The sequence below is a fragment of the Peribacillus muralis genome (assembly GCF_001439925.1).
Taxonomy (GTDB): domain Bacteria; phylum Bacillota; class Bacilli; order Bacillales; family DSM-1321; genus Peribacillus; species Peribacillus muralis.
This window is the reverse complement of sequence record NZ_LMBV01000004.1, coordinates 115,343-173,013: the sequence shown is the minus strand read 5'-3', so window position 1 is coordinate 173,013 and position 57,671 is coordinate 115,343. Positions and strand designations below refer to the sequence as shown.

Here is a 57,671-nt window from a genome sequence, read left to right as displayed (position 1 = left end):
AACTTATGCTTTTATATTCCAGCTGGTGATAAAGGAAACCTATCACTTCCAATAAACAAATTAAGCTTTTCTTATTGTGCTTTTCGATTTAAAATTGGAAATATAATGAACTAGGAGTGTGTAGCATAATGAATTTCCAGTATAAATCAATCGATCATTTTCAATTAGCCTCTCCCAAGGGCAGCGAGGACATATCCAGAAAGTTTTATCATGGGATTCTAATGCTCCAGGAAATCGAAAAACCCGACACCTTAAAAGCAAACGGGGGAGTATGGTTTAAAGCCGGCCCTGTCAACATTCATATCGGAACGGAGGAATCTTTCATACCAGCCCGAAAGGCCCATCCAGCGCTTGAAGTAGAAAATCTCCCAGGCCTGAAACAGCACTTAATTCTTAGTGATATCTCATTTATAGAAGATGAACGGCTACCTGGTGCAAACCGAATTTTTGTAGCGGACCCTTTCGGAAATCGGCTAGAAATTTTGGAGTGGATATAAGCGAGTGCCTGGAGTGGAAATCCACGTCCAATTGAACATCCCATAAAAAAATAAAGACAAATTCGATTTTTATCGAGTTTGTCTTTATCCTGAAAAGCGGGTCCAATCTAATTGGACCCGCCTTTTGTTTAAAGCTGTTTCTTTTTCCATAAACCCAATAATAAAGCGGTGATGAGAGATCCAATTAATATGGCCAGCAAATAGAGGATAGGATGATTGACAAGAGGAATGACGAATATTCCTCCATGCGGTGCAGGCAGCGTCACGTTAAAGGCCATTGACAGCGCACCCGCAGTCGCTGCACCAATCACGCTGCTGACGATGACCCGCAATGGATCGGCTGCCGCAAAAGGGATGGCTCCTTCTGTTATGAATGAAGCGCCCATAAAGTAATTGGTAAAGCCTGATTTCCGTTCCGTTTCACTGAATTTGCTTTTAAAGAACGTTGTTGCCAAAGCAATTCCCAATGGCGGAACCATTCCACCAGCCATGACTGCAGCATGTGGTCCGAAGCTGGAAGCTTCAATAGCCGCTATGCCAAAAGTGAAGGCAGCTTTGTTAATCGGTCCGCCCATATCTACCGCCATCATCCCTCCAAGGATCAAGCCAAGGAATATGGCATTCGTACCTGACAATCCTTGGAGCCAATTGGTCAGGCCTTGGTTAATGGCCGTCACTGGTTCATTGATAAGGAAAATCATGATTAATCCGGTAATTAACATTCCAAATACAGGATATAGAAGTACAGGTTTTATTCCTTCGAGAGTATGCGGTAACTTGGAAAACAATTTCTTTAAAAGCAAGACAATATACCCAGCTAGGAAACCGGCAATTAGTCCGCCAAGAAAACCGGCATTAGCCTGAGCAGCCAAAAGGCCTCCAACCATACCAGGAGCAAAACCTGGTCGGTCGGCTATAGATGAAGCAATGAAACCGGCAAGGATAGGAACAAGCAAGAAGAAGGCACCATTTCCCCCGCCAATATCACTTAACGCTTTGGCAATGGGATTATACTGTGGGTTTGCCGGATCGGCTGCCTCGATTCCAAAAAAGAAAGAAAGCGCAATCAAGATCCCTCCACCCACTACAAATGGGAGCATATTACTTACCCCATTCATTAAGTGCTTGTAAATCCCCAGACCGCTATTGGGTTCTGCTTCGTCACTTTTATCTTTGCCAGATCCTTTGTAAACAGGCGCATCCTGTTCCATGGCTCTGGTCAACAGTTCTTCGGTCTTCCGAATTCCTTGGGCAACCGGAACGATGATCACATGCTTCCCATTGAAACGATCCATCTCGACCTGTTTATCAGCGGCAACGATGATCGCATCCGCCTCTTCAATTTCTGCAGCGGTCAAAGCGTTCTTGATGCCCGTCGACCCATTCGTTTCCACTTTGAAATCGATTCCCAATTCCTTTGCTTTCGTCTTGAGCGCATCAGCTGCCATATACGTATGAGCAATTCCAGTTGGACAAGCTGTAACGGCAAGGATTTTTCCTTTGTTATTTTCACTATCAACTTTGTTTAATTGCCCGTCTTCTCTTGCTTCCTCTTCCTCGGCTTCCCTTTCCTTTTGATTGATTATTTCTACCACTTCCTCACCAGAAGAAGCAGACATCAATTGAGCCCTGAATTTTTCATCCATCAGCAACGAAGAAAGCCGGGAAAGGGTTTCCAAGTGATCGGAATTCGCTCCTTCACTTGCTGCGATCATAAAGAAAAGATGAGCTGGCTGACCGTCAAGTGAGTCATAGTCGACACCATTAACCGTTTTGCCGAAACAGATGGCCGGTATCCTCACAGCACTTGTTTTAGCGTGTGGTATGGCTATCCCTTCACCAATCCCTGTCGTACTTTGTTCTTCACGTTTTAAGATGGCAGCTTTGAAAGCCTCCACATCGTTTAATCGGCCAGCTTCGGCTAATTTCCCTGATAGTTCGTCAATGACAGCTTGCTTTGAAACACTTTGAAGGTCGATAATGATAGTATCCAATTTTAACAAGTCCGTGATTTTCATAAAGTCAGCTCCCTGTTAGTTCGTTGAAATCGATTTGTGGCAATAATTCTTCAATTTTATCCAATGTACCAAGGTCGGATGAAAAGGCAGTCGCGCTTCCTGCCGCTAAACTGAAGCGAAAAGCAGCTAATAGATCACCGGTCTTTTCATAGGACCCGATGAACCCTGCCACCATGGAGTCACCGGCACCGACCGAGTTGATGACTTTTCCCTTTGGCACATTCGCCGTGTAGCACTTTCCTTCCGAGCAAAGCACGGCACCCGCTCCCGCCATGGAAACGATCACGTTTTGAGCCCCTTTTTCAATCAATTTAGTCCCATACTCAACGGCATCGGCAACCGTTTTTATTTCCGTGCCAAATAGTTCACCCAATTCATGATGATTGGGCTTTATTAGAAAAGGCCGATGCACAAGGACATTCAGTAATTCTTTTCCGCTCGTATCCACCACCACTTTAATGCCGTTAACGGAACAAGACTCTGCCATCGCTGCATATACTTCCGCAGGAATGCTTGAAGGGATGCTGCCTGACAAAATGAGAATATCGTTACTTTGCAGTTGCTCGATCTGACTGAATAGTTGTTGGTAATTCCCTTTTGAAATGGTAGGTCCCTGACTGTTTATTTCAGTCTCGACCCCCGTTTTTAATTTAATGTTAATTCTCGTATCTCCCGCAATCTCCGTAAAATCGGTAAAGATCTCTTCTTGCTTTAAAAATCGTTTTACGAACTCACCGGTTTGGCCCCCGATGAACCCCAGGGCCGTCGTATTATTTCCAAGCCTTTTAAGCACACGGGAAACGTTAATCCCTTTTCCCCCGGGGAATTTTGCATCATATCGAGTCCGATTCACCTTGCCTATATGAAAGTTTTCGACTTCAACCAAATAATCGATGGATGGATTGAGTGTCACTGTATAAATCATGAAATGGTCACAACCTTTACCTTTGGATTTTTTTGAAGTTGAGCAATAGCCTCTCTATCATTGCTATCCGTTATGATTATGGCATCGCTTACATCTGCTACCTTTGTAAACGTCGCCTCATTCAGCTTTGAGCTATCACAAAGCACGTACGTTTCATTTGAGAGATTGATTGCCAACTTCTTCAATAAGGCTTCTTCCGGATCAGGGGTTGTGAAACCCATCTCATGATGGATTCCATTCATTCCCAAGAAACATTTATCAAAACGGTATTCATTCAAAAATTGCCCCGCATTGCTTCCGATAACTGCATTTGTCGAGAATTTTATCGTACCGCCCACTAAAACGGTTTTGATTTCCAGCTCGATCAGCTTTGGAATATGCATGAGACCATTTGTCATGACCGTTACATTTTTCTCTTTTAAATAAGGAATCATTTCTGCCGTGGTCGTACCTGCATCAAGGTAAATGCAATCATTTTTCTCGATGAATGCTGACGCCCGCTTTGCTATCAGCTGCTTTTCAGCCGTTGCTTTATTTTGCTTTTCCATCGTGGTCGGTTCAAGGCCTTTTCTTTGAAGCAAGGAGGCTCCGCCATGCACACGTTTCAGAAGCTTCATTTCTTCCAGCTGCACTAAATCCCTCCGAATCGTCGACTCCGAGGCGTGTAGCTGATCTACAAGCTCCTGAAGCTTTACCGTTCCTTGTTTTTTTAGGATCGATATGATGAATTCGTGTCTTTCAGTCGTTAACAATCCTTCCACCTCACTTTAATATCATCATCATATAAGAAATAAGATAAATAATCAATCAAAAACATTTAAAATTATTCAAAATCATTCATTTTATTATAAATTTCATCCATAAACATTCATATTATTGAACCTTCCACTAGGCATGTATGCATTATCATTCACTTCACCTATGAAAATATGTATTATTCTTTCACACAAAAAAACCTCTGTCCTGATGACAGAGGTTTTTTTGCGGTGTGTACCATATGAAAGTTGATTTTCTACGCACCCGCTTTCCGCGGGCGGTCCGGGGGACTCATTGGCGCATTTGCGCCTGTAGAGTCTCCCTTGGACTCGTATTCCCGCAGGAGTCTCGCGCCTTCCGTTCCAATCAACTTTATATAATTTAATTTTTAATTATCCTTGAAGTAAAAGTTGTTCTGGATCTTCCAGCATATCTTTGATAGCCACTAAGAAACCAACAGCTTCTTTTCCGTCTACGATACGGTGATCGTAAGATAATGCAAGGTACATCATCGGTCTGTTTTCGATTTGATCTCCAACAGCGATTGGGCGAGTCTTAATTGTATGCATGCCCAAGATCCCAACTTGAGGGGCATTCAAGATCGGTGTAGATAATAGGGAACCGAAAGTACCGCCGTTTGTGATGGTGAAAGTACCACCAGATAAATCTGAGAGTCCTAGTTTATTGTTACGTGCTTTAACAGCCAAATCCGAAATGTTCTTTTCGATTTCAGCGAAGCTTTTGCGGTCAGCATCCCTTACGACAGGTACAACTAAACCTTCGTCAGTGGATACGGCTACACCGATATCATAAAAGTTCTTTTTCAGGATATGGTCGCCTTTGATTTCTGCATTCAATAACGGATATTTCTTCAAAGCGCCAATGACTGCTTTAGTGAAGAATGACATGAAGCCAAGTTTAACATCATTTGTTTTCACGAAAGAATCTTTATGGCGGCTGCGCAATTCCATCACTGCAGAAAGATCGACTTCATTAAAAGTTGTAAGCATGGCTGCTTCGGATTGTACTTGAACTAGACGCTTGGCAATGGTTTGGCGACGGCGAGTCATCTTAACCACTTCAATACGGTCATCATTCACTTCAACTGGTGCTGCGGCTTGTTTAGCTGCCGGCGCTGTATTTGTTGCTGCTGCAGGTGCTGCTGGAGCGGCTGGAGCCTTGGTTGCAGCTTCTACATCTTGTACACGCACACGGCCTAGCGGGTCGGCAACAGGCACTTGAGTCAAGTCAATTCCTTTTTCACGAGCCAATTTCCTTGCAGCTGGTGAAGCAATAACTTGTTGAGTGGCTGAAGCTTCTTTCGTTTCTGCTTTCGGAGCCTCTTTAGCAGGAGCGGCTTGTTCCTTTTTAGCTGGCTCGGCTTTAGATTCTTCTGCTTTTGGAGCCTCCGCTTTTGGAGTTGCTGCAGCTGATCCATTCTCATCGACGATGGCGATGGCTTGTCCAACTTGAACAGTGTCGCCTTCTTCTGCTAAATGTTCAGAAAGTGTACCCGTATAATCCGAAATGATTTCCACGTTTACTTTATCCGTTTCCAGTTCAAGGACATATTCTCCTTTTTCCACGTGGTCACCGGGTTGTTTTAACCATTGCGCAATAGATCCTTCAGAAATTGATTCTGCTAATTCAGGTACTTTTACTTCAGCCATTTTATTTCTCCCCCTCATTATTGCGTGTAATTGCTTGAGTCATAATCCGTTGTTGTTCATTTTTATGGACAAGTGGATCTCCCTCAGCCGGGCTTGATCTGCGCTTCCTTCCGATATATGTTACGGAAAGGTTACGAGGAGCCGCTGCATTAAGACGTGGTTCAACAAATGTCCAAGCCCCCATGTTCTTAGGTTCTTCTTGAGCCCAGAAGATTTCTTTAAGATTCGTATATTTTTTCAATGCTTCTTGAACCCCAGTGAACGGGAATGGGTAAATCTCTTCGATACTGATGATTTGCAGCCAATCCGTATTTTCTTCAGCTGCCGCTTTTTCACGAAGTTCAACCGCCAATTTACCAGTTGCGAAGACAATGCGTTCAACCGATTTAGGTTTTTTACCTAATGTCTTCGTTTCTACGAACGATTCAAACGAGCCTTCGCTGAATTCTGCAGCTGCAGAAGCCATCACTTGATTACGAAGCATGCTCTTCGGTGTCATGATAACAAGTGGGCGTACTTGCTCTGAATCCAAAATCTTAGCTTGTCTTCTAAGGATATGGAAGTATTGAGCTGCCGAACTTAAGTTGGCAACGGTCCAGTTATTCTCAGCCGCCAATTGAAGGAAACGTTCAAGGCGTGCACTTGAGTGCTCTGGTCCTTGTCCTTCATATCCGTGTGGAAGCAGCATGACGAGACCTGATTTTTGACCCCATTTCGCACGGCCTGCCGCGATGAATTGATCAAAAATGACTTGTGCCGTATTGGCAAAGTCTCCGAATTGGCCTTCCCATAGTACAAGTGTTTCAGGCGCGAATACATTATACCCATATTCATAAGCAAGAACTGCCGTTTCAGTAAGCGGGCTGTTATGAACCGCGAAAGAAGCTTTAGCCGTTTCAAGTGTGTGAAGTGGTGAATAAGTTTTTCCATTAACACTGTCATGTAACATGATGTTACGCTGTGCAAATGTTCCGCGCTCTGAATCTTGCCCTGTCAAACGAATTGGCGTACTGTCATTCAAAATCGTTGCAAATGCCAGCGTCTCGGCGTGAGCCCAATCAATTTTATTATCGGCAGCAAAGGAATCCAAGCGGCGTGATAAAATCTTCCCTAATTTTTTGTTAGGGGTGAATCCTTCTGGCCATTTAACAAGTTCTTCGTTAATGGAAACCAGTTCTTGTTTCGGAACTCCGGTTTCGATAATCGATAGCCCTTTTTCAATTATGCCTGGAGGGTTACACTCTTTAGAAGCTTCTGGTTTGTTTCCAGAAATTTTCGCATAGGCGTCGGCAAGTTTTGTATCCACTTGCTCAGCGATTGCTTTCACTTCTTCTTCCGTGAACTCACCAGAATGAATCAGCTTATTACCATAAAGGTCTTTTACTGTTTGATGCTTATGGATCAATGCATACATTTCTGGTTGAGTCACCAACGGCTCGTCCATTTCGTTATGGCCAAAACGTCTGTAACCAATTAAATCGATCAAGAAATCTTTTTTATATTTCTCGCGATATTGGTTGGCAAGATTCACTGCAGCCATACATGCTTCAGGATCATCTGCATTCACATGCACGATTGGCACTTCAAAGCCTTTTGCCAAATCACTGGCATACTTGGTTGAACGTGAATCTTCACTTTCGGTTGTAAAACCAATCATGTTATTGGCGATGATATGGATGGCGCCACCAACTTGATAACCGCGTAAACGGCTTAAGTTGAATGTTTCCGGTACAATCCCCTCACCCGGGAATGCTGCATCACCATGAATCAATATTGCAAGCGATTTGGAAATGTCCTGAACAGGGAATCCCTTTTCTGAACGGTCTTCTTGAGCCGCACGGGAATACCCTTCCACGATTGGACCGACTACTTCCAAGTGACTAGGGTTATTGGCAAGAGTAATCCTTGCTTTTTGTATGTTAGCTTTAGTAATTTGCTTATCCAAACCTAAATGGTACTTAACATCACCGGTCCATCCATTGTTAATGCCTGTCGAACCTTCGGAAGGTACCAAATCTTTATTAGGTGAATGCTGGAATTCAGAGAAAATGACTTCATACGGCTTTCCTAGAACGTGCGCAAGCACATTCAAGCGACCGCGGTGAGCCATGGCGATATTCACATTACCCGTGCCATTTTGAACCGTCTGTGAAATCATTTCATCTAAGATCGGTACTAGGATATCCAGTCCTTCTATAGAGAAACGTTTTTGCCCAACATAAGTGCGGTGAAGGAATTTTTCAAACCCTTCCACTTCATTCAATCGCTTAAGCAGCAATTCTTTTTTCTCTTTCGTCACTTCCGGGAACATGCCTCCGGATTCGACCATATCTGTAAGCCATTGCTTTTCTTCCAAGTCGTTAACATGGTGAAATTCAAAGGCTATCGTTTTTGTATAAAGTTGTTTTAAGTATTGTACGGCTTCGTATCCGTCTTTCACATCTTCAGGTGATTCTGGACAGATAAAGTCAGCCGGTATTTTCCTTAAATCATCAGCGGTTAACCCGTATTTTTCAAAGTGGATTTGTTCTGTATCCAGTGCTTCCTCTTTTAAAGGATAAATGTTTGCAGCAAGATGTCCGTAAGCACGGATGTTTTCTGCTAGCTTCACTGCAGACATAATTTTCTTCATTGGAAGAACTTCTCCAGTTTGTACAATTGGTGCACTTCCGATTGTCGTTTCTGCCGATACATCGAATGAAGGTGGACCTGATACTTCAAAAAAGTTTTTCAGTTCCGGATCTACTTCTTCCGGATTGGCTTGAAATAGATCGTATTGCTCCATGACATACCCAAGGTTTGGACCTGAAAAAGCTTTCCATGGGTCGTATGCCTTAGCATCCTTGATGGTCATTTTTGTAAACCCCCAAATTTCTCTCGTAGTTTTTTTCAATGCGTTTTATCCATCCCCAAATTTCTATCTTCTATCTTTTCGCCAAATATATGAATGATATTTAAATAATTTTGGTCAATGAATAATAAAATTTTAAAGGATAAAACGTTTTCAGATGTTATATTAACATGTTTTTGTCGAAATATCCAAAGGTTATGCCACTTTATACAACCTTTTTGCAACTATATTTCTGCTTAATTCGCCAATATACGCCTTTAATTGACTTTTTTGCTCATTTAAGTCTTTTTTCGCTAAAAAAAGAAATGCACATTTTAATATATTTGTATGTTGCGGGTATATTTAACTAGCCGGTTCAATCAAACTTCCAAGCTGTTAAACTCAAATTGCCATATTGAAAGGTTCTATGCAGCAAAGCCGCTTTTTTGCGATCATCTCCTGCACCCATGGCGATGATCAAGGGAATGATGTGCTCTTTGGTAGGTACTGCATCCATGCCATAAGGAGCGATTTGTTCATAATTGGACAAAGATTCCAAATCCCATTTCAATAATTTATCTTCAATCCAATTCTCAAAATTGATGGCCCACCCCTCTGCAACATTCATATCCTTCTGAATATGGGTGAAGTTATGGACGATTCCACCGCTTCCGATGATCAGGACATTTTCTTCTTTTAGTTTCCCCAATGCTTTACCGATTTCATATTGCTTGTTTAACGGAAGTTCTGGATTGATGGACAAAGATACGATCGGAATAGTGGCTTCTGGATACATGATGTGCAATAGCCCCCATGCCCCATGATCTAAGGGACGTCTATCATCAAGCTCGCCCCATACACCTATCCTCGACAGTAAAGTTAAAATGCGATCCGACAGCTCCAAACACCCTGGAGCAGGATATGTTATTGAAAATATTTCTTCAGAAAAACCAACAAAATCATAAATGACTTCATGCTTCCTTACTGCCGAAATCAATTGCTCTCCACTTTCCCAATGTGCAGACAAGATAATGATGGCAGCAGGCTTATTCATAGCTTTCATGTACTCTTTCAAAAAAGCAGTGTAGCTATTATCTTCCAAAGCCAATAACGGTGTTCCATGTGATAAAAACAATGATGGCATCATAGAAACGATAAATCCTTTCACAATGTGTAGTTTCTTAACCCCTACCTTAATTTACTATATATAGACGATGTGTTCATCAATTAAATTGACTATATATAGACGATGTGTTCATCAATTAAATTGTAATTTTGGGGTTGTCTCATCAATAGCATCAAAGGAATACCCTTCTTTCTTAAGATACTCGATAATGTCGGGCAATGCCTTCACGGTATTTTTCATACTATTAATATCATGCAATAAAATATTAACATGCTTTTGATCTTTCGTCCCTTTTCGTACGGAAGAAATAATTTGTTGTTCACTTATCGACGGACTGAAGCCATCCGTGGAATCGATATTCCAATCAACATAAATATACCCTTTTTCCGTTAATTGATGAAGAATTCCATTTATGATTGGTTTGGTTGCAACCTGATGCATGAGGCGATTATTCGACCCGCCTGGAAGGCGTACAATACGGCTCTTTATCCCAAACTCCTTTTGCAGCATGGTTTCAAGCTTATTCAAATCTTCTAAGAAGCTTTCAGGCGACCGGTAGACGATGGAATAATCATGTGTGTAGGAATGCAGGGCAATCGTATGTCCTTGTGATATTATTTCCTCATAACATTCCTTGGCATATGGTTCTTCATTTCCCTTCACAAAAAATGTTGCTTTAACGTGATAGCGGTTCAAAATTTTTAATATATCCATCGTATTCAATGATGGTCCATCATCGAAAGTCAAGTAGGCGATTTTCTGATTTTCTTTACTTTTTACAAGGGGCGCCATCTCTTCCGGGACAACGGCATGTACGTAACTCTTGCCCACATCTGTCACAACGAAAAATATAATGAAAGAACTCAACAGGGAAAGAACTAATTTGAACAGACTCTTCATCATTCGCTCTCCTTCCTTTTGACCATTAAGATGTACTAACGAAGATGTTTCATGCGCAAAAAAGCAGCGGTAAAAAATACCGCTGCCTTATCCATTGCATTTATCGATCGACATTGAAGTAACGAGCTTCCGGATGAGCAAAAACTATCGCAGAAACGGAGGCCTCAGGCTCCATCATGCATCCTTCAGTCAATTCGACACCAATATCTTGAGGTCGTAACAAGCGGAAAAGCTTCTCCTGATCTTCGAGATTGGGGCAAGCGGGATAACCAAATGAAAACCTCTGCCCCGTATATTTAGCTGCAAACCGCTCTTTCATCGACATCTCAATCGGATCGCTTATGCCTAAATCATCACGCATCAATTGGTGAATTCTTTCTGCAAAGCCTTCAGCCGTTTCAAGAGCAAGTGATTGCAGGGCATGATTTTTCAGGAAATCACCTTCAAGCTTTAGTTTTTCTGCCCATTTTCTTATTCCCTTACCGGCTGTCACAAGGAAAAACCCAACATAATCCATTTCCCCCGATGAGACGGGTTTGGCGAAATCCGCTAAACAAAGATGTGGATTCGTATCCTGTCGTGGAAAATCAAACGTTTCCAACACCTCTACCTGATTATCGGGGTTATAAACCAAGAGCCTGTCCCCATCACTTTGGGCAGGGAAGAATTGATAAATGGCATTCAACCCATAATTCGGTTCCGTTTTTAGGAATTCAATCAGTTCATCGACGAGATCATTCAGCTGCACTGCTTTTTCATTCCCTTGCTTAAGCAGCTCCGCTACCTTACCCTTTAGCCCCAAATGATGCCCAATCAGCATTTGCCGATTAATGTACGGCTGAATGACATCCAAGGGATAGTTTTTCAAAACGTGCCGCTTGATATCACGCGGCTTTTGAACAGGTGCGTGGCTTATAGGGGCAGCTTTCGATGGCTTTCGCACCGGCTTCTCCATTGTGGCAGCGATGGCGGCATTCGCTTTCGATACTTCCCGTTTCTCGACCAGCTCCTCCAAATACATCACTTTTTTATTCGTATCATGTAAAATATTCGTAACCGCCAACCCATCCATTGCATCCTTGGAATAAAGCACTGGGCCGCCATACTCTGGTGATATTTTAAAATCGGTGAATTTACGGGATAAGGCCGCCCCTCCAACCAAGATCGGGGTATCTATCCCCGCTTGTTTTAAATCTTGAGCCGTCAAGACCATTTGCTGTGCCGATTTAACAAGTAAACCTGATAGGCCTATGATCGTTGGCTCATGTTTTCGAACTTCTTCGATGATTTGCTGCGGCGCAACCTTAATACCAAGATCAATGACTTCATAGCCATTATTTGAAAGGATGATATCCACTAGGTTCTTGCCGATATCATGCACATCCCCCTTGACAGTAGCCAAAAGGATCTTCCCTTTCTTTGCGCTGTCTTCGGCGTTCTCCATTAATGGCTCAAGATGGGACACTGCCGCCTTCATCGCCTCGGCGCTTTGAAGCACTTCTGCGACGATAAGCTGATTGTCGTTGAATAATCGGCCTACTTCACTCATTCCAGCCATCAATGGCCCATTGATGATTTCCAGTGGAGCATCGCCGCGCTCAATGGCCTTATTTAAGTCTTCAATTAAGCCTTCCTTCGTTCCTTCAATGATATAGTTCCCCAAACGCTCGTTCAATGGCAAGATAATGCCGTCATCTTTCTTCTCCGCCTTTTTACCACGATAAAATTCAGTAAAGATCGCCAAGGTTTCACTGGATGTCTCGAATAGGAGTGCCTCAGCCAATTTCACTTCATCTTCAGGTATCAAGGCAAAGCGTTCAAGCTTTTCCGTATTTACAATCGCATAATCGAGTCCTGCCTTTGTACAATGGTAAAGAAAAACGGCATTCAGGATTTCCCTTCCCCGGGCTGGCAGACCGAATGAAACATTCGAAATCCCGAGTATCGTTAAGCATTCCGGAAACTTATCTTTAATAGCCTTAATGCCTTTCACCGTTTCCAATGCCGAGCCGATGTATTGTTCATCTCCTGTACCGACAGGAAATACGAGCGGATCAAAAATGATATCACTTTTGTTCAGTCCATATTTATTAACAAGCAAATCGACAGAACGGGTGGCCACTTCGATTTTCCGTTCAGCATCGACGGCCATTCCAATTTCGTCGATGGTCCCGACGACGACGGCTGCACCATATTGATGGATAAATGGTACGATTTTTTCAAAGCGTTCTTCTCCATCTTCCAGGTTTATGGAATTAATGATCGATTTTCCTTGTGAATGCTTCAATGCTTGCTCAAGGACCGCTTCATCCGTCGTATCGATGACCAATGGTACCTTCACCTTTTTAACGACCTCTTCCACGAACTCTTTCATATCCCCAAGCTCATCCCCATCTGGGTCTGCGAGACAAATATCAATTACATGTGCACCTTTTTTCACTTGGGCACGTGCAATTTCGGCTGCTGGCTCGTAATGCTTTCCACGGATCAGCTCCTTGAATTTCCGCGATCCGATAACATTCGTTCTCTCACCTACAAATAATGGACGCATGGAATCATCATAAATGAGCGGCTCTATCCCTGATACGGCATGACCATGTGCAGATTCAGTCGTTACACGCGGCTGCAAGCCATTAAGGACCTTAGAAAGCTCTCTTATGTGCTCGGGTGTAGTACCGCAGCAACCGCCTATGATATTGACCCAGCCCTTTTCGGCAAATTGCTTCATTTTTTCTGCAAGTGAAGCCGGTGACTCATGATAGTGTCCCTCCTCATCCGGTAGCCCGGCATTCGGGTAACAACTGATGGCACTGTTTGAAATCTCTGCAAGTGTCCGGATATGATCGATCATGAATTCCGGACCTGTTGCACAATTCAGGCCGACTGCAACAGGCTTCATATGCTCGACCGATAAATAGAAAGCCTCTATCGACTGGCCGGCAAGTGTGGTGCCCATCGGTTCGATCGTACCAGAAATCATGACAGGGACTTCTTTGCCGGTTTTGGCAAAGGCGCCTTTAATCCCGGAAAAGGCAGCCTTGACATTAAGCATATCCTGACACGTTTCCACCAGTAGAAGGTCCACCCCTCCGTCCAAGAGGCCGAGTGCCTGCTCCTCATAAGAATCGGTCAAAATATCGAAGGTCGTTCCCCCTGTAACGGATAATGTTTTTGTCGTGGGTCCCATCGAGCCTGCTACATATCTTGGCCAGCTGTCGTTTGAATATTTTTCACAAGCTTGGACGGCAAGCTCTGCGGAAATTTTATTAAGCTTGTAAGCAAGCGTACTTATTTGATATTCCTCAAGCACGATACTAGTCGCCCCAAAAGTATTCGTCTCAATGATATCGGCACCTGCTGCCAAGTAGGTTTCATGGATCGATTGGATAAGCTCCGGTTGTGTCAGTGATAAATATTCATTGCAGCCCTCGAACTGTTCACCGCCAAAATCCGCTTCTGTCAAATTCTCTGCCTGAAGCATGGTGCCCATCGCCCCATCAAGTAGGAGGATTTTGACATTTAACTGTTCTTGTATCGCTTTTTTATTCATGAACTGCCACCTCTGATGTTGGTATACTATCGACTTTTCTTATATGTTTCGTAAGTTCCGCTGTCATTTCAAAACGAAGGAAAGGAGTAATTAAATAAATCCCCTTGAATTTATCTCTTGCTGCGTCCACTAGCTCCCGCGCGATGGATACACCTTCTAATCTTGCCTTTACAGGGTCATTCCCTGCTAAAGCCATTGCCCTTCTAACATTGTCAGGCAATTTAATGCCTGGGATTTCATTATGGATGAATTCGGCATTACGAGTGCTTGTTAACGGCATGATACCGATGAAGATCGGCGTTTCCAAATGTTTGGTCGCTTCATGGACCTCTTCAATCTGTTCGACTGAATAAATGGGCTGTGTCAAAAAGGATTGAGCACCACAGGCAATTTTCTTTTCCATACGCTGCACCGCTTTATCCAAGTACTTCACATTGGGATTAAACGCGGCGGCAATCTTGAAATTTGCCCGTTGACCCAAACTTTGACCTGAATAGGAAAGGCCTTCATTAAATTGTTTGACCATGCTTATCAAGTCAAAGGAGGATAAATCATAAACCGAAGTGGCACCAGGGAAGTCCCCGATCTTAGAGGGGTCTCCGGTGATGATCAATATCTCGTTCAGCCCCACAGTTTGTAAGCCCATTAAATGGGACTGCAGGCCAATCAAATTCCGGTCACGGCATGTTATATGCACCATTGGCTTTATATTCAATTGGTTTTTCAGTATATTAGCCAGGGCATCATTCGATATCCTTGGTGAAGCAAGTGAATTATCCGCTAATGTTATGGAATCGACTCCTGCATTTTTCAAAACCTCCGCACCAGCCATGAAAGTTTCTATCCCCAACTTTTTCGGAGGATCAAGTTCAACAAGAATCGTCCTTTCCGTTTTGGCTTTTTCGTAAAGCGGAACTTCCCACTCCCTATCATTCACTTCAATAATTTCTATCTGACGAGATTTCGTGAATTTTTCTTTTACAGGTACCAGATTTCCAATCGCATCCTTTACAGCTTGAATATGCAACGGAGTCGTTCCACAGCATCCGCCTATGATCGTAGCACCTTGCTTGCGTAAGTCGAGGGCACTCGAGCCGAAGTATTCAGGCACCGCTTTGTAAACGAGCCTGCCGTCGACATAATCCGGGAGGCTGGCATTGGGATATATGGCAATCGAAGCATGCTTTGGCAGGTTCACTTCTTCCAAGGAACGAATCATATGGTGTGGGCCAAGTCGACAATTCACTCCAACGACATCAGCGCCTAATTGCTCAAGTTTTTGAAATGCTTCGTTCAAATGGATTCCATTTTGAAGATTGCCCAATTCATGCATCGAAACATTGGCGATGATGGGCAGTTCCGTTTCTTTTTTCACGATTTGCAGCACGGTTTCCAGTTCTTCGAGGTCATAAAATGTTTCCAGAAGAATCCCATCCGGGTTTTCCATCAGCAAGCTGTATAGCTGTTCACGAAAGCCCCGCTTTATTTCCTCGATGCTTAAATCCGATTTTCTTATACTCCGCTGCGCACCGATAGTACCGAAGACAAATGCTCTGCCTTTTGCCGCTTTTTTTGCAAGGATGACTCCCTGGCGATTGATCCTGCTAACTTCTTCTTCTAGGCCATGCCGCTTCAACTTGTTGAAGTTGGCTCCGTACGTATTGGATTGTAGAATATCTGCGCCTGCCTCCAAATAGGCCCGGTGGATCGATTCGATTTGATCTGGATTCGTACAGTTTAATTCCTCATAACATTGATCGATACCATGGGAATACAATAAAGTCCCCATTGCCCCTTCACCAACCAGCATTCTTTCTTTCAATTCTTTACGAAAATCCATCATTACACCCTCTCTCAAAAACAATCCTGTTTTTGTCGTTTTTTATGAGTATGAGAGAAAAGGAAAAAAACCTTCTCAAAGAAGAAGGTTTTTTGAAACATTCTCCTCATCTATCAAGCTCCGCTTGCTGGATTTAGCACCTTTGCCTAAGCTGGTTGCTGAGGTTTCTTCGGGCCAGTCCCTCCACCTCTCTCGATAAGATCGATATAAAATTTTCTTAACATTTCAACATTTAATTATATTTAAATTTACATTAATACTCTGTCAATTTCAATACCTTAATCATCATTTTTATACTTTTCTAATAATTCTTTCAATCTTTTGCAGCTTGAACACGCTTTATAACCCGTTGTTTCCAGTCGTCCGCAAGGTAATCCAAGGCAAGTAGGGCATAAGCTCCTTCCAACCCATCCCTTCCATGAAGGATCACCTCTGTCGCGTATCGTACTGAGATTTTTTGTTGCAAGCGTTCGAGTAAAACGATTTCATCTTGGCTCTTTATCGTTCCCTCTTGGATGACACGAGCAAAATAACCAGTCAAACCCGTTTTCATGACTGCTTTCAGTAAACGTGTCTCGCGGTTAAAATGGGAGATAGTCGAACATGGAATCCTGCCTTGGTTAATTTGAACGATTGCATCGCCTATTTGATAGATATCCCCTATATATGTAGTATCTTCGGTCATCCCCGCCACTGTTATATTTTCACCAAACGCAGGAATATCCAGCTGTATTGGGAATTTCTCTTCCCATAAAGCGTAATGTTCATAGGGATAAAAGCAGACAACACGATCAGGACCTCCATGAAACGTTTCATTGCCTACCCCATCACCCATTATCCCCGATTTTGTTACGGTCACTGTATCCATCGCTTGTTTATTCATGGCGGAAAAAATGTTAACATCCGCGAATGTCTCTTGTTTTGGCTTACCGACTTGAAGTGAAACTATTTTCTTGTTTACCATGCTTACCACTTCCACTCCTTATTTCATACATAACTTCCTTATATGATTAAATTATACTAAAAACCCATTTCATTCTATAGTAATTTAGAATAATATACCAAATACAAGAAATAGAAAAAGGACTTCCACCTTAAAATTGGCTGAAATATCATGTTATTCCAAATAAAATCATCCGTTAGTTTTCGTAATTTTGTTGCTATTTCAGAATTAAATATGGTAGAATATGAACACAATATATAGTCGAAAACTACAACGGTTCGCCTATATGTTGATTTCACGTTTGAATTCCTCATTGTCGCTCTTTTGGGAGCGATTTTTTTTTGCCCTGCAAATTATTTCCGCTTAAAATTAAAATACACACTAAAAGCCAAGCGACGCATTTCTACTCTGCTTGGCTTTTAGTGTGTATTATGCTTGTTTCTTTTTTTTCGGTGCCGCCTTCTTACGGGTGGTTGTTTTCTTTTCCGGTTCTTCATGTTTCGTTCGGTCAATGGAAGCTTGCAACGCCTCCATTAAATCGGTTACATTGTTTGCGACCGGTTCCGTTGTTTTGGCGGTAATAGCCTTCTGTCCCGTTTTCTTTGATTCAATCAGCTCAAGTAACGCGGTTCGATAATCATCCGTGTATTTAGTTGGTTCGAACGTCGACGTTAATTGATCAATTAACAGCACGGCTGTATCAATTTCTTTTTTTACGATCGTATCATTTGCAGGGATGTTCGGAACATCCGTCGCAGAGCGGACTTCATCTGGATAATGAATCGTTTCCATCACGAGGGTATTACCTACGACCCGAATGACTGCCATTTGTTCTTTTGAGCGGATGATGATTTTCGCGATCCCTACCTTATTGGATTCCTTAAGCGCTTGTCGTAAAAGAGAATACGCCTTTATTCCTCCGTCATTGGGGGACATATAATAACTGCGGTTAAAATAGATTGGATCTATTTCCTCTATTTTCACGAAATCGACGATTTCCACAGCTTTTTCTTCATTTTGTTTTTTTAGCTGTTCTAGTTCATTTTCCTCCAAAACGACAAACTTTCCTTTTGTATATTCAAAAGCGCGGACAATATCATCTTTACCCACTTCTTTCTGGCAGACCGGACAAACTTTTTCATATTTGATTGGTGAATGACATTCCTTATGCAGCGTCCGTAACGATATATCCTTATCTTCCGTTGCCGCATGAAGTTTAATTGGGATGTTCACCAAACCGAATGATATGCTCCCCTTCCACATTGTATGCATATGGGTCACCTCATAACTTATTTTTAAATAGAGAACACTATTATTATTCCCCTTTGTATAGAAAAAACCGAATAAAAATTTGCCAACTCTAACCCTTTGTTTTTTTGGCAAAATAATGTTAATCATTTATTTGCGGAAGGTGTTATTCAAAATGAAACCGATGCTGCCAACTTATTATCCAGAAGCGCCCGACTCCAACGATTGGCGTTATGAAGTCAAGTATGACGGCTTTAGAGCCATTTTAACGATTGACTCCGATTCGATTAGCATGAAGAGTCGAAATGAAAAAGAACTATCCCCTTTATTTCCGGAAGTCATTGCCTTCATTAAAGAAAAGGGTCTTGAAGCGTATCTTCCGTTACAGTTGGATGGAGAATTGGTCTGGTTGACCAATCAAGCAAAAGCAGATTTTGTTCAAATCCAGTGGCGTGGCCGTCTTCGGAACCAATCATTAATTACTGAAAATGCTTATCATTCCCCCTGCAGGTTTATCGCGTTTGATCTACTTCGTATCAGAGGAAAGGATGTCAGTGGTCAATCCATGAAAGATCGCAGGGATTTGATGGTGAAGATGGGGGAGAAAACCGGCCTCCCTATGCCTCCTGACCCTCGGAGTAAAGCTTTAGTACAAATAATCGAGAGCTTCGATTGTTTGGATATGGCACTAAACAAGGTAACCCTATTAGATGGCGAGGGCGTAGTTGCGAAGGAAAAACGAGGAACTTGGCAAGAAGGGAAGCGAACCACCGCTTGGATTAAGGTTAAGAACTGGAAGACCCTTTCCTGTTTCATCACGGCATTGCATAAAGAAAACGGCTACGTTTCCCTTGGAGTATTCAAGGAAGGCACAGTAACGAAAGTCGGCAGTGTCAAAAATGGTCTGAGTGCCCAAAATAAAAAAATCTTATATGACCTGATCAAGCAAAATGCCTCAGGAGAGAACGCACAGTTTTTTTTTATTCACCCTTCCATTTGCATTGAAGTTCAATACTTACACGTTTATGAGGAAAATGAATTGCGTGAACCCCAGTTCTCCCAATGGCTATTGCAAATGGCTCCAACAGATTGCACGTGGGAGAAATTCATAATGAGTCAGTATACCTTTCCTGAGACCGTCCAAATAACCTCCCGAGATAAACCCTTATGGATAACGGCTGGAAAAAGCCTGATTAAAGTAGAATACCTTCATTATTTACGTGAGGTATCCGCTTTCTTCTTGCCTTTCTTAAAGAATAAACTGTTGACGACGATCAGGTATCCTCATGGCACTATGGATCAAGATAGGTTTTTCCAGAAGAACAAACCTGATTATGCGCCGGATTTCATTAAAACGTTTAAGGAAGAGGATATTGAGTATATCCTTTGTAACGATGTTGAAACGCTTCTATGGTTTGGCAACCAACTGGCATTGGAATTTCATGCCCCATTTCAACAAGCGGGAAAAACCAAACCGGATGAAATCGTCTTGGACTTGGATCCCCCTTCAATCGAATACTTTTCACTTGCGATAAAAGCAGCACAAGAAATAAAAAAGGTAATGGACTCATTGAAGATTCATGCTTTTGTGAAAACGTCAGGCAACAAAGGGCTGCAAATTCACATCCCGCTGCCTGTAGACCAATTCACTTATCAAGACACACGGATTTTCACAGATTTTCTCGGTCATTACTTAACAAGTTCTCACCCCAATGATTTTACAATGGAAAGATTGAAAGTGAATCGGCATAATCGCCTTTACTTGGACTTTATTCAGCACAGTGAAGGAAAAACCATCATAGTACCTTATTCCCCACGAGGGAATGATTTCGCCGGTGTGGCTACACCTTTATTTTGGGAGGAAGTGAACGAAGACCTCCAGTTAAAGGACTTTACGATTGATACCGTTCCAAACCGGATTAAAAGAAATGGCTGTGCATTCATGCAATATCGCCACGTCAATAATGGCCCTGCGTTTCATGATGTACTGTCCTTTCTCAAGCAAAATAAAAAATTACATTAGCGTTTTACTCGCGAATTTGGCATTACGAGCGGCCTCTCTACTGGAGTGGCGCTCTCTCATGAATTTCGGGCGTTACTTCGCTAGTCATCCGCTTGATAAGCTGCTTGTTTAAGATCGACCGCTTCAAAAAAAGGGGCGGAATCAATTGATTCCGCCCCTTTTTTGTCTACTCTTTATAATGCCGTTTGCAAATAGCTTTGTACTTCATCTTGCAGTTTGGCATATAAGCTTGTTTCTTCTTCGAATTCGTGTTTTTCCAGTATTTCGAATTGTTCAGGATGATTTTTGTCTATTTCAAGCGTTACTTTGAATTCATAGGTTGCGTTCCCGATTAAGTCAATGGAATAGGTTAGATTTTCTTGATCATGATGGACGACGCATTTAACTTTTCCGCCGTTATTGTATACGGAAATTTCTTGCTCCAAGTCATTCAATCCGACAGAGCAGGTTACTAGGCTAGAAGCCGACATCGCGGTTCCACAAGCATTCGTGAAACCTACACCCCGTTCAAAGGTCCGTACATAAATGCTGCCTGGTTCCAGTGGTTTCACAAAACTGACATTGACGCCATCTGGGAAAAGCTCATTCGGTCGATTGACCTTCGCGGAAAGGTCCGCTTGAAGGTCGCTTTTTAAGATTGCCGCATCGACGAGGGTAATTAAATGCGGATTAGGAACCGCCAATGCCGAAAACAATAGGGAATGATGAAGCTGCGGCAATGTCTCGTTTTGCAACGTTTCTTTTTCAATGATGAGTGGTAGGTCCTTCACATTAAAGCTGACGGGGGATATCTCTACCTTGAACGTTGGAATCCCCTTATAAATATCCTCCGTTTTTTCAACGAGTAAATTTGCTTTCATCGTTTCGACGATCAGTTTGTCGAGTCCAAGAACATCATGTGCATACCTTGCCACACAGCGGAGTCCATTTCCGCACATGGATGCTTCCGATCCATCTGCATTAAAAACACGCATCCGGCAATCAGCATGTTCACTTTTCATCACAAACAAAATACCGTCCGCTCCAAGCCTTCCCCTATTGCAGAGTGCCTTCGCCATATTTTCTCTTTCTAGTTCAGTAAACGTCAAGTTCGTGGTCAATTCATCAAGTATTAAGAAATCATTACCTGAGCCATGGCTTTTTAATCCTTCAATAATCATCCTGTCACATCCTTAAAAATATACATGTCATTTATCATTTTTTTCAATATTCTATATCATAGCATCTTCAGAATAGTTATGTCATCGCGTAAAGTTAATAAATCCAATTTTTTAACGATGCGAAAAAGAGCCGCTGGTAGGGGAAATCCCCCATACCAACCGCTCTTCCTAAAGTATTAATCGATTAAACCGATGATGAAATAGACGATAAACAAAGCTGCACTCACATACATCGGGGTTGAAACTTCTCTCGCTTTTCCGGTAACAAGCTTCAAGAATGGATAGAGAATGAAACCGAATGCCATTCCATCAGCAATACTGTACGTGAATGGAATGATCGTAATGATCATGATGGCAGGTACACTCTCGGTAAGATCGCTGAAATCCAATCTTTTGATGTTTCCTAGCATCAACATGCCAATTATGATTAATATCGGCGCGATGGCGCTATCCGGAATCACTTTTATCACGGGGATAAATAGCAATGAAAGGATGAAAAGCAAGCCTGTCACAATTGAGGTAAACCCGGTCCTGCCTCCAGAAGCAATTCCAGCAGCCGTTTCAACTGTCGCAACCGTAGGACTTGAACCGAAAATACCTGATAACAGAACGGAAACACTCGTCGCCTTCAACGACTTTTTATAGGAATCCTGGCGGTTGATACTGTCTACATGTCCGTGTACGAGTCCGATATTTTCAAAGACAAGAACCATCGTCATCGCAAAGACACTTATCCAAAATTCGATTCGGTCCGCTTGCATGAACGATAATGAAAAGAAAAGATCGCCATATGAAGCTGTGTCCATACCTGAAAAATGGATATCCGATAGTTGAACCGTCCCGCACAAGTACGCAATAAGACTGCCTGCCAGGATCGTGATCATGAAATTACCCGGGACATTCTTGATGAATAGCGTAATGGCCAGTAAAAAGGTCAGCACCGTCGCACATACGGCCGGATTGCTTAAATCTCCCAGTGCGATGATGGAGGTTGAACCTTCCGTGATAATACCGCCCTTTTCGAGTCCAATCAGCATCAAGAATAAGCCCAAGCCAACAGATATGGCTTCTTTCAGTGAACTTGGTATCGAATCACTAATTATCCTGGAGTATTTAGTAAAGGCAATGATTACAAAAATGACTCCCGAAATAAATACAGCACCGAGCGCCGATTGCCAGGATAAACCCATCCCTTGGACCATCGTATAAGCAAATAGTGCATTCACGCCCATGCCTGGAACGAGTAGGATTGGGACATTCGCCCAAATTCCTATCATGATGCAGCTAACGGCGGATAAAAGAATGGTGGCAATGACTGCACCATTAATCGGTATGCCCGCTTCCGATAAAATCAGGGAATTCACGATGAGGATATAAACTATCGTAAAATAACCGACAACTCCGGCAAGAATTTCTCGTTTTCCATTCGTCCCATAGTTGGAAAAATGAAAAAGGGCTTCCAAGTTTAGTTTCTTCATGTTGTATCCTTATTAAATTATCCCTCGCCCACCCGTTTGTTTAAGTGACAAACTACACTTGGCGATTTTAACAAAAATACTGGCAAAAATAAATAGAATTGTTAAAAGTAAAAGAAAACTGCCGGAATTAAATCCGGCATTACAAGTTAACTTATTTTTGTACCTCTGCATATCCGTCGACTACCAATTCTAGCTTTCCTGTATTAGGGGAAATGATGAGTCCATGTACAGGAATATTTTTAGGGATCAAAGGATGGCCTTTTATTACTTCCACGCTGTTTTTACAACTTTCATAAACATCATCAAACCCGCGAAGCCAGCTGCGGATATCGATTCCTGCAGCTCCGAGTGTATCGATGGTGTTCTTAGGAATATCACGTTCGACCATCTTTTCAACTACAGAATCTGCGTCGACAGAGGCCATCCCACAGTCATGGTGAGGTATGACCAATACTTCATCGGCCTTCAGCTCATAAATCGCAATCAAGATACTCCGCATCACACTTCCAAATGGGTGGGAAACGATTGCCCCTGCAGTCTTCAATATTTTTACATCGCCATTTTTGACATTCATCGATTTTGGCAACAGCTCAACGAGCCTTGTGTCCATGCAACTTATGATGACCATTCGTTTCTCGGGAAATTTATCAGTTTTATACTTAACATATTCCCCTTTTTCTACAAACTGCTCATTATAATCCAGAATCTCATTAAGTAAACTCATATGTACCACCCTTTTTGATGTAATTATTTCTCTATGATTATATCAAATAATCATTAGATTTACTAAAGAGTATCGTTTTAGTCAATTTGAATGGTGATTTAAGGTGGCGGCACAGAACCCGAGGATGATGAATCTAGGTATTTCCTCAACATGAGCTGAAAAGGTAAGGATAGGTGTATTTGCCTTAAATCGTCTTCCCCACTCGAAAGGCATCCACCCTTGTTGGTAGGAAACGATTTTTTCCCCATCATTAGTCGCAATTTCAAATGAAGTTAAACTTCCCGGCGTATGAACGGGCATCCATTCCATCCCATCCTCCTTGTAAATCATTCCCTCGATTTTCACGAAGGTTCTTTTTTCTTGATAGGAACCGATGAGGCCTCCATCTTCATTCATAATTGACATATTATTGAATAGCCCCATTTTGATATGATACTTCGCAAGTAGACGCCCCTCATGATCGACTAATTCATATCGCTTGGGCAAAAGCATCGATAAGAAATTAGGTATCATCCACATGAACCACCTCATATTCCTATCCCGGACTTCCCCCATAAGCGAACCATCCGACGCAAAGAGAAGCAGCCGCAATGTCGGTGCTGGCAGGAACTTCAGCAATATATGTTCAGCATCCAACAAATCGGCATTCGTCCCAAATAGATCATCGGGCAATTCCTTGATTCGACTTTCATATATTCGATGGATGATATATTGGGCAATGCTAAAAAAAATGAAAGGAGCCGTAATCAATAAAATAGGGCCAGGTATCATATTAATCACATGGCCAATGAAAAAAACAACGGCCAAACCAAGAGATATCCAGGAAGCATGAAAATTGGAATTGCTCGTTTTTTGATAGTATTCACGTATATTCATAATCTATTCTGCTTCTCACTCCTTACAATGAAAGCTCCATGCCTATTCAAATAAATATCCTACTATCTTAATTCGCGTTCTTATGAAGAATTCCCTTTTTATATTCTCCCGGCGCCGACCAGATGAAAAAAAGGATCCCGATAGGTACGGGATCCTTTTTTGGTCTTGCTATAATATCCTGAAAATCAACGGAAACCTGTAATCCGTTCCTTCATAAGCCCTAATGGCAGCGATGATCGTGAATATAATTAATGCTATACCGATAACCGGCAATATCAAGAAACCAACCAAGACTAACGTGAGTAACCCGGCAACGATTGAATATATCGTGTAGGAAATGAAAAAATTCAAGTATTCCCTTCCATGATAATCCACAAATTGTGATGAGTCCTTTTTTATTAACCAAATCACTAAAGGACCGATAAATGCAGTGAAAAAGCTGATCACATATATAAGGGCAGCAAACACTCTTTCATCTTTAGTGGGCATAGTGTCTTCTCCTCCTCTCGTATATGAATAATTACGAATCAAATGAAAAATGGTTTCATTTTCTTTTCATTTTATTCGAAAAGACGCATGGGAGAGAACCTATTTTTCATAAATCCTTCATGAGGAAATATCAGGACATGTTCATCCAGTTCGTGCATAAAAATAACATAATGGATTGTCCGATATCTTCAGGAAAGGAGTGATGATTTTTGCTAAACGAATTCCAGGCCTTCATCCTTGGAATCATTCAAGGCCTGACTGAATTTTTACCTATTTCAAGCACCGGACATTTGTATTTGGGAAGACATTTATTCCATCTTGATGAGGCCGGCATTTTTCTCGATACCATGCTGCATATCGGAACATTGCTGGCATTATTGGTCGTCTATAAGCATGACATTCTTTCCATTTTGAAGAACCCTTTCTCCAAACTGACCTTGGTTCTCCTTGCCGGGACGATCCCTGCAGTGATTGCCGGCCTAGTACTCAGCGATTGGTTTGATGGCCTTTCAAAAACGGGCGTGACCATTGGTTGGGAATTTTTAGCGACCGGACTGATTTTATGGGTAGCGGACGGCATTAAAAAAGGAGGAAAATCCTTGAATGACATTTCCGTAAAAGATGCCTTGATCATTGGAACCTTCCAAGCTGCTGCGATCATGCCTGCGCTCTCGCGTTCAGGCCTTACGATTGCTGCTGGTCTCTTCTGCAGATTGGATAGGGCCACCGCCGCCTATTTTTCCTTTTTGCTTTCGATTCCTGCCATTACGGGTGGCATTGTATTCCAGATGAAACCAATCTTTACGGGAGAGGTTGAACGGCTTCCCATCACTGCCCTTTTTGTCGGAACCCTGGCTGCAGCCATCTTTGGTTATATCGCCGTGGTATGGATGATCGATTTCTTAAAGAAGCGATCGCTTAAAATATTTTCCATTTACGTATGGGCGCTTGGAGCAATCATTTTATTCATGCAATACACAGGAAAGTTTTAAGGAATGCATCCAAGTTTCCTTAAAAAAGCAGGCGGATAAATCAGTTTTTCAAGGTAAAAAACAAGCGTTTTCCTTCCAATTTCACCCTATAAAAAAAAGTTGGAATTTGACGAAAAAAAAAGGCAAAAAACCTATTCCCAAACCGAATTTTTTTTAGTATTATACCTTCGTAAGCTTCTTTAGATTCGCATAATTTCTGACAATAAAAATAGGGAAGGCAAATGGTGCGCCACCGGTTTCCGGTTCTAGTGGGTTCGATTCCCACCCCGAAATTTTTTGATGAACGACTTAAAAAATTTCGAGGGTGGGCAGCGACTACGCATAAGAACTGCCCTCAAACGGAGGGACGGAAATGTTAAAAAAGAGAGATTTCTCAGATTGTTTTTCTCTTTATGAACAAATGACGCATCCAGATGTCTTCCCTTTCGTGCGCCATAAAGTAGATTCATATGAAGAATATGTTTTCATTACTAAGCAAACGATCGAGGCAGAAGAATCCGGTGAACTCATTTCACGAACAATCCTGGACGAATGGGAGAACCCAATCGGTTGCATTTCTTTATACGATATTGAAAATGGTGCAGGTTTCTTAGGCACTTGGCTTGGCAAGTCTTATCATGGAAAAGGGTATAATGCCATCGCAAAAGACGCATTCTTTAAAGAGCTTTTCTTCGAGCTCGGCCTGGAAATGGTGTTCATGCGTATCCGCAAAAAAAATATCCGCTCGATTAAAGCCGCAGAAAAGCTTCCCTATGCCGTCAATGCCAACGATACAAGGAAGTCCCTTTATGATCAAATCAATCATGAAGGAGATATCTTCGATTTGTTTGAAATTCCTAAAGACCTATATACCTTGCATATCCTTAGGCAGCATGATGATGACGAACAGCAATTACTCGAAGCATAATCAACGGATCGGTTAATTTGTTAATGAATTTTCTTATCTTTTCATATAATGGGCGGGGGCTTCCAAAACTGGAAAGCTCTTTTTCCCGTTTACAACGGCTACACTGAAAAGAATATTGCATTTCCCTATTCTTTTTAGCGATATTTTTTTATAATGAATACAATTGACTAATTCTACAATATCTATTCAAAGCGCCATTGAAAGGATTTACTCATGAAAAAATTATTGGCTTTTACTGGGCAGCTTATCCTGCTGCTAATCATTTGCAAGCTCGGCTATTATTTAGCTGACATACTTCATTTACCGATTCCAGGCAATGTCATCGGCATGATTGTATTATTCATTCTGTTACAAACGAAGGTCCTAAAAGTCGAGTGGATCGAACTGGCTTCTGGATTTTTAGTGAAGCACCTCGCCTTTTTCTTCATTCCGATAACGATCAGTTTAATGACGATGGGATGGCTTTTCATTGAATTTGGCCTAGGGTTGGCGCTTTCCTTGGGAGTCAGCTTGATTTTTGGATTCATCGTTTCAGCTTGGACCGTTCAAAAGTTATCCCATCGAGGTGAGGTTAAGCAGCATGACAGCGCTCATCACAACTTATAGCATCTTACTAACCATCATAGCCTATATCATTGGAAGGAAAATATATGCCAAATATCCATCACCCTTTACCACACCTGTATTTTTCAGCACAATCACAATCATTCTCATCTTACTTGCCAGCGGTTTAAACTTTGAAGATTATACACCAGGAAAAAATATCATCACTTATTTCCTAGGTCCTGCCACCGTTGCCTTGGCTGTACCGCTATATAAAAATAGAAAGATAATCGTTAAACATGCCCTACCGGCGATAAGCGGCATGATCTTGGGCCTTATGGTCACCTTGATCATTGCCTTCACCATTGCACTTGCCTTTTCACTTCCGCCATTCATCCTTCAAGGATTGGCGGTTAAGTCGATTACCGTACCAATAGCGGTAGAAATCACCGAGCTTTATGGTGGTGATTCCAATATTTCAGCAGCTTTCGTTATCTTGACGGGTGTGCTCGGAACGATGATCGCCCCGAAAATGATGGATAAATTGAACATTACGTTGCCCTTTGCCCGCGGCATCGCATATGGAACCATCGCCCATGGACTTGGAACGGCTCAAGCGGCTCAGGAAAGCGAGTTTACCGGAGCTGTCGCAGGTGCGGCCATGGCGATTGCAGGTATCCTGATTTCCTGCTTCTTTCCCTTCATCAGTCATTTCCTGTAATTGCAAGAATAGCAAGAACCGCAACGCCTATGACGTTGCGGTTCTTTTATGATTGACCTTTTTTCAAGTCTTCGTATAAACGTCTTAGTACAAAAGTTTTGTACAGTTCGAGCTTCTTTTTCTCTATTGGGTGATAGCTAATCCCTCCGGCTTTTAATTGCTGGATGAACCACCCCTTGGAATATTCATAAGCCATACTGCCCCCTCCTCTGTTAAAGAAAAAGATATGCTTCAAGGAGAGGAATGATACTTATTTTTTGGCTGTCATGACTTCCAATAGTAAATCATACATTTCCTTAGCGGTCTTGAATGGCCGTTTTTGACGCATTTTCTCTTGATATACATCCGATTGATCGACCAAGTCTGCTAATGTGTCTTTGAATATCCGATCATTTAATTCTTCTTCTTGGATGACTTTACAAAACCCTTGCTTTTCAAAGCTGGATGCATTAAGGATTTGATCTCCGCGTGATGCATTGGCACTTAGAGGGATAAGTAACATCGGCTTTTGCAAACCAAGGAATTCAAAGATTGAATTGGAACCCGCCCTTGACACAACGACATCTGCAGCCGCCAAAAGGTCGAATAACTCCTCATGTACGAATTCGAACGGAGCGTATCCCGGTTGTTTCAATTCCGGTTTTACATGTCCTTTTCCACAAATGTGAATGATCTGGTACTCCTCTAATAAAGCATCAAGATTATCAGTGATCAGGTTATTGATTTTCACTGCCCCAAGGCTTCCGCCCATAACGAGCAACACCGGTTTTTTGCTTGTAAACCCGCAGAATGCCTTTCCAGCAGAAGCATTTCCCTTGAAAATCCCATCTCGCAATACGGCCCCAAGATACATCGCCTTATCTTGGGGAAGGCCTTTTTCGGTTTCCTGGAAGGTCGTGAAAATTTTTGATGCGAGTGGCATTGCAATCTTGTTCGCCAGACCAGGAGTATAATCCGATTCATGTATCGCAATCGGAATCCTCAGCATCCTCCCTGCCAAAACGACTGGAACGGAAACGAATCCACCTTTAGAGAAAATGAAATCGGGCTTTTCCTTTTTTAAAATTTTTCGCGCATCAAAAATCCCTTTAATGACCCTGAACGGATCTTTCATATTTTCAATGGAAAGGTAACGACGGAATTTCCCTACAGAAATCGTCTCATAACGGACCTCGGGAAATTCCTTTTCGATAATATTTTTTTCGATGCCTTTTTTTGATCCAATATAAGTAACATCCCAATCCTGCTTGAGAAATTCAGGGATGATTGCTGCATTAACAGATACATGACCGGCAGAACCGCCTCCGGTAAACACTATTTTCTTAGTCAATATTTCCACCTTCCAAACTTAAAAAATCACTTTGCATCCATATTACCATATATCCTTGCCATTAATAACTTGAAAAAGTATTTAAGTGAAGCGCACTTCCCTTAATCATCGATAATTTTTCCTTTTTCACTGTGGATATATTATAATCTTAGTATTCTACAATACTACAAGATACATTGGAGGAGTAATACATTGCAAGAAGTTTCTCAATCTCTCCATCAATTCGATGGAATCGAGGCCTGGACCGAATTAGGAATTTCAATCGGGATTTTTCTAATCTTTCTTCTGCTTCGGAAAGTATTTACTACATATATATTCAAATTCTTTCTTCGGATTGCCGAAAAACAAAAAATTCAATTTGCAGCCAACCTTATGCTCGCTTTGGAAAGGCCGGTAAGATGGCTTATTGTATTGATAGGCGTCATTATTTCCTTGCACTATTTTCCGATTGACTCTCCATCGGATGAACTCAAATCAAAAATTTATAGATCGTTTTTTGTTTTTCTATTCTTTTGGACGACGTTCAATATCAGTTCGATCATGACCCTCTTGTTTCCGAAGCTTGTTAGTAAATTTGGCCTTGAAGTTGACCAAATTGTTTTGCCGTTTTTCACAAAAATCATTAAATTGATCATCATCGCTTTCGGTGCATCCATCATTGCCGAGGAATGGGGATTTAATGTCGACGGATTCGTTGCAGGGCTTGGCTTGGGCGGATTAGCCTTCGCTCTTGCTGCCAAAGATACCGTCAGCAATTTCTTCGGAGGAATCGTCATCGTTACCGAGAAGCCATTCACCATAGGAGATTGGATCAAAACTCCAAGTGTGGAGGGCACAATCGAAGACATCACGTTCCGAAGCACAAAAGTGCGGACATTTGCACAGGCACTGGTAACCGTACCGAACGCTACCCTCTCGAATGAACCGATCATCAACTGGTCCAAGATGGGTAAACGCCAAATCGCCTTCCATTTGGGTGTGAACGTCACAACCCCAAAGGAAAAGCTCGAAAATGTCATAAAAGATATTGAGGCGATGTTAATCGATCACAAAGAAGTACATCCGGAAACGATTCTCGTTAAATTTGATGAATTCAGTCATTCCGGTTTCAATCTCTATCTTTATTTCTTCACTAACGCAACTGACTTTGGAGGATACTTATCCATCAAGGAAGATGTGAACTTCAAAATAATGGAGATACTCGAACAGGCAGATGTCCAAATCGCCATTCCTTCCCAAGCCTTCATTCTCCAAAAAGACTCAAACGTGGAAGCGATGAACGATTTTGAATCTATGCGCGACTAACAAACAGACTTGCCCTCAATTGGCAAGTCGCAGCTTATAAGCCAAAAGGTTTCGGAAGTCTCATTCCGGAACCTTTTGGCTTTTCCATTACTGTCTCTGAATGAATTGTACTCACTAAATAATTTAACTGAGCGAATTCGAGCAAGTGTGCGGGACTCCTGCAGAATCCCCGACCACTTATGGATAGGCAGAAACGCTCGATGTTCCAATTATCTATTTCGATGGGCAATGGGAGTTCCATATACGTAGGTACGCATAGTGGAATGGAACGCAAGGCAACGACACTCCTGCGGGAAATGCGTGTCTACGTGAGGCCCCGCAGGCTGAAAGCCGAGGAGGCTCACCGACCGCCTCTGGATAAGGGAGCGCCTGCAGTGCAATGTAACGTTCATTTTACAAATCGTCAAGACTATAGGAAATGTTTGTCTTCACGCACAGTGGAATGGAACGGAAGGTGCGACACTCCTGCGGGAAATGCGTGTCTACGTGAGACACCGCAGGCTCACCGACCGCCTGCGGAAAGCTAAGTGCCTACAGTGCAATGAAGCAGTCAGGTTTTAAAATACATTCAGAGGCTTGCCCTAAATCGGCAAGTCTTTTTATTGCTAAATAAACTTAAAAACATCACACCATTATGTGATATAATCTTTTCATTGTGTTTACAATTTCAAATCTGGATATAGAGGTACATCGATGAAACAGACTTATACGAAATCACAAAAGATCCGCCTATTATTTTATATATTAATTCCCATCCTGATCACTCAACTCAGCATGTATGCCATGACATTTTTTGATGTGATGATGTCTGGGCAGTACAGCACGCAAGACGTTGCCGGCGTGTCGATCGGCAGCTCCCTTTGGACCCCGGTCTACACCGGCCTCAGCGGGATATTGATCGCTTTGACGCCTGTCGTTTCACAGCTAATAGGTTCCGGAAAGTTCAAATCCGTTTCCTATTCCGTCATGCAGGCCGTTTATCTAGCAATCTCTTTAGCTTTGGTCATTTTACTTGTCGGAGCGTTTTCTTTGAATCCAATTTTGAATGCCATGAATCTGGAAGATAATGTTCATCGGGTTGCCCATGATTATTTAATAGCCCTTTCTCTCGGAATCATTCCTCTATTCGTTTATAACGCATTGAGGGCCTTCATAGATGCATTGGGCCAGACTAGGATTTCCATGATGATCACATTGGGTGCACTTCCGATAAACGTCCTATTCAATTATCTGTTCATATATGGAAAGTTCGGATTTCCTGAACTTGGTGGCGTCGGTTCCGGGTATGCCACGGCCATTACGTATTGGATCATTGCCCTTGTTGCCATCCTTGTGGTGGTGAAAATCAACCCTTTTTCCACTTATGACGTCTTTCGTGAATTTTTCCGGGTTTCCTTGAAAGAATGGCGCGCCTTATTATCGATTGGGGTCCCAATCGGATTGGCCATCTTTTTTGAAACAAGCATATTCTCAGCCGTTACCTTATTGATGAGCAAGTATGATACCGTCACAATAGCTTCACATCAGATTGCGATGAATTTTGCGTCCCTGCTCTATATGATGCCGCTCAGCATGTCTATGGCATTGACGATTGTCATCGGCTTTGAAATCGGTGCAGCCCGCTATAGAGATGCCAAGGAATACAGCTTGATTGGCATTACGCTCGCATTGATGATGTCACTCGTATTATCGGCGATCCTATTTTTCTTCCGGGAACCTGTTGCCTCTGCTTATACAAAAGATCATGCGGTCATGTTGTTGACATCTCATTTCTTAATATTTGCGATCTTCTTTCAGATTTCTGATGCCCTCCAGGCACCGATTCAAGGCATATTGCGTGGATATAAGGATGTGAATGTCACCTTTGCGATGTCCCTTTTGTCGTACTGGATTCTTGGGCTTCCAATAGGCTATATCTTTGCCAAGTTTACCGATATGGGCGCCTTTGGATATTGGATCGGCTTAATATCCGGTTTGGCTTTGGGAGCAATTGGATTAGCGGCTCGATTAAGGTTTATCCAGCAAGTAAAATATAAAAAAATGGCATGAAAATGCGTGAGGCTGGATTACCCGCCTCACGCATTTTTTCACACTGAAGATATTTTCCCGAGGACATCCTTTCCGCCAGTAACCGGTATGATGCTTCCGGTGATGAAATCGGATTTCTGATCACATAGGAACGAGATGACCCTGGCTATATCCTCCCCTGTACCCGGTCTGCCAATTGGCACCGTACGATCCTTTTTCTCTTTCGCAACCTTGATCTCTTGCTCCTTCCATTCACCGATGATATCGCCAGGACAGACCATATTCACGGTGATTCCAAATGCGGCTTCTTCCGCAGCCAATGTTCTCGTTAAGGAGGTCAATCCACTCTTTGCTGCAGCATATGCAGAGCGGTAAATCCAACCCGGTGCGGTTTCACAACGTTCAAAACCAAGTGTAATGACTCTTCCCCAGCCTCTTCTGCGCATGTGAGGAATAAGGTCCTTCGCAAGATAGAAAAATCCATTTAAATTACCGTCGATAATATATTTCCATTCTTCGCTGCTGTATTCATTCATCGGTTTCCGGTCATGCATATAAGGCCCTGCGTTATGAACGAAGATATCAACATGGCCAAAGCTCGCAATCACCTTCTCCATGATATCACGGCAATCTTCCTCACTTGCAGCATCACCTTGAATCGCGAGCGCCTTTACTTGGTGTGTTTTACGTAAATCATCCACCAAGGCTAAAGCGGCCTTGTGACTGTTTCGATAAGTAATGATGATGGACATTCCTTTTTCCGCTAGTGAAAATGCCACTCTTTTGCCGATTCCCGTTGCGCCTCCCGTAATAAAAGCTACTTTTTCATCCACAGGCCATCCCTCTTTGTCTAAAGGATTTTACTTAATTATACATAAGTTTTGCCCAATTTCTATAATTTAGTAATTGTTTGAATGAACCTCTAGGCTATTGACTGCATAAAATGCAATAAATAAACCTGTCAGTCCATAAGCAGGAGAGAGGAATTCAACATGTTTCCCTGGAATTCACTTTTTTCTTTTAAGAACAACCCGAACCAAAAGGACTTCATGAAAAATATGCAGCAAAGCGATGTGCAATCGTTCATCGAAAAGATGTTTTCACAAGTAATCCCTGACAATATGCAAGGCATGATGAACAATAATGATTTTGGCTCAAAAAAAGAACCTGCCCGAACAGAGCATCCAATGCATGCTGATGTATTCGAGACCCATTTATATGTATTTGTAAGGATTCCAATTGTTGATGAATCTTGGCTAAAGAAAATGAAACTTTACCATACCTCTAACCAATCGATCATCGAGGGGATTCCGGAAGCCTCCGATCGACACGTCATCACGCTGCCAGCACCTGTGAAGAAAAAAGGGGCATCGGCCCAATTTAAAGAATCGACATTGGAAATCCGCCTTCAAAAAAGCTTTAATACCCAGTATTCCGAAATTGATGTATCCGATATTTGATTTGGGAGCACACTTAGGAGTGGGTGCGGTTCCTGCGCTTTCGTGCCATCTTCGTTCCATCCGACTAACTGAAAGCACGATCATATTGAAAACCAATAGATATCGATTCAAAAAAAAGCACACCCCATTTCTAAGGGGTGTGCTCTTATATTAACCTACGCTCTATTATTTTCCGATGAATTGTTGAGTCCAGTAGTTACCAGATTCTACATAACCTACTCCAATGTGAGTAAAGCTAGAGTTCATGATGTTTTCACGGTGTCCTTGGCTGTTCATCCAAGCTTGTACCACTTCTTCTGGTGTTTTTTGACCTTGTGCGATGTTTTCTCCAGCTGATTTATAGCTGATTCCGAACTGTTTCATCATATCGAAAGGTGAGCCGTAAGTTGGGCTATTGTGATCAAAGTAGTTTTTATCTTTCATGTCTTGAGACTTGATACGAGCAACTTTGCTTAACTCATTGTCGACTTTAAGAGCAGACAAGCCTTGTTTTGCACGCTCTGCGTTCGTTAATTTAACCACTTGTTGTTCAAAAGCACTTAATTCAGAGTTTGTTTCAGTTTTCTCATTAGTAGGATTTTCTGGTTTAGCGTCTGGTTTTGCTTGGTTAGTCGTTCCATTTTGATTAGGTTTTTGTACTGGCTTTTGTACTGGCTTTTGTACTGGTTTTTGTACTGGTTTTTCTTGTGCTTGTACTTTAGCAGCAGGTAGTGTGATATTATACTTAGCTAGATATTGGTCAAGGACCTTTTGCATATCTTCTTGATTCATAGATTTATATGTTACTTGTTTAACCGTATCACAGTTAGCTGCTTCCGCTTGGTTAGCTCCTACTCCTGTGAATATAATTGCTGCAGCGGCTGCTGCTGACATGATCATTTTCTTTTTCATTCGTATTTCCTCCTGTGATGTTCGTTTTTTGTTGTTCTTGCTTCTGGAATTATCATAACATGCATTTTTTGTAATATATGCCCCATGAATTCCCAGACGGTTTACAGGTTACGAACGAGAAAAGATTTTTATCCACATTTCAGAGAAAGCAAGCGAAAAGGCTTAATCTATCTATGTTTTGATTAGTAGTATATATACTCATATTTTTCCAGACATTCCTTGTCAATGGTAGTTACATAGAACCATTTCCATTGAATACTAATAACTTTTAATTGACATATCATTTTCAAGCAAAATAGTATGACTTTCTTTACTGTTATGTTACAAATTTTTCGATACCGCTTCTCATTTTCCTTAAATAGGAAAACGAGTTTTAACATGAGTATTTTTAAATAAAAAGCATCGGATTGTCATTGACCTTTGCTTTCCACTGCATGAGCTCGCATAGCCAGAGGCGGTCCGTGATCCTCCTCAGGTTTTGCGGATACTCGTTTCCTAAGCAGGAGTCTCGCACACTTGCTCCATTCACTTTGCGTGAGAACAAAGATAGATTCTCCATTGCCTATGGTTTTTTGATTAGTACAATGTTCGTTCCATACCATTCAGTTTTAACATTAGATTGAAATTCGATTTCTTATAGTATTGGAGGATTTATACTTAGCTCGTTCCATTATGCGTGAAAACAGGTCAAAGCTTTTCCTTCATATATAGCTTTCAGAAGAAGCTAAATGTTTAAAGGTGTAACTAATCCTGTTATTGGCTATTAATTTGACTAGGGAGGTAACTCGACACCGGTTGAGCAAGTGATCTTGGTGTCCGATGAAGTTCGTATGACTGCCACAATCCAATTGAAAAATGAAAAAAGGCTTCGGAAGAAAAACCATTCCGATGCCTTTATGGTAGTAATTGCCGTTTCAATTCATATCTTCATCATTCATCTCGTCCATTTCCTTTTTTCCGTCATTTTGTTCAGGAGGAGTTGGTTTGCCGATGACGAATTCTTCCTTGGGCATGCTATGCATATCCCTTGCCGTTACGTGGGCATATACATAATAGGTGCCTTCTTCATCAAAGGTTTTTTCGATTTCATAAATGCCGTTTCCTTTATGTTTGGCCGCAACTTTGTCATGATCTTCACTATTTGCCAACCAAATTTCAAAACTGACATCATCCGCATCTTTCACCTTTTCATCCCCATACGTCACTTTAGCCCGAAACTTCACAGGCTCCTTCACTTCGCCCTGAATCGGATCGACAGCTAAGTCGACATTTAATATTTGTGGAATTTCCTCTTCCTTGCCACAGCCGGCCAACATAATGAACATCGTGCAAAATAACATGAGTTTTTTCATCTTGAACGTATCCCCTTTTTTTATGAAGTCCACTCTTCTTTTATTGTCGGAAGTGTGATTTTGACCTTTGTCCCGGTTTTTTCCTTGCTTTGGATTTCAATTTTGCCATGCTGCCATTCCACCATTTTTTTAACTATCGAAAGCCCAAGCCCTGACCCGCCATCAAAACGGCTGCGTGCTTTGTTCACCCGATAAAAACGATTCATTACATATGGCAGATCTGCTTTTGGAATTCCGGAGCCAGTATCAGAAACCGATAGCTCGCATTGTTCATTCTGCTGAATGAGGGTAATAGTGATGGATCCACCTGGATTCGTATATTGAATCGCATTATCGATAAGGTTATGCAGGATTTGCTCCATCCTTCCTTCATCTCCATATATAATCGGGTCCGGATCCAGCTCAAATATCAAGTCCAATTGCTTCTCTTTTATGATCGGTTCGTATTTAGCGAGGACATCTTCAATGAATTGGGCAAATGCTATCGGGGTTTTGCATAAATGGAATGAGTCGCCATCGACTTTCGATAGGTCCATCAAATCCCCTACAATCCGCTGCAGTCTTAGTGCTTCCCTTGAAATGAGCTGAAGGTATTTCCGTTCCTCTTCTTCATTCTTCACGACCCCATCCAATATGGCGTGCGTGTATCCCTTGACGTAACTAAGCGGCGTTCGGAGCTCATGGGCAACATTTTCAAGAAACTCTTTTTTTCTCTCTTCTTCCAAATGGATGGAATTGGCCATATCATTAAAGGCTTGTGCGAGCTTGCCGATTTCATCATGACTCTTCACTTGAAGCTGAATGTCATAATCCCCTTCCGAGACCCGATGGGCAGCAGACTCGATTTCCTTTATCGGACTAATCAGCTTCTTCAACCATTTCGTTGTAAAAAAAATCGCGATAATCAGGAATAACAGAATTGCCGCGAGCCATTTCACAGCAAATTCCTTCAGTAAGTCCGTAATCGAATTCACTGGAATATATGTATAGATGATACCCTCAAGGCGGTCGTCATCAATTAAGGGAATGATTGCCGCTACGATGTTCTTTTCAAACCTTTTTTCATACCCCTCTTTTTCGACCGCTTTTCCATGTAGAAGCATTTGCCTTTCTTCTTCGGAAATGAGCGTGTCATAATTGATTTCAAATGGGAGGCAGGCACTCAATTCCCTTGGATTGTTGACGACAAAGACCTCGCTTTCGTTCTTACTATTGAACCATTCCACCTTTTCCTTGAAGTCATCGCTGATTTCGCCACCGGAATAATCGGCCCCAAGCAATGAGGCTTCATGTACCAAATCTGTTTTAAGCTTCTCCACATACAGATTTTTATAATAATATTGTGAAAGGGAGTATGCGAACAGAACCGACAGGATGATGGCCGTGATGATGGTCAGCCATAGCTTAAAGGTGAGCGATTTCCAATTATAATTCATTTCTTTTCCTCAATCTTATAGCCGATTCCCCAGACGGTTTGAATATAGTCGGCCGTCCTTAATTTCATCCGCAGCGTTTTAATATGGGTATCCACCGTACGTAAGGATCCTCCATATTCCCCGCCCCAAACATTTTCAAGGAGTTGCTCCCGGCTGAGTGCCTGCCCTTTATGCCGCATAAGGAATAAAAGCAATTCGAACTCTTTCAAGGTTAGGTTGATTGGCGATCCTTGCACCAAAACCGTCCTCGACGGAATGTTCAAGCTGATTTTTCCGAATCGGACATAACTTTGATTTCCTTCTTTCATGGACAATTTCCCTGTCCTTCGTAATACAGCTTCAACTCTCGCGACCAATTCACCTGGATTGAACGGTTTAACGATGTAATCGTCTCCTCCGAGCTTCAACCCCTTCACTTTATCCCATTCCTCACCTTTCGCACTGACAAATATCACTGGGATATCCCACTTTTCCCGGATTTCTTCACAAACGGAGAAGCCGTCCATTCCCGGCATCATAATATCTAATAAAACCAAATCGACTTCCTGTGTTTCAACCTTGCTGATGGCTTCTTTTCCATTTTCAGCCTGAATGCATCGATATCCTGAGTTCAATAAATACATTTCGACTAGATTGCGCATATCCTCTTCATCATCTACGACTAAAATGGTGTAAACATGCATGTCATCTACTCCCTCAACAACAATTGAAATGGTCCTTCGCCTACTTTAATCGTTTGTTTAACATCGACTGTATTGGCATCCATCACATAAATTTCATCACTATCATACCCTGCTACAACCACGTCTTTCTTAAAGTTCGCCATTTCGAAAGGGTTGACGCCAACCACTTTCCTTTCCACTTCCTCATATTGCTTATTCAATTTATATAAGGAGCTTGTTCCATGGCTTAGGACATAAATGCCTTCGTCACTCTCCAGGAACTTTATCGGCATGGTGGGTGCCTTCAGCTTTTCCTTCAATTTTCCTGTTTTTGCCGAATATATGTACAGGTCTTCTTCCACGTGGTCCCCGTCACCGTGGCCACCTATCCAGATTTCATCTTTTTCTTCCCTTAATAATGTGCCCGTACTCGAGCTATGTATCGAAAATTCAAAATCGACCTTTTTCGTTCCGAGGTTGATCACGGTACATTTCGTATCACCAAAGTTGATGACATACAAACGGTTTGCTTTCTGCCCTTCAAGAACGGTCAATGGGCTTTTGCCAACCTTGACGATTTCCTGCTTTTCTCCTTCATCATTCAAAAAATATATCGAGTGGTCAGATTGATTGACGGCGACGATACTTTTTCCATCGTTCAGCAGCTGCATATTGACGATTCCTTTGCCGGTTTTCCAGCTCTTTATCCGCTTTCCAGCTGATAATGAGAATACCTGGACGTTCTCCATCTCCTTTCCGTAAAGGAGGATCGTGTCTTTATCTGCCAAAAGCAGGGCTCCGGTGAACGGTTCGGCAATATCCCATTCGGCAAAAGGGTGATAGTTTTCGTCCAAGAAGGTCAGCGAGGTGTCCTTGATATTGACTGTCGCTAAAAAAGCTTCATCTTTGTCTATTTTAGTGTATGGATGGCTTAAGTTACATCCAGTAAGAAATAAGACGATAAGCAAAAGATTAATGCCCCATTTCATATGTAAGCTCCTTATTCATGAAATATCTATTTTTGGAAATTTTAACAATGAATTGTGAAAAAAGTATGAAGCAGATAAGAAATTTTACTAACAAGCTTTTGCGGATCGGACTCATAGTCTTTCCAGTTCATCAATATAAACGATGATGAGAGCGTTTTTCTTATCTTCCGAAAGCGATGATTCCATTACTCGTTTAATACAAAGGTAAAACTTCTCGAGTGGAGGCTTGCGGGCACGCGGATGTGCATTTTCATCCAAAAGCTCCCGGCGGATGAGTTCCGATAATACATCCCCTCCTCCTCCATCAGTCACCTTGCGATTATTCCAAATGCTTAAATATGCTTGCAATAATGCTTCCTGCTTACCTGTATCCTTCATATTATCTCTTCCATCCCTTACTAATTTATACATATTACCTGTCAAGTTTGTAAAGACTATTTTACTAATACGGTACATGCTTTAAAAACCCTACAAAGGAGTGAGTACACTGTCTCAAGTATACCGCTGTCCGAATTGCCGGACAAATAAATCTCGCTTCAATCTCATTCAGCAAATACCGACACCCATTAAAAAGGACCCACAATCCGGAGAGATTGTTGAACAATATTCTAACGATGCTCTTCAACCTTTCCATCTAGCCTATAATGGTCCAGAGGTCCGGGTACAATGTGCTGCTTGCGGTTTAATTGAAGACGAAAAAACATTTGCAGCATTTGGCTTGCAACAATAAAAAACGGTCAGACCCCTAAATGGGTCTGACCGTTTTTTCAATCATTTCCCACAGACTTTTTTGCCCGATCTATGGCAATCGGAATGGCTTTCCCATCCTCATATCCTTCATCCAATAATGCATTTGCGATTTCTATTGCCTTTTCCCTGACCTCTTTATCTAGATTCTTCATTGAATCTGGATAATCGTTCTTATTCCATGGCATGTATACCGCCTCCTTGATAAGAAAGTCTGGTTTTAGAATTCCCTCTTTCAATCGGCGGTAAACATCTAGTGGGCCGCTTTCGCTTCCAAAGCTTCCAACTGAGCGATCATGATCTCCCTGTCCAGCTTTTCCCCGATGATGACGATATTCAATGGCATTTTCATCATTTCATTCATGTACATCGGCATTCCATAGGAGTATTGGAATAAGTGGGGATATTGTGAATGGGTAAAGGAAATGTATCCTTTCATTCGATAAACCGTTTCCGGAAGGGACCTAAGCCAATCTTCAAAATCAGTTAAGTTCACGGACCTTTCAAACGTATGAACGACAGCCGTTAAATGCAGATGATCGTGGACATCAAGTTTTTCATGTCCCTTATGCCGTTTTGTTTGCATCTGTTGTAACGACAACAAGGACACTGCTGCATACTCTGTCAATAAACAGACGGCATCGCTATTCAGTGCTTGTATCGAGTAAATGAGCTGAGCCGCCTCCATCTCGCTCACTAGATCCGCTTTATTCAACAATATGAAATCGGCATGATGAATTTGTTCAGCAAGCAACTGGCGCAGCTGCGGAGACAACTCCTCCCTATCGCGCCACCTCAATAGATCGACAACCGTTATGATTCCTTTATACACCAGCCTTTTAGCGAAAAGCGGGGACATGATGCCATCGAGTACTTCCACGGGATGCGCCGCACCTGTCGTTTCGATATAAACGGCATCCAGGTCGTTTTCGGTTAGCAGCTCATGAAGCTGGACCTCCAGCTTATCTTGAATGGTGCAGCAGATGCATCCGTCAAACAGCTCCTTCAGAGGCACTTCATCTCCAATCAGGCTGCTGTCTACCGATATGCTGCCAAGCTCATTTAAAAGCACGGCCACTTTTCTGCCCGCTTCACTTTCCTGTTTTAATATATTTCGTAGAAGCGTCGTTTTCCCGCTGCCGAGAAATCCGCCTAATATGTAGACTTCAGTTGTTTTCATTCACATCTGCTCCCATGATCCAATTATATTTACTTCCGTTAAATTTTATCATACTTATCCTGCATAAGCACTTGCCAAGACCAGATAAAAAAACCAGTACGCAAGCTGGTTTTAGAATGTAGAAAAATACGATTTTCATCGAGTTTTTTTATGAATGTGTACTATTTTAACGATGTTTTGTGTTGGTGTACTTAGCGTTGATTTCCACTACAGGCGCTCCCTTTCCGCGGGCGGTCCGGGATCCTCTTCGGCGCTTGCGCTCCCCTTAACCGCATTTCCCGCAGGAGTGTCGCACACCCGCTCCAATCCACTCAGTTTTAACAATTAGAAGGACTCCTTTAATCCACAGTTTTTGAGGTTTATATTTTAAATCGTCTACACTAAGTTAAATAGGTATATTAAGGTCAAGTAGGCTCAGAAAACATACGTTAAGCCGAACATTGACCAACGGATTTAAACAATAAATGACAACTATATCTAAATGTAAAACGACATCATTAGAGAGTACGACCTGACTACTTCCATAATGGATAAATGGATCAATCGTCAACGCAATTCAGGTTGGTTTAAAGAAAAAGACAATGTAACGCCTACTCAGGTGAAATTAGCTTAGGTATTGAAACAGGTAGAAATGAAGAATGATAGTTTAAAGCGGCCGTTGCTAGCCATGGGACGAAAGTATATATGATTTTAAACAATATTCGCCCATACGCGGAAGATTAAAAAAGTGGAACTCCAGAAATGCCAAGCTAAAACGGATGGAAACAAAGGAATGAGCTAAACCGCGGCTTCAGACAGTAAGAACAATAAAACCAGCCGATAGGCTGGTTTTACAGGATTGTTCATGCTTGAACTTCATCTTTATCGTAAATCGGCACCCACCCTGCTTTTGTAACGAAAATCCGGACAGCAACCGTTTTCCTATCTTCTGCCAACGTGAAATAGTGTCTTGTTGATTCTGGTACGCTAATTAGGTCTCCTGGGTTAAGCCGTACATCAAACCACCGTTCTTCGGTTCCTTCAATGGCAAAGATACTCGTTCCTCCTGCTATGAAACGCACTTCATCATCTTCATGATGGTGTTCCTGCTTAAAGTTTTCTAGCATTTGATCCAAATTCGGGGTAGCATCCGATAAGGTGATTATATCATTGGCTTTATACCCTCTTCTTTCGGAAATTTCCGTTATCTCCGTTTGGAACGCTGATAGAATTTCCTCCTTATCCGCATCCGTTAAATTGTATTTTTCGACTAGATGTGCCGGTAATTTCGATATATCCCATTGTTCATATATTACCCCTTGTGTTGCTAAAAAACTTTTTACCTGTTCACCGTTTTCAATAACCTCGTTTGTTTCATGAAATCTAATTGTCGCCATCCTTCATTCCTCCTCAATCTAGTTTTATCTTACAGAATGGATAATTGCCCGTTGTGATTTTAGCAGCAATTGATATTGAAATAAAAATTCACAAGCTTCCAATATCCTTTTTGCTTCGAGGCCGCTTTTGCCCCAAACCGTGATCCCATGATTGCGAATGAGCACCGCACCGGAATCTTCTTGAACATGCTGATTGAATTTCTCGGCTAACAGCGGAATGTCCGCATGATTATAGATGATTGGAATTTGGAATTCCGAATCCTCATCCCATCTCCCTGTCGCTTTAATGATTTCATGATTCCGAAAAGTTACGGAACCTTCACCTCCGTACAATTCGGACACTACATTATTTTCGACTGTATGGACATGAAGCACGCAATTCGCTTTGGTTTTTCCGTAAATGACGGTATGAAGTAATGTTTCAGCTGATGGCCTTAGCTCCGTCTCTTCGACGGGGCTTCCTTTTAAATCCACCAATAAAAAATCGGAATCAGATTGCTTTCGCTTATCCTTACCGCTTGCCGTAATATAAAAGGTTGGACTATCGGTCTCGCGGATTGAAAGGTTTCCGCTTGTTCCCATAAACCAATCCCGTTCGGCCAGTTCTGCTTTGATTTCCGCTAGCTCCCGCCACTCCTTCGTATCGGTGTTCACGCTTTTACCTCCTCACGCTGCTTTAAAATATCCAATACATCATAGAACGTTTCAAACCCCTGATGCGGCAGCCCTTCACTTATGCATTTCTCGAGCAATATATCACGGGCTATGACAAAACCCGCCTGTTTTGCCGCTTCAAAATCAGTCACGGAATCGCCAATCACATACGTGAAGTCATCCGCACCTGCTATTTGCCTCATAATCGATGGCTTACAGCAGCCGCACTCATTACCGCATTGATCATCACAAGCATATGGCCACTCGATATAAATCTTTTGCTTATCAAAGTGGGCATTGTTACAAAAGACAGCACCTGTGGGAAAGATGTCATTTAATAGCGGATCAATGAAAAAATCCATGCCTCCGCTTACGATATATAAAGGAATTCCAGCTTGTTTCGCATACTCTACGAAATCACGGAACCCAGGCCGTATTTGTGCTGTCTCCTTCACAAATTGGATGATATCCGCCTTCAAGCCACTATCAAGCAGGGAAAACATTTCTCCGACCCCGGAGGATATACTGATTTTTTGCTGAAGTACGTCATCCTTCAACTTTTCCCATTCAGGGGGAGCGAATTTTTTCATAATGGAGATGATATTGTCCGTGTTCGTTATCGTTCCGTCGAAATCACAAAAAATGATCGGTTTCATCAGTCTTACAGGCCTCCCCATAACACCAGCGCTTTTTTGAGAGCTTCTTCATTTGCTGCCGCCTCAGATAAGTCCTTTCCGGCAAGAACAGCTTCCACAGCAGAACGGAAAGCTCTGGCCCCGCCCTGTGCTCCGTCAGGATGTCCGTGGATTCCGCCTCCGGCATTGATGACACTGTCCAGTCCAAAATCCTTGATCAAGGCGGGGACCATCCCTGGATGAATACCTGCTGAAGGAACCGGGAAGGCTTTTTTCCACGAATGTTCTTCTTTTGTCAGAGCCTTTGCAATCGCTAGTGTCTCCTCTTTTTCAAGTGCGACATTTCCATAAGGGGATGGGAATAAGGACAAATCTGCACCCGAAAGTCTTACTAATTTACCTAGCAATAAGGAATAACCAATCCCATAAAAGGACGAAGACGCCAAAGCTCCGCTAAATGCGGGATGTGCCATGATCGGTAGCTTAATATGATCATGTTCCCTCAAGGCCTGCAATACATCCAAACCATATGTATGAACATTGAACAGTAAAGCATCTGCCCCCGCTTCTGCTGCTTGCTCTGCCTTATCCAATAATTCAAACGTTTTCCCTGATAGATTGACAGCATAAACGGTTCGATGGCCAGTCGTTTCATAGACTTCATTCAAGATCCTTTTACCGGTTTTAATTCGATCAATAAATGGAGTCTGTGCCTGGTCGAAGAGAATCTCATCATCTTTTACAAGATCGACACCTCCTAATGCTTGTTGCTTCAGTTGCTCATTATGAAACGGTAAATCCCGTCCTAACACACCTTTAAAAATGCTCATCACCAACGGTCGATTATATACGTCAATCTTCTCCCTTATGCCTGCAATGCCAAATTGCGGACCAGGAAAAGCCTTGTGAATATCCCCGATAAAATCCAAGTCGATCAGTTTAATTTCACCGTCCAAAGACAGTTTTCCGAAGACCGTCGTGAGGATTGCGGGTAAATCGTTAGAGAAATTCCCTGCTGGATAAGCAATTTTAATCCATGAACGATATACCTTACGATCAAAGTAGCGGTTTGCCCTTTCTTCTTCAGCTAATGGTGTCACCGAGACGACACGTCCCTTATGTTTTTCCAGCTGCTTTTGAACCAATTGGGGCAGGTCCGTCCAAGTTCCCACAGTCAAACCTAATGCAATGCTTTCTGCTTTTTTCTCATGATTTCCATCAAAATCATGAATTAAATAAGTTGCGATTATCTCGCTCATCTGTTTCACTCCTATAACACGTTAATAAACTCTCGAGGTCATTGCCTTTACATTTCGAAATGGCAAAAGCCCCTTCATCATGAAGAGGCTTTAAAAAGCCATCTTCTTATCTCCCAGCCAATCGGCTGCAAGAATTAGCACCGTGCCTTGTGGATTAAAAAGAAAATCCGGCGATAAATAACGCCCCATTTTACAATGGAATTACGGTCGGTTGCTGGGCTTCATCGGGCTAGTCCCTCCACCTGCTCAAAATAAGAAAACGCTGATATATTGTTATATTCAAGTATCAAAAGATTAAGAATTTATTTTGTATTCTGTCATGTAATCCATACTTTGTCAATAAGTTTAAAATTATTTAATGGCTTTACTAAAGTTAAAACAAATCTAACTTGCGTATCCGCTCGACAGCCTCTTTCAGTCGTTCTTCCGAAGTCAGAAGCCCGACCCTGACGTAGCCTTCGCCAAATTCGCCAAATCCATTTCCGGCAGCCACTGCAACGTGGGCGTGGGTTAATAAATGATCCGCAAAACTCTCGGAGGTGAAACCCGGTGGTATTTTAAGCCAGGCAAAAAACGATGCTTCCGGTGCCTTAACCTCCCAGCCAATGTCTTGTAATCCCTTTATGAAAGTATTCCTCCGATTCTCATACACTTTCACTAACTCCTCTACACACTCTTGGGAATCAAGCAAAGCGGTCGCAGCTGCCTCCTGTATCGCCGGGAAAAGGCTCACATAAAGGTGGTCCTGCAAAAGTTCAAGAGCTTCAATGACACTTTTATTGCCAACCGCAAAGCCGACTCTCCATCCTGCCATATTGTAAGTTTTCGAGAGTGTATATATTTCTATCCCAATATCCTTCGCCCCCTCTGCCTGGAGAAAGCTAATCGGTTTTTTTCCATTGAAGCCGATTGCCCCATAAGCAAAATCATGGACGACACAAATTGAATGCTCTTTGGCATACGATACGGTTTCATTAAAGAAATCTTCACTTGCAGATGCGCCTGTAGGATTATTCGGATAGTTCAAGAACATCATTTTTGCTTGATCAAGCACATCTCTATGTATCTCTTCGTAATTGGGAAGAAAAGCATGTTCTTCCTTCAACGGCATGCGTTCAATTTGAGCCTGGGCCAAAACGACACCGGAAAGATAATCCGGATAGCCGGGATCTGGAATGAGAATCGTATCACCTGGATTCAATAAACATTGAGGCAATTCAACCAATCCTGCTTTTCCGCCAAAGAGAATGGCTATTTCACTATTTGGGTCAAGCTTGACGCCGTATTCCCGTTCGTAAAAGGTGGCCGCGGCATCTTTTAAATATTGATATCCCCTGAACGGCGAATATTTATGGTTGATCGTTTTTTCAGCTGCACCCTGTAAACTTTTCACGATATGCTCAGGTGTCGGTTGATCGGGATTTCCTTGGCCTAAGTTAATGACATCATGCCCTAGCGCAGTAATTGCATGGACCTTTGCGACTAATGAAGCGAAAAACTGCTTGGGAAGTTCCTGAAGCTGTTTCGATTTTTCGAATTGCAACATTTATTCACCTTCTCTGAAATTTCTTGAAATTCTAGTCACAAATGATATATGTTTATTATAGTCTTGTAAAGCAATTTTTTACTTATGGGGGTTTTATTGAATGAAATGGAAAATAGCTTGTATCCAGATGGATATAGCGTTCGGACAACCAGATATCAATTATCAGCATGCCGAACAATGGTTGGAAAAAGCTGTAAGCAAAGAAGCCGATATCGTTATTTTACCAGAGCTTTGGACGACGGGCTACGACTTGACTAGATTGAATGAGATTGCTGATGAAGGTGCCGAACAGACGATTGGATTTTTAAAAAACATGGCAATCAAGCACCAAATTCATATCATAGGTGGCTCCGTCGCAAAAAAAACGCAAGAAGGCATCTATAACACGATGGTCATCATCGATAAGGATGGGAACCTCGTTAAAGAGTACGATAAGCTTCACTTATTTCAATTGATGGATGAACACCACTTCCTGCAGCCAGGCGAGAATGATGGATTATTTACTCTTGATGAAAAAATATGTGCTGGTTTCATTTGTTATGACATCCGCTTTCCGGAGTGGCAGCGTGCCCATACCGCCCGAGGGGCAGAAGTTCTGTTCATTACCGCAGAATGGCCAAAACCTAGGCTTGATCATTGGAGAGCCTTATTGATCAGCCGCGCCATCGAAAACCAGGCCTATGTTGTAGCCGTGAATCGCTCAGGCTCGGATAGCAATAATGTATTTGCCGGTCACTCGATGATCATTGATCCTTGGGGTCATATCGTAAGTGAAGCTGGAGAGGAAAGTGAAGTATTGACAGGCACCTTGGATTTCAAGAAAATTTCCGAAGCTCGCAACAAAATACCGGTATTTGAAGATCGCCGTCCAGATCATTATTAATTTCCCATTGACAAACTATTTGAAAGATTGATATTATTTTCCCGAAGATTAAAATTTCAGAAAACATATAAACTCTTATCAAGAGCAGGCTGAGGGATAAAGGCCCTATGAAGCCCAGCAACCGACTGTAATACCATTGTGAAATGGGGCGGATTCACCGCCGGATTCCTTAATCCACAGAGCACGGTGCTAATTCCACCAGAAAACACTTCTGGGAGATGAGAGGTCCGAAGCTAAAACTTCTGCCTCTTTCTCTATGAAAGAGGCTTTTTTATTTTAATTTTGCATGTGGAGGGGAAAATGATGACTCAAAATCATTCGAATTTTAAAAGATTGACAACTGAAACAGCTATAACCCTTGCAAAAAAACTTGGGTTAATCAATTCAGCTGCTCGTTTAAACTGTAAAGAAATCGGCGATGGAAACTTGAATTATGTGTTTCATATTACAGAAACGGACACCAATAAAGGGATTATAATCAAACAAGCGGTCCCTTATGCCAAGGTACTTGGCGAAAGCTGGCCGCTGACGTTAAAAAGAGCTGCCATCGAAGCGAATGCCCTTATCCATTTCCGGAGCTATTGCCCCGAATTCGTACCGCAAGTCTATTATTCGGATGAGCGACTAGCCATCACGATCATGGAAGACTTGTCACACTTGAAGATTGTAAGAAGTGGATTAATTGATGGTGATTCGTTTCCATTGCTTTCGCAACATATTGGAGAGTATGTCGCGAAGACGGCATTTTACACTTCCGACTATCACTTGGAGCCTTCAGTGAAAAAAGAAGTGGCCCGACACTTCACGAATCCGGAACTATGTAAAATCACTGAGGTCTTTATTTTCACGGATCCATTTTTTGAGGAGCTGCCGGGTGACTTCGAGGTGGAACTGACGGATGCCGCCAATAAAATTTGGAATGACCAAGAAGTGATACTCGAAGTGGCTAAGCTGAAACAAAGCTTTGAAACCGAGCAGGAAGCCTTGCTTCATGGAGATTTACATACAGGAAGTATTTTTGCAAGTGAAACAGAAACAAAAGTCATTGATCCGGAATTTGCTTTTTATGGACCCGTTGGTTTTGACCTTGGTCAATACACCGCCAACCTCCTCTTTCAGGCTGTCACACGTGATAGAGCTGGGAAAGAAGAGATTTTCACACATCTTCATGAATTTTGGTATGCCTTTGAAGAAACTTATACAGGATTATGGGAAGGTCAAAATAAAAGTCCATTCCGCCATGTGAAAGGTTATCTGCCTTATTTACTGACAAAATTCAAAAAAGATGCATTCGGCTTTGCCGGCTGTGAACTAATTCGGAGAACGATCGGTCTATCTCATGTTGCTGATCTAAATGTTTTGCAAGATAAAGAAACGAAAATCACGGCCAAAACGACCACATTAAAGCTCGGTGCTTCGTTAATCAAAAAACGGGAAGAATTAGATGTACCAGCGGTCATTGAATTGGTAAAGCAACAAACGCTGACTTCTTATTCCCCTTTATAAAAGGAGACCTGCACATGACGACCACAGCAGTTTTACCATATTCCGTACAATGGGATAATTCCCATATCACATTATTGAATCAACAAGCCCTTCCTGCCATCACTGAATTCATTGAACTTCATTCAGTTGATGATGTATATGACAGCATTTTGACATTGAAAGTTCGCGGTGCACCAGCAATTGGACTGACTGCAGCATTTGGGGTAGCACTAGGGGCCAAACAAGAAACTTCCACAGATTTAGGGGAATTCAAAAAAAACGTAAAGAGGCATATCGAAAAGCTCGCCTCTTCACGACCCACTGCAGTCAATCTGTTTTGGGCCCTAAAGAGAATGGAAAACATTTTGCTGGCGGCCCAAAGCATTGCCACTGCCAAAGAAGCACTTGAGTTGGAGGCAAAAGCCATCTTTGCCCAAGATGAAGAAATGTGCAGGAAAATCGGCGAACATGGATTATCCCTTTTCTCCAAAGGAGATTCCCTTCTAACGCATTGTAATGCTGGGGGAATTGCCACTGCGCGGTATGGCACAGCCTTGGCTCCCTTTCACTTAGCTAAAGAAAGGGACTTTCCGTTGAAAGTGTACGCATGTGAAACAAGGCCTGTGCTGCAAGGGGCGCGTTTGACAGCGTGGGAATTGATGCAAGCGGGGGTTGATGTCACCTTAATTTCTGATAATATGGCTGCCCATACGATTCAGCAGAAACAAATCAACGGAATTATAGTTGGAGCAGATAGGATTGCCGCTAATGGAGATACAGCCAATAAAATTGGGACATTGGGCTTGGCCATCTTAGCGAAGCATTATGGGATTCCTTTTTATGTGGCTGCACCATCAACCACATTTGACCTTACTCTTGAATCAGGTGCATCCATTCCGATTGAAGAACGAGATGGAGCAGAAATCACGTACATACAAGGAGTTAGGGTCGCCCCGGAAAACGTGAACACATTCAATCCTGCCTTTGACGTTACGCCTCATCATCTCATTACTAGCATCATCACCGAAAACGGTATCATTACACCAGGTTTTGCTCATAACATCCCAAATTTCGTGAAATGAGATTTCTTTCATTTAAATGGTGACTAAAAAAACGAGATGGATTTCAAATCCATTCTCGTTTTTTTATATTTTATTATTTATTCTAACGAGGTTTATTATATAATTCATTCTAGATTGCTGGTTTTCATCAGTTAGAGTCTTCCCCCATGCTAGTTTGAAAAGAATTCTTGGAGCGCCTTCTTATTTTTCGTATCATCCATCTCCAACACAGCCCCGATTTCTGGATATTCTTCATCTTTAAAGCTTCCTTCGACAGGAATTCTCATCGTTTCGACGGTGTCCGGTGCATGAAAGACGGCTTTTGGGCCCATTTCCAATATCGTTTTCAGCCCAATATCAGTATCTAAATAGGAGAGGCCTTGTTCGATCATGCTTGGAAGGGCTACCACTCCTTCAAAGGACGAGATTTGATTGATGAATCCGTTTTTTAATTGAAGCAATATCTCTTGCTGCCTGTCCACCCTTCCGAAATCACTTTCATCGTCATGCCTAAAGCGGACATATTTCAATATCTCCTCACCATGCAATACATTTTTACCAATGCTTGCTTGGATGCTCATATCATCTATGATTTTCTGATCGACATCCACCACGACCCCCTCAGGGGCAAGCAAGTCCACCATTTTTACAAATCCATGGAAATCTATCACAGCTACATGGTCGACTTGTACACCAAAGTTTTCATGGATCGTTTTCTTGAGCAATTCCTTTCCGCCATAGTAATAGGCTGCATTTATCTTATTGTATCGAGGGTGATCACCTGGGATTTTAACATAGCTGTCACGCATGATTGAAGCAAGTTTCAGTTTTCCTTGTTCAGGAAAGTATCTCGCCAACATGATCGCATCCGATCGGGATTTTTTCTCCCCCCTGGAATCGACGCCAATTAATAAAAATGTCTTCACGCTGTCATGGATTCTTTCATTGGTTAAGTTTTTTTCCGTGCCTGCATTTCCATTTTGTTTCGGTAAAGGGGCATAGGTGCATCCTGCCAGTATCATGATCACTAGATATATGTACAGTACCTTTTCTTTCATTACCTCACCTCGTCGGAAAATTAATTCTATTTTTACCTTTTAATGGATTATTATGCATTCAATTACAAATATTCCGTCACTCCCTTTCTGCTCCAATCAACTCTGCATTAAAATAAAGCTTGTGTGTGTCTCAATCGTATAAGGATTTTTAAGGGATTACATTGAATTGGCTCCCTAAGTTAGACAATTATTTTAAGGTCGGTATATTTAACAAAAACTACGAAATAAGGAAATTGACTAAACGAGAGCGTAGACATTCTTTTAAGAATTCAAAGAACAAATGGAAAGCTACGGAAAGACATTATCAGAGAATACGACCTGACTTCCTCAATACTGGGAAATGGTTTAGTCAACAACGCAACGCAGATTCGTTTAAAGAAAAAAACCAAATAACGCCTGATCAAGTCGAGTTAGCCTAGGTAATGAAGATAAATAAGCAGGTAGAATAAAGATTGATAAATGTGAAGGGTAACAATGCTCACAAATACTCGGGTCAGCAACGTGCAACGTCCTTAAGATTCCAAGAAGCACGAATTATTACGAAGAGTTAAGCGTTCTTTAAATATGAAAGGCTACTCCTATGAGAATGCGATAGCGGAACCAACATGTAAAATTATTAAGACAAACTTAGTAAAAAAAACACCATTTCAAGTCGTTCGTATCCGACTTAAAGAACGAACTATTTAATTATGTGAACTGGTTTAATGGAATAAGCATTTGAAAGAAAACTGTCTAGTTTTTTAATGACAGAGCAAAGTGCATATACTCCAAAACTGGGGACAATCAGGATTCCATCTTCGTTTTCACGCAAAGTGGAATGGAACGCAAGGCGGCGAGACTCCTAAGGGAAATGCGTGTCTACTTGAGACCCCGTAGGCTGAAAGCCGATGAGGTTCAAGGACCGCCCTCTGGAAAGCTAAGCACCTGCAGTGAAATGAAACGGACCAAGTACAGTTCGCCAAAACCGGAGGCACATCCAAGACTGTAAAATAAAAAAAAGATGCCGCCTGCAAAATGCAGACAGCATCTCTTTCAAGTTGTCTCTTTTTAAAATGTCCTTTGAAGGATACAATTTACTGACAGGCTTCTTACGTTTACTTGATTTCTTTCTTTACTACCTCTACCGCTTTTTTCAATTGTGTATCGTTTTTCAGGATTTTATCTCGGATAGCCTCCATCAATTTCACAGTTGTATCATCTTTAATGATCCCAGTTTCTTTGATTTTTTGATCCCTTTGGAATGCTTTGACTGCATTCGTGGTTTCTTCATCAAAGAATCCGTCTATCTTGCCTGGATCTTGGCCTGCTTCCTTCAGCATCTTTTCTGCCGCTTTCACTTCATTGGAGGAATCTGATTCTTTCAATTCCTTATCCGGCGAGATGTACGGAAGGCTGGCATAATCAGGAAGCTTCACCTCAATATCAGGCTTGATCCCTTTTTTATGGATCCAATTGCCTTCAGGAGTCAACCATTTAGCTGCTGTGTATTTAAAGTTAGAGCCATCATCGAAGTCTTCGGCAGTCTGTACAGTTCCTTTACCAAACGATTTAACCCCAACCAAAGGAATGTCGGCAGATTCACGGACAGCTGCCGCGACGATTTCAGATGCACTTGCACTGCCATCATCGATTAACACAACTACCGGGACCTTCTTCAACGCACCATCATTGTTCGATTTATACACTTCTTTATTTCCATTGCGGTTCTCAACTTGAAGAACCACTTCCCCGTTCGGTATGAACAGACTTGCCATATCTATCGCTTGGTCAAGCAGTCCCCCTGGGTTTCCTCGTAAATCCAGAACGAGACCATTCATATCCTTCTTCGACATTTCTTCAAGCGACGTTTTCAACTCTTCCACCGTATGTTCGGAAAAGCTGGTCACTTGAATTTTTGCGACACCATCGTCAAGCATTTCGGCATAAACAGTTTCGATTGGAATCGTGTCACGTTTAATCGTGAAATCAATCGGGTCCGTCTCACCTGCTCTTGAGATGGTTAAATTAACTTTCGTTCCTTTTTCGCCCCTGATCTTCAGGACAGCTTCAGAAGAACTTAGCCCTTTTACGCTTTTTCCATCCACACTTAAGACGATATCATTCGGTTTTATCCCCGCTTTTTCTGCAGGAGATCCTTTTATCGGGGAGACGACCATTATGTGTCCATCCTGCTCTTGTATCTCCGCACCGATACCTTCGAAGGATGAGGAAATGCTCTCATGAAAACTCGATGCTTCCTTTTTATCCATATAAGCGGAGTATGGATCATCCAGGGATTTAATCATGCCATTAATGGCACCGTCAACCAGCTTGTCTTCATCGATGTCTTTGTAGTAATTATCCTTTATCGTATCGTATGTAGAAAACAGTTTTTCGAATTGCGAATGTTTATCCTGTACCGTTGGATCTACTTTATCATCTCCAAAGATCAAAGCTATTGTCGTAATCCCTGCGGTTAGGAATATGAGTAAGAAAATCCCCATAATGAACGTAAACTTCTTTATTTTAATGAATTTCCCTGCCTCTTTGGGCTGTTCCTGATTTTCTTCTTCCACTGATGCTTCACCACTTTCATTCTTCATGACAAATATTAACGATTAGTTTCCATTTTATCAGCTTTGATGTTAATCGAAAAATAATAGTTATCAAAAATAACAATTTATATATATGTATATTTTTTAAGCGCTCTCAAATATAGGAGAAACCTGCCCTCTTAGCCGATTATTCGTTACATTGAAAAATGCGGATACCCTCGAATAAATGGGATTATATCCGATCCTGCATTTATACAGCAGCATTTATTCCTGGCTACCCGCCAGATTATCATTTTCGAATTATCAGTCTTGTATAGCTGCTTCCAGGGCCACCTCGACCATTTCGTTAAATGTTGACTGACGCTCCTCTGACGACGTTTCCTCACCAGTTAAAATGTGATCGGAAATGGTCAATACCGATAAAGCTTGGCGCCCGAATTTAGCTGCAAGGGTATATAAGGCAGCTGACTCCATTTCTATCGCTAATATTTGGTATTTTGCCCATTTTTCCAATTCACTATTATCGTTATAAAACTGATCTGCAGTAAATACATTGCCGACCTTCAATTGCAATCCTTTAGCCGTACCTGCGTCATAAGCTTTTCTTAATAAATCGAAATCAGCAGTCGGGGCAAAGTCTACTCCACCGAAGGTCATGCGGTTCATTTGCGAGTCGGTTGATGCGCTCATTGCAAGGATTACATCCCTGACCTTTACATCCTTTTGGATGGCCCCAGCAGTCCCGACACGAATCAGCTTCTGGACATTATAGCTATTCATCAATTCATTCACATAGATTGAAATGGATGGGACACCCATACCTGTACCTTGGACAGAAATGCGTTTTCCTTTATAAGTACCTGTATATCCAAACATGTTTCGTACTTCATTGTAAAGCTTGGCATCCTCTAAAAATGTTTCAGCAATATATTTTGCACGCAATGGGTCTCCAGGAAGTAAGACCGTTTCCGCAATTTCATTTTCTTTTGCACCAATATGTACGCTCATTTAACTATGTCCTCCTAAACTTGTGGTTGAAATGATATTCAAAAACAACTATACCATATCAACCACAAGTTAGGAAAATCGATCCTTATTCAAACCCGTGAAAAGTTAAGGAGACTTACGAACATTATCAAGGCATGTGAATCCCACTCATCCACTGCAAACAAAACGGCGGAGGTCCGCCGTCTTTTAAATGTTTTTTTAATTAAGGGAAAGGAAGCTTCTTAGCCTCTAATGACCAGGCTATTCATCGACTTCTTCATCAATTATGCATTTCTCAAGAAGATATTCGAATGTGATGTCAGCAAGATCTTCAACTTCAGCTTCTGTTGGAAGATAGCCCCGTCTTATCAATTCTTGAAAAAAGAATTCCGCTATCTCTTCTGTATCAATAAAAACCTCAATTTCTCGCAAATCATCGCCCCCTTAATTAAAGGTGTATGAATGGTTAGAGACAAATATTCCAGTTAGGGATGGCATAATGGTCATTCACAAGGAAAAGCCCGCTTTTTTTGGGACATTCCATGCCATTTTGTATCGAAGCCTTCACTTCGTTTGCTTCTTTTTATGATCTGGATAAATTTCCTCTGCCGCCTTTTCAATTTTAGCAAGTGCGATTTTCATGATATGACGATATTCATCATCGCCAAAATGCTCATAGAGCTTACAGTAATCATTATATAAATCCAAAAGCCCATCAATCATTTCCTTTTTTTCATTTTTTGTCATTGTCATATCTCGCTCACCTTTACCAGGGTTGTTTTGTTTAGCAATGATAGCAAGCTCATTATTCTTTTTAGAAAGGAGCAGCCCTAATTTTTGAATAATCGCATCTGCACGCTTAGCATCGGCTATTAACGTCAATTCTTCCTCATGCGCTTCAAGCCATTCACCATCTGAGATTCTAGATAATTCATAGATGATATCTTCCCAGGCATTTTCCTTATAGCGCCAAATTTCCGTTCGATAGCCGATAATCTTGAAATAATCCTGTTCATACCCATCTACCTGGACTAAGTCGCCTAATAAAAATTTATATTCAATATCGATTTGTTCCTTTGGATAAAGAATTTCACCTTCATATTCATTTATCGATTGCAACGTTTTTTCGATATAAAGACCTTCACTATAGTTCACTTCATACACATAAGCACCATCGAGAAATTTGATATCTGTTAAATTTCTAATTTATTGGGTTAAAGAAGTATTGATACTTAAAGAAAAAAGAAAAAAACCTGTGCACCGAAATGGCATACAGGTCGTTTGAGGAATTACTCAGCTTTTTTTAGTGGTTGTTCTTTTTTGTAGTTCTTCTTGTAGGTTCTATCAGAAAGTTCAATTAGTGCTTCAGCTATAAGTTCGATATCAGGTTCGTTGATGAATGTTACTTTGAGTTCCATGATGATCACCTCAGATTAAGATATGTAGACTCTTTGTCTGAGGTGCTTGTATCTATTGATGGGTCAAGTGTAAATCAAAAAAAAAAAAAAAATTTAAAATAACCATTTCATTTCAAAAGAAATAAGACATAGCCAGTTAGGCTATGCCAGTTATTAATGCTTACCGTATTCTTCTTACTTCAACTTCTCTTCTCATTTTCTGAGTTCCTTCTATAATAGTAGAAGAAAGTAAAACAAACAAAATTTAACTTAGCAGGACAAAATGTAAAATAAAATTGATATTTTATATTAATAAGTAAGGTATTTCTCCATTTCATAACGATAAAAACCATTTAGACTGTTCATATAATCCAAAAACTCTACATTTACTGCTAGATTATTATTTACATCCAAGCTAATATTTTTTAATTGACCATCTTTTTGCAACCTTGCTAACAAACTAAATGATAATCCTGTTTTAATCAAATTAATCTTTTTCTCATCATTAGTTCCATAAACCACATTATTATATTCCTTTTCAGAAATCATATTTAATTCAAACAATACAACTATTAGCCTATTTAATTTATAACTAATAAAGTCGTCCTCTAGCTTTAATTTTATAATCGCCAAGTTAATTAACTCTGCATCACCTTTTGTGGATAGGTCTACATAGACCTCTTTATTCTTATCTTGATAAGTTTCGGTAGGGAGTGCAAATTCACCATAGCTTAACCCTATATATAAATTAGCTGTGCCATCATTAACTCGCCTTTTGAAATAGTTATATGTTCTAATTATATTCTCTTTTAAGGAATTTGTTTTCCTGGCGCTAAGGTGTCCTCGGTAGAAGTTCCTTGCTTTCTCATTTTTCAAACGATATACTTCGTAGTCATAAAAGTCATCTCTTACAAACTTGGAAATATAAAAGTGGTAAACCTTGTCGATAATATCTAATTCATTCCATTTATTATTACCTTTTAACTTTTTGATTCTTTGAGCTATTCTTGTAAGATAATTATCGGTTAATGAACACAACTCTTCTAAACCTGATCTTATAAAAACCCTCTTTATTTTTTCAATTTCGTCTGTTGAATCTTTTAATACTAAATCTTCGTTATTTTTAATTTCTTGTATTTTTTCTTTTACCCTTTCATCTTCAATCTGGGTAATATCGTATTCAACTAGTATTGGGTTTTT

At 41.6% G+C, this 57,671-nt stretch carries 50 protein-coding genes, 2 pseudogenes and 3 riboswitches (1 of these 55 cut by a window edge); of the genes and pseudogenes, 13 read left to right on the top strand and 39 right to left on the bottom strand.

The features are described from left to right. Positions 1 to 128 precede the first annotated feature (128 nt). Positions 129 to 497, top strand: a complete 369-nt coding sequence (locus ASU00_RS07365; protein ID WP_057912810.1) for a VOC family protein — start codon at positions 129 to 131, stop codon at positions 495 to 497. 128 nt (positions 498 to 625) lie between these two features. Here ASU00_RS07365 and ASU00_RS07360 read toward each other — a convergent pair whose 3' ends face one another. The 11 genes from ASU00_RS07360 to ku all read right to left on the bottom strand — a co-directional run bounded on the left by ASU00_RS07360 (position 626) and on the right by ku (position 18,327). Next, the gene (locus ASU00_RS07360) at positions 626 to 2,515 is read right to left on the bottom strand and encodes a PTS fructose transporter subunit IIABC (protein WP_057912809.1); all 1,890 of its coding nucleotides are present in this window, start codon (positions 2,513 to 2,515) and stop codon (positions 626 to 628) included. A gap of 4 nt (positions 2,516 to 2,519) precedes the next feature. Then, complete coding sequence (pfkB, locus tag ASU00_RS07355) at positions 2,520 to 3,440, bottom strand: 1-phosphofructokinase (protein ID WP_057912808.1); 921 nt, start codon at positions 3,438 to 3,440, stop codon at positions 2,520 to 2,522. Continuing rightward, on the bottom strand, positions 3,437 to 4,192 hold the full coding sequence (locus ASU00_RS07350; RefSeq protein WP_057912807.1) for a DeoR/GlpR family DNA-binding transcription regulator: 756 nt from the start codon (positions 4,190 to 4,192) through the stop codon (positions 3,437 to 3,439). Before ASU00_RS07350 ends, pfkB begins: the two co-directional genes overlap by 4 nt. Before the next feature lie 396 nt (positions 4,193 to 4,588). Next, a complete protein-coding gene (gene odhB, locus ASU00_RS07345; protein WP_057912806.1) occupies positions 4,589 to 5,866 on the bottom strand; it encodes a 2-oxoglutarate dehydrogenase complex dihydrolipoyllysine-residue succinyltransferase in 1,278 nt (425 codons plus the stop codon). Position 5,867: 1 nt separating this feature from the next. Next, entirely contained in the window at positions 5,868 to 8,720 is a 2,853-nt protein-coding gene (locus ASU00_RS07340; RefSeq protein ID WP_057912805.1) for a 2-oxoglutarate dehydrogenase E1 component, read from the bottom strand. 352 nt (positions 8,721 to 9,072) lie between these two features. Further along, positions 9,073 to 9,843 (bottom strand): dioxygenase family protein, encoded by a 771-nt coding sequence (locus ASU00_RS07330; RefSeq protein ID WP_057912999.1) that lies wholly within the window; start codon positions 9,841 to 9,843, stop codon positions 9,073 to 9,075. Positions 9,844 to 9,954: 111 nt separating this feature from the next. Next, positions 9,955 to 10,722, bottom strand: coding sequence for a polysaccharide deacetylase family protein (locus ASU00_RS07325; RefSeq protein ID WP_057912803.1), 768 nt, complete (start codon positions 10,720 to 10,722; stop codon positions 9,955 to 9,957). A gap of 100 nt (positions 10,723 to 10,822) precedes the next feature. Further along, positions 10,823 to 14,272 carry a methionine synthase gene (gene metH / locus ASU00_RS07320; RefSeq protein ID WP_057912802.1) on the bottom strand — a complete coding sequence of 1,150 codons (3,450 nt, stop codon included), beginning with the start codon at positions 14,270 to 14,272 and terminating at the stop codon, positions 10,823 to 10,825. Next, the gene (locus ASU00_RS07315; RefSeq protein WP_057912801.1) at positions 14,265 to 16,112 is read right to left on the bottom strand and encodes a bifunctional homocysteine S-methyltransferase/methylenetetrahydrofolate reductase; all 1,848 of its coding nucleotides are present in this window, start codon (positions 16,110 to 16,112) and stop codon (positions 14,265 to 14,267) included. Before ASU00_RS07315 ends, metH begins: the two co-directional genes overlap by 8 nt. A gap of 103 nt (positions 16,113 to 16,215) precedes the next feature. Beyond that, a riboswitch (SAM riboswitch) is annotated at positions 16,216 to 16,314 on the bottom strand. Positions 16,315 to 16,425: 111 nt separating this feature from the next. Continuing rightward, positions 16,426 to 17,076: an MOSC domain-containing protein gene (locus tag ASU00_RS07310; protein WP_057912800.1), complete on the bottom strand. Its 651-nt coding sequence runs from the start codon at positions 17,074 to 17,076 to the stop codon at positions 16,426 to 16,428. 408 nt (positions 17,077 to 17,484) lie between these two features. Further along, the gene (ku, locus tag ASU00_RS07305) at positions 17,485 to 18,327 is read right to left on the bottom strand and encodes a non-homologous end joining protein Ku (protein ID WP_057912799.1); all 843 of its coding nucleotides are present in this window, start codon (positions 18,325 to 18,327) and stop codon (positions 17,485 to 17,487) included. A gap of 151 nt (positions 18,328 to 18,478) precedes the next feature. On the opposite strand from ku, the gene ASU00_RS07300 reads away from it, so the two are divergent. Next, positions 18,479 to 20,326, top strand: a complete 1,848-nt coding sequence (locus ASU00_RS07300; protein WP_057912798.1) for a DNA ligase D — start codon at positions 18,479 to 18,481, stop codon at positions 20,324 to 20,326. Positions 20,327 to 20,499: 173 nt separating this feature from the next. Here the strand turns inward: ASU00_RS07300 and dapF are convergent, their stop codons facing one another. The 5 genes from dapF to ASU00_RS07275 all read right to left on the bottom strand — a co-directional run bounded on the left by dapF (position 20,500) and on the right by ASU00_RS07275 (position 25,053). Further along, a complete protein-coding gene (gene dapF, locus ASU00_RS07295) occupies positions 20,500 to 21,486 on the bottom strand; it encodes a diaminopimelate epimerase (RefSeq protein ID WP_057912797.1) in 987 nt (328 codons plus the stop codon). 176 nt (positions 21,487 to 21,662) lie between these two features. Then, positions 21,663 to 22,964: an NCS2 family permease gene (locus ASU00_RS07290; protein ID WP_057912796.1), complete on the bottom strand. Its 1,302-nt coding sequence runs from the start codon at positions 22,962 to 22,964 to the stop codon at positions 21,663 to 21,665. A gap of 151 nt (positions 22,965 to 23,115) precedes the next feature. Next, positions 23,116 to 23,688 carry a beta-class carbonic anhydrase gene (locus ASU00_RS07285; protein ID WP_057912795.1) on the bottom strand — a complete coding sequence of 191 codons (573 nt, stop codon included), beginning with the start codon at positions 23,686 to 23,688 and terminating at the stop codon, positions 23,116 to 23,118. 81 nt (positions 23,689 to 23,769) lie between these two features. Then, complete coding sequence (locus ASU00_RS07280) at positions 23,770 to 24,564, bottom strand: hypothetical protein (protein ID WP_057912794.1); 795 nt, start codon at positions 24,562 to 24,564, stop codon at positions 23,770 to 23,772. A gap of 168 nt (positions 24,565 to 24,732) precedes the next feature. Beyond that, positions 24,733 to 25,053, bottom strand: coding sequence for a DUF4870 domain-containing protein (locus ASU00_RS07275; RefSeq protein WP_057912793.1), 321 nt, complete (start codon positions 25,051 to 25,053; stop codon positions 24,733 to 24,735). 209 nt (positions 25,054 to 25,262) lie between these two features. Here ASU00_RS07275 and ASU00_RS07265 point away from each other — a divergent pair, with 209 nt between their 5' ends. From ASU00_RS07265 to ASU00_RS07250, 4 genes are all read left to right on the top strand, one after another. Then, positions 25,263 to 26,045, top strand: a complete 783-nt coding sequence (locus ASU00_RS07265) for an undecaprenyl-diphosphate phosphatase (RefSeq protein WP_057912791.1) — start codon at positions 25,263 to 25,265, stop codon at positions 26,043 to 26,045. A gap of 352 nt (positions 26,046 to 26,397) precedes the next feature. Then, complete coding sequence (locus ASU00_RS07260; protein ID WP_057912790.1) at positions 26,398 to 26,952, top strand: GNAT family N-acetyltransferase; 555 nt, start codon at positions 26,398 to 26,400, stop codon at positions 26,950 to 26,952. Positions 26,953 to 27,165: 213 nt separating this feature from the next. After that, complete coding sequence (locus tag ASU00_RS07255; protein WP_057912789.1) at positions 27,166 to 27,558, top strand: CidA/LrgA family protein; 393 nt, start codon at positions 27,166 to 27,168, stop codon at positions 27,556 to 27,558. Next, the gene (locus ASU00_RS07250) at positions 27,533 to 28,216 is read left to right on the top strand and encodes an LrgB family protein (RefSeq protein WP_082630190.1); all 684 of its coding nucleotides are present in this window, start codon (positions 27,533 to 27,535) and stop codon (positions 28,214 to 28,216) included. The genes ASU00_RS07255 and ASU00_RS07250 overlap by 26 nt, the downstream gene beginning before the upstream one ends. Positions 28,217 to 28,262: 46 nt before the next feature. Here the strand turns inward: ASU00_RS07250 and ASU00_RS24400 are convergent, their stop codons facing one another. Together ASU00_RS24400 and ASU00_RS07245 are read right to left on the bottom strand one after the other, a co-directional pair. Continuing rightward, a complete protein-coding gene (locus ASU00_RS24400) occupies positions 28,263 to 28,412 on the bottom strand; it encodes a DUF2639 domain-containing protein (RefSeq protein WP_082630189.1) in 150 nt (49 codons plus the stop codon). Positions 28,413 to 28,466: 54 nt separating this feature from the next. Continuing rightward, entirely contained in the window at positions 28,467 to 29,555 is a 1,089-nt protein-coding gene (locus ASU00_RS07245; RefSeq protein WP_330219524.1) for an undecaprenyldiphospho-muramoylpentapeptide beta-N-acetylglucosaminyltransferase, read from the bottom strand. A gap of 183 nt (positions 29,556 to 29,738) precedes the next feature. On the opposite strand from ASU00_RS07245, the gene ASU00_RS07240 reads away from it, so the two are divergent. Together ASU00_RS07240 and ASU00_RS07235 are read left to right on the top strand one after the other, a co-directional pair. Continuing rightward, entirely contained in the window at positions 29,739 to 30,851 is a 1,113-nt protein-coding gene (locus ASU00_RS07240; protein WP_236712628.1) for a mechanosensitive ion channel family protein, read from the top strand. A gap of 693 nt (positions 30,852 to 31,544) precedes the next feature. Further along, entirely contained in the window at positions 31,545 to 32,900 is a 1,356-nt protein-coding gene (locus tag ASU00_RS07235) for an MATE family efflux transporter (protein ID WP_057912787.1), read from the top strand. Positions 32,901 to 32,938: 38 nt separating this feature from the next. Here the strand turns inward: ASU00_RS07235 and ASU00_RS07230 are convergent, their stop codons facing one another. Then, positions 32,939 to 33,712 carry an SDR family oxidoreductase gene (locus ASU00_RS07230; RefSeq protein WP_057912786.1) on the bottom strand — a complete coding sequence of 258 codons (774 nt, stop codon included), beginning with the start codon at positions 33,710 to 33,712 and terminating at the stop codon, positions 32,939 to 32,941. A 159-nt stretch (positions 33,713 to 33,871) separates the two neighbouring features. Here ASU00_RS07230 and ASU00_RS07225 point away from each other — a divergent pair, with 159 nt between their 5' ends. Continuing rightward, a complete protein-coding gene (locus ASU00_RS07225) occupies positions 33,872 to 34,339 on the top strand; it encodes a hypothetical protein (RefSeq protein WP_057912785.1) in 468 nt (155 codons plus the stop codon). A 165-nt stretch (positions 34,340 to 34,504) separates the two neighbouring features. Here the strand turns inward: ASU00_RS07225 and ASU00_RS07220 are convergent, their stop codons facing one another. From ASU00_RS07220 to ASU00_RS07195, 6 genes are all read right to left on the bottom strand, one after another. After that, a complete protein-coding gene (locus ASU00_RS07220) occupies positions 34,505 to 35,230 on the bottom strand; it encodes a CAP domain-containing protein (RefSeq protein ID WP_057912784.1) in 726 nt (241 codons plus the stop codon). Positions 35,231 to 36,144: 914 nt separating this feature from the next. Next, positions 36,145 to 36,582 (bottom strand): FixH family protein, encoded by a 438-nt coding sequence (locus tag ASU00_RS07215; RefSeq protein WP_057912783.1) that lies wholly within the window; start codon positions 36,580 to 36,582, stop codon positions 36,145 to 36,147. A gap of 20 nt (positions 36,583 to 36,602) precedes the next feature. Continuing rightward, positions 36,603 to 38,018, bottom strand: a complete 1,416-nt coding sequence (locus ASU00_RS07210) for a sensor histidine kinase (RefSeq protein WP_057912782.1) — start codon at positions 38,016 to 38,018, stop codon at positions 36,603 to 36,605. Then, positions 38,015 to 38,701: a response regulator transcription factor gene (locus ASU00_RS07205; protein WP_057912781.1), complete on the bottom strand. Its 687-nt coding sequence runs from the start codon at positions 38,699 to 38,701 to the stop codon at positions 38,015 to 38,017. Before ASU00_RS07205 ends, ASU00_RS07210 begins: the two co-directional genes overlap by 4 nt. A gap of 5 nt (positions 38,702 to 38,706) precedes the next feature. After that, positions 38,707 to 39,669 (bottom strand): YncE family protein, encoded by a 963-nt coding sequence (locus tag ASU00_RS07200; protein WP_057912780.1) that lies wholly within the window; start codon positions 39,667 to 39,669, stop codon positions 38,707 to 38,709. 111 nt (positions 39,670 to 39,780) lie between these two features. Beyond that, positions 39,781 to 40,125, bottom strand: a complete 345-nt coding sequence (locus ASU00_RS07195) for a hypothetical protein (protein WP_236712626.1) — start codon at positions 40,123 to 40,125, stop codon at positions 39,781 to 39,783. Between the two features lie 31 nt (positions 40,126 to 40,156). Here ASU00_RS07195 and ASU00_RS26060 point away from each other — a divergent pair, with 31 nt between their 5' ends. Further along, the gene (locus ASU00_RS26060) at positions 40,157 to 40,399 is read left to right on the top strand and encodes a DNA alkylation repair protein (protein WP_082630208.1); all 243 of its coding nucleotides are present in this window, start codon (positions 40,157 to 40,159) and stop codon (positions 40,397 to 40,399) included. Positions 40,400 to 40,442: 43 nt separating this feature from the next. On the opposite strand, the pseudogene ASU00_RS25670 reads toward ASU00_RS26060, so the two are convergent. The 7 genes and pseudogenes from ASU00_RS25670 to ASU00_RS07165 form a co-directional block, all read right to left on the bottom strand. Continuing rightward, a pseudogene (locus ASU00_RS25670) lies at positions 40,443 to 40,604 on the bottom strand (DUF2188 domain-containing protein); the annotation flags it as partial. Positions 40,605 to 40,669: 65 nt separating this feature from the next. Beyond that, positions 40,670 to 41,596, bottom strand: a complete 927-nt coding sequence (locus ASU00_RS07190) for a CobW family GTP-binding protein (RefSeq protein WP_057912778.1) — start codon at positions 41,594 to 41,596, stop codon at positions 40,670 to 40,672. A gap of 842 nt (positions 41,597 to 42,438) precedes the next feature. Further along, complete coding sequence (locus ASU00_RS07185) at positions 42,439 to 42,972, bottom strand: cupin domain-containing protein (RefSeq protein ID WP_057912777.1); 534 nt, start codon at positions 42,970 to 42,972, stop codon at positions 42,439 to 42,441. A gap of 24 nt (positions 42,973 to 42,996) precedes the next feature. Then, positions 42,997 to 43,626, bottom strand: coding sequence for a methylthioribulose 1-phosphate dehydratase (locus ASU00_RS07180; protein ID WP_057912776.1), 630 nt, complete (start codon positions 43,624 to 43,626; stop codon positions 42,997 to 42,999). Beyond that, positions 43,623 to 44,282 (bottom strand): 2-hydroxy-3-keto-5-methylthiopentenyl-1-phosphate phosphatase, encoded by a 660-nt coding sequence (locus tag ASU00_RS07175; protein WP_236712625.1) that lies wholly within the window; start codon positions 44,280 to 44,282, stop codon positions 43,623 to 43,625. Before ASU00_RS07175 ends, ASU00_RS07180 begins: the two co-directional genes overlap by 4 nt. Before the next feature lie 5 nt (positions 44,283 to 44,287). Next, the gene (gene mtnW / locus ASU00_RS07170; RefSeq protein WP_057912774.1) at positions 44,288 to 45,520 is read right to left on the bottom strand and encodes a 2,3-diketo-5-methylthiopentyl-1-phosphate enolase; all 1,233 of its coding nucleotides are present in this window, start codon (positions 45,518 to 45,520) and stop codon (positions 44,288 to 44,290) included. A 103-nt stretch (positions 45,521 to 45,623) separates the two neighbouring features. Further along, positions 45,624 to 45,778: riboswitch (SAM riboswitch) on the bottom strand. 115 nt (positions 45,779 to 45,893) lie between these two features. Beyond that, positions 45,894 to 47,066, bottom strand: a complete 1,173-nt coding sequence (locus ASU00_RS07165) for a pyridoxal phosphate-dependent aminotransferase (protein WP_057912773.1) — start codon at positions 47,064 to 47,066, stop codon at positions 45,894 to 45,896. 100 nt (positions 47,067 to 47,166) lie between these two features. Here ASU00_RS07165 and ASU00_RS07160 point away from each other — a divergent pair, with 100 nt between their 5' ends. From ASU00_RS07160 to mtnA, 3 genes are all read left to right on the top strand, one after another. Beyond that, complete coding sequence (locus tag ASU00_RS07160; protein ID WP_057912772.1) at positions 47,167 to 47,949, top strand: carbon-nitrogen family hydrolase; 783 nt, start codon at positions 47,167 to 47,169, stop codon at positions 47,947 to 47,949. Between the two features lie 72 nt (positions 47,950 to 48,021). Then, a riboswitch (SAM riboswitch) is annotated at positions 48,022 to 48,174 on the top strand. Positions 48,175 to 48,249: 75 nt separating this feature from the next. Continuing rightward, the gene (mtnK, locus tag ASU00_RS07155) at positions 48,250 to 49,455 is read left to right on the top strand and encodes an S-methyl-5-thioribose kinase (RefSeq protein ID WP_057912771.1); all 1,206 of its coding nucleotides are present in this window, start codon (positions 48,250 to 48,252) and stop codon (positions 49,453 to 49,455) included. A 14-nt stretch (positions 49,456 to 49,469) separates the two neighbouring features. Continuing rightward, complete coding sequence (mtnA, locus tag ASU00_RS07150; protein ID WP_057912770.1) at positions 49,470 to 50,516, top strand: S-methyl-5-thioribose-1-phosphate isomerase; 1,047 nt, start codon at positions 49,470 to 49,472, stop codon at positions 50,514 to 50,516. Positions 50,517 to 50,665: 149 nt separating this feature from the next. Here the strand turns inward: mtnA and ASU00_RS07145 are convergent, their stop codons facing one another. The 7 genes and pseudogenes from ASU00_RS07145 to ASU00_RS07120 all read right to left on the bottom strand — a co-directional run. After that, complete coding sequence (locus tag ASU00_RS07145) at positions 50,666 to 51,553, bottom strand: LCP family protein (RefSeq protein WP_057912769.1); 888 nt, start codon at positions 51,551 to 51,553, stop codon at positions 50,666 to 50,668. A 1,094-nt stretch (positions 51,554 to 52,647) separates the two neighbouring features. Further along, on the bottom strand, positions 52,648 to 54,135 hold the full coding sequence (locus ASU00_RS07135; RefSeq protein WP_057912767.1) for a lmo1851 family serine protease: 1,488 nt from the start codon (positions 54,133 to 54,135) through the stop codon (positions 52,648 to 52,650). Between the two features lie 255 nt (positions 54,136 to 54,390). After that, positions 54,391 to 55,095, bottom strand: a complete 705-nt coding sequence (gene deoD, locus ASU00_RS07130; protein WP_057912766.1) for a purine-nucleoside phosphorylase — start codon at positions 55,093 to 55,095, stop codon at positions 54,391 to 54,393. Positions 55,096 to 55,335: 240 nt separating this feature from the next. Beyond that, on the bottom strand, positions 55,336 to 55,506 hold the full coding sequence (locus ASU00_RS24390; protein ID WP_064505166.1) for a YozD family protein: 171 nt from the start codon (positions 55,504 to 55,506) through the stop codon (positions 55,336 to 55,338). A gap of 132 nt (positions 55,507 to 55,638) precedes the next feature. Next, positions 55,639 to 56,268: pseudogene (locus ASU00_RS07125) on the bottom strand (hypothetical protein); the annotation flags it as partial. Between the two features lie 95 nt (positions 56,269 to 56,363). After that, the gene (locus ASU00_RS26645) at positions 56,364 to 56,492 is read right to left on the bottom strand and encodes a hypothetical protein (protein ID WP_257390582.1); all 129 of its coding nucleotides are present in this window, start codon (positions 56,490 to 56,492) and stop codon (positions 56,364 to 56,366) included. A 288-nt stretch (positions 56,493 to 56,780) separates the two neighbouring features. After that, a protein-coding gene (locus tag ASU00_RS07120; protein ID WP_057912765.1) for a DEAD/DEAH box helicase crosses the window boundary here: on the bottom strand, positions 56,781 to 57,671 show its final stretch. Its footprint extends 1,560 nt past the window's final position; 891 of the gene's 2,451 nt are visible here — the last part of the coding sequence; its start codon lies off the right edge, out of view; it ends in the stop codon at positions 56,781 to 56,783.

Coding starts and splice junctions, on each gene's coding strand:
- ASU00_RS07360 (WP_057912809.1), bottom strand. CDS start 2,515: ATGAAAATCACGGACTTGTTAAAATTGGATACTATCATTATCGACCTT.
- ASU00_RS07250 (WP_082630190.1), top strand. CDS start 27,533: ATGACAGCGCTCATCACAACTTATAGCATCTTACTAACCATCATAGCC.
- odhB (WP_057912806.1), bottom strand. CDS start 5,866: ATGGCTGAAGTAAAAGTACCTGAATTAGCAGAATCAATTTCTGAAGGA.
- ASU00_RS07275 (WP_057912793.1), bottom strand. CDS start 25,053: ATGCCCACTAAAGATGAAAGAGTGTTTGCTGCCCTTATATATGTGATC.
- ASU00_RS07215 (WP_057912783.1), bottom strand. CDS start 36,582: ATGAAAAAACTCATGTTATTTTGCACGATGTTCATTATGTTGGCCGGC.
- ASU00_RS07260 (WP_057912790.1), top strand. CDS start 26,398: ATGTTAAAAAAGAGAGATTTCTCAGATTGTTTTTCTCTTTATGAACAA.
- ASU00_RS07255 (WP_057912789.1), top strand. CDS start 27,166: ATGAAAAAATTATTGGCTTTTACTGGGCAGCTTATCCTGCTGCTAATC.
- mtnW (WP_057912774.1), bottom strand. CDS start 45,520: ATGAGCGAGATAATCGCAACTTATTTAATTCATGATTTTGATGGAAAT.
- ASU00_RS07175 (WP_236712625.1), bottom strand. CDS start 44,282: ATGAAACCGATCATTTTTTGTGATTTCGACGGAACGATAACGAACACG.
- ASU00_RS26645 (WP_257390582.1), bottom strand. CDS start 56,492: ATGGAACTCAAAGTAACATTCATCAACGAACCTGATATCGAACTTATA.
- ASU00_RS07205 (WP_057912781.1), bottom strand. CDS start 38,701: ATGCATGTTTACACCATTTTAGTCGTAGATGATGAAGAGGATATGCGC.
- ASU00_RS07200 (WP_057912780.1), bottom strand. CDS start 39,669: ATGAAATGGGGCATTAATCTTTTGCTTATCGTCTTATTTCTTACTGGA.
- ASU00_RS07285 (WP_057912795.1), bottom strand. CDS start 23,688: ATGAGTTTACTTAATGAGATTCTGGATTATAATGAGCAGTTTGTAGAA.
- ASU00_RS07315 (WP_057912801.1), bottom strand. CDS start 16,112: ATGGATTTTCGTAAAGAATTGAAAGAAAGAATGCTGGTTGGTGAAGGG.
- ASU00_RS07290 (WP_057912796.1), bottom strand. CDS start 22,964: ATGAAGAAACTAAACTTGGAAGCCCTTTTTCATTTTTCCAACTATGGG.
- ASU00_RS07325 (WP_057912803.1), bottom strand. CDS start 10,722: ATGAAGAGTCTGTTCAAATTAGTTCTTTCCCTGTTGAGTTCTTTCATT.
- ASU00_RS07135 (WP_057912767.1), bottom strand. CDS start 54,135: ATGAAGAATGAAAGTGGTGAAGCATCAGTGGAAGAAGAAAATCAGGAA.
- pfkB (WP_057912808.1), bottom strand. CDS start 3,440: ATGATTTATACAGTGACACTCAATCCATCCATCGATTATTTGGTTGAA.
- ASU00_RS07300 (WP_057912798.1), top strand. CDS start 18,479: ATGAAACCGATGCTGCCAACTTATTATCCAGAAGCGCCCGACTCCAAC.
- ASU00_RS07220 (WP_057912784.1), bottom strand. CDS start 35,230: ATGAAAAAGAAAATGATCATGTCAGCAGCAGCCGCTGCAGCAATTATA.
- ASU00_RS07145 (WP_057912769.1), bottom strand. CDS start 51,553: ATGAAAGAAAAGGTACTGTACATATATCTAGTGATCATGATACTGGCA.
- ASU00_RS07210 (WP_057912782.1), bottom strand. CDS start 38,018: ATGAATTATAATTGGAAATCGCTCACCTTTAAGCTATGGCTGACCATC.
- ASU00_RS07310 (WP_057912800.1), bottom strand. CDS start 17,076: ATGGTAAACAAGAAAATAGTTTCACTTCAAGTCGGTAAGCCAAAACAA.
- mtnK (WP_057912771.1), top strand. CDS start 48,250: ATGATGACTCAAAATCATTCGAATTTTAAAAGATTGACAACTGAAACA.
- ASU00_RS07190 (WP_057912778.1), bottom strand. CDS start 41,596: ATGAAAACAACTGAAGTCTACATATTAGGCGGATTTCTCGGCAGCGGG.
- ASU00_RS07165 (WP_057912773.1), bottom strand. CDS start 47,066: ATGTTGCAATTCGAAAAATCGAAACAGCTTCAGGAACTTCCCAAGCAG.
- ASU00_RS07235 (WP_057912787.1), top strand. CDS start 31,545: ATGAAACAGACTTATACGAAATCACAAAAGATCCGCCTATTATTTTAT.
- ASU00_RS07225 (WP_057912785.1), top strand. CDS start 33,872: ATGTTTCCCTGGAATTCACTTTTTTCTTTTAAGAACAACCCGAACCAA.
- ASU00_RS07195 (WP_236712626.1), bottom strand. CDS start 40,125: ATGTACCGTATTAGTAAAATAGTCTTTACAAACTTGACAGGTAATATG.
- ASU00_RS07160 (WP_057912772.1), top strand. CDS start 47,167: ATGAAATGGAAAATAGCTTGTATCCAGATGGATATAGCGTTCGGACAA.
- ASU00_RS07365 (WP_057912810.1), top strand. CDS start 129: ATGAATTTCCAGTATAAATCAATCGATCATTTTCAATTAGCCTCTCCC.
- mtnA (WP_057912770.1), top strand. CDS start 49,470: ATGACGACCACAGCAGTTTTACCATATTCCGTACAATGGGATAATTCC.
- dapF (WP_057912797.1), bottom strand. CDS start 21,486: ATGATTATTGAAGGATTAAAAAGCCATGGCTCAGGTAATGATTTCTTA.
- ASU00_RS24400 (WP_082630189.1), bottom strand. CDS start 28,412: ATGGCTTATGAATATTCCAAGGGGTGGTTCATCCAGCAATTAAAAGCC.
- ASU00_RS07185 (WP_057912777.1), bottom strand. CDS start 42,972: ATGGCGACAATTAGATTTCATGAAACAAACGAGGTTATTGAAAACGGT.
- ku (WP_057912799.1), bottom strand. CDS start 18,327: ATGCATACAATGTGGAAGGGGAGCATATCATTCGGTTTGGTGAACATC.
- ASU00_RS07330 (WP_057912999.1), bottom strand. CDS start 9,843: ATGATGCCATCATTGTTTTTATCACATGGAACACCGTTATTGGCTTTG.
- ASU00_RS07280 (WP_057912794.1), bottom strand. CDS start 24,564: ATGAATATACGTGAATACTATCAAAAAACGAGCAATTCCAATTTTCAT.
- deoD (WP_057912766.1), bottom strand. CDS start 55,095: ATGAGCGTACATATTGGTGCAAAAGAAAATGAAATTGCGGAAACGGTC.
- metH (WP_057912802.1), bottom strand. CDS start 14,272: ATGAATAAAAAAGCGATACAAGAACAGTTAAATGTCAAAATCCTCCTA.
- ASU00_RS07340 (WP_057912805.1), bottom strand. CDS start 8,720: ATGACCATCAAGGATGCTAAGGCATACGACCCATGGAAAGCTTTTTCA.